Genomic DNA, 57,671 nt, shown 5'->3' with positions numbered 1-57,671 from the left:
ATAACCTTCGCGATGAATCCGGGGAATTCGATAATGAGCATGGGACCCGGCCGGATACCGTACATGAACAGCGCTGCGAGCATAACGGCTGTAGGACCGCTTCCGGGAATACCCAGAACCAGCATGGGAATCAAGGCCCCGCCGGAGGTGGCGTTGTTCGCGACCTCCGGAGCGATGACTCCCTCGGGAATACCGGTGCCGAACTTGCTGCCGTCCTTCGATTTTCTCTGGGCCATGTCGTAGGCCAGCCAGGGAGCCACAGACTCACCAACCCCGGGTACTATTCCGACCCCAATTCCTATCATTATGGATCTGAAGATTGTTCTGATGTTTCCCTTGAAATCCCGAACCCTGGCAATCATGCGTCCAGGCTTCTCGGTCAACTGGTATGGAACCCTGTCGCGCAGAACCCAGAAAACTTCGGCGATACCGAAGAGACCGATAAGAACAGGCAGGAATTTTACTCCCCGCATCAGGGCCGGAGTATAACCATAGCGGAAGACACCCCAGATGGGGTCTGTACCGATCATTACAACCAGAAAGCCGGCGAAAGCCGCAATCCATCCCTTCACAGGATTCTTGGCACCAAGTGCACCGGCAAGGGTTAGTCCGATCAGGGATACAAGAAAGATTTCCCAGTCCCCGAGCTTCAAGGCTACCACGGCAATGAAGGGCAGCAGAATAAAGGTGCCCAGTTCTCCGCCGATTTCTCCAAAGAAACTCGACCAGGTTGCAAGCCCTACGGCCTCGCGGGATTTTCCGTTTCTTGCCATGGCGTGTCCGTCAAGAACGGTTGCCGCAGCAGCGGGTGTCCCGGGCATATTCAGAAGAATAGCCGTAATACTTCCGCCGTAAATCGCCCCGGTATAGATCCCCACAAGAAGCCCGATTCCGGCGTCCACAGGCATCTTGAACACGAAGCCGAGCATAAGGGTCATGGACATGACCGCAGAGATTCCCGGCAGGATTCCGCCGATTATTCCCAGCAGACCACCGAGGACAAGCCCCATAAGGGTTTGCGGGTTTGTAAGAACGGAGAGGGCCATGCTCGGCAGCATCGTCCACTCCTGTATAAGTATGCCCCAATCCATCTAGCCAACCTCCCTAGGGTTACATAATGTCGTATTCTTCATAACAATTTGAAATCCTGCTTAGGGTAACGGCATCTGATATACGGTTGGGACTATATAGGCGATAAGTACCGTATTCATGGCACTGTATAACAGAACGCGCCAGAGTCTTCCAACCTGCAGGTAATAGTAGATCACAAACAAGAAAACGAAGGTAATAAGAATAAAATTAACCACGCCCACCAGGACAATATAGATCCCGGTCATTACGATCAGAGCAACAGACCGCCTGACAGCTTCATCCCCACGGGCATTCTTAAACCATTCGCTTATACTTAGACTCGCAGATTTGTTTTTCTTCAAGGTCTCAATAATAAGAATAACCGATAATACGGAAACCAGTACGGACAGAAGCATAGGGGTAAAACCCGCCGATGTAATAAAGCCCATATTGGATTTATAGGTAAACTGGGTGGCGCCGATAAACATGAGTATCGCGAACAGAAGAAAAAAACAGGCCGCCAGGATATCGGAAAGTGTTTCATGACCTGAAGGCTTCATCTGTTCATTCGGCTGATTATCTTTCATGATTAATGCCTCTCTCTAATTAGGCTACAGTATGATTACAGGTCACCTTTAAAACTACCCTTTTTACTGCCATTTTCTTAAGGTGCCTTGGTATTGCTTTTTGCAGATTCAGAGGCAGCCTGACGGCTGCCTCTGATGATAATTCTGAAAGAAATCCTGAGTAAAGTTATTGTGCCGCCCTCTTAGTCGGCCAGCTCGCTTTCATACAGCTCCTCAGCCTTGGCAGGCCAGGGGCGAATGTTGGCTGATGTTTCGTTGTAAGGCCATTCCCATTCAGTTACCCTTGGAATTCCAAGAGTTTCAGGGCTTACATCAACGATGCCATAGTCGTACTGAGCCCAGCCACGGCCGGCACCTACAATTGCTGCCGCCTCGTCCGCAGCATCTCCCATTTTGGGATTTACAATAATACCTCTGGATTCAAGAGCAGCCTTGAAGCGATCCTGCTTTACAGCGTACACAAAAGCCTCAGCCATCTTTTCGATAACCGCCTCCGGGGTATCACGTTTTACAGCAATTCCCCAGTATGGGTTGATGGACATATAGACTTCCAGTTCAGGATAGTACTTGTTTACTGTCGGGAAAGTTACACCTCGCCATACATAGTCTTTGTCGTACAGATTAAGAACTGGTTTGATTCTACCTTCTTCGGCCCAGTCGGAAACATCCCCGAGGGATACGGAAATGTATTCAACGTCGCCGGACAGGAGGTATCGTCCTGCTTCGCGGCCGCCGTTGTAGGGAACTTCCTGGACCTTGTCAGCGATCCCTGCAGCCTGAGCAAAAACCTCGCCAAAAATTGAGCCGTTACCGCCGCGGCTGGTGGAACCGTATTTTACCACCTTGTTTCCGCTCTTGATGGCATCCACAAGATCGGTAATATCATCATACCCGGAATCGGTGCGTACATAGATGGTAGTTGCACCCATACCTGCAGGGAAAGGATAGAACTCTTCCCAGCCCACCTTGGCCTGCCGTGTAATGGGATATGTCGCCTGTACCTGGGCCCCACCGAACCAGCGGTAACCGTCACTTTCGGCCTGATACACGTTCTGATACGCGATACCACCGTTGGCACCTTCCATATTTGTAATCTTGATTTCGACCCCCAGATACTCAGACATTTCCTGAGCTACGGCACGTGCGGTGGTATCGGATGTTCCACCTGCGGACCATCCGAGCATAACCGTGATGGGTCGAGTAGGCCATTCGGGGGCAGCATCACCACCCTCCTTGGCACCTTCGGCGAATACCGGCATTGCAAGAGCAAGCACGAGTAAGGCACCAACTAAACCAATAAAAATCCTTTTCTTCATGAGAACCTCCTGGAACTGGAAATTGAATTGTGTACTTTTTTGAATACATTGTATACCAATAATATTTTTTATTCTAAGAGCAAATAATACATCTGTCAATGAAAAATGGATCAGAATAAAGGCTCTTTTTGCCCTTGAAGTTCCTTTCAATGCCGAATATAATTCCAGCTGGTATTTTTCAAGAATACGATATTATTACTTTTGTATACCATATTTTTCACCACATCAAGCAGGAGATTTTATGGATTCCATAAGCAAAATTCTCGACCCGATGCCACTACCGAGGATGTACCGTGTGCGCCACCGCATTGAAGGCCCGTCCATATCCGATGTTCCCGGCGAAGTCCGTAAGCAGCTTGCCTCCGGCAAGGCGCTTGCAAAAATCAAGAGGGGACAAAGCATAGCAATAACCGTGGGCAGCCGGGGAATCGTCAATCAGCCCCTGGTGGTAAAAACCCTGGTGGAAGAGCTGAGAAAAGCCGGAGCCGAACCGTTTCTGATTCCCGCAATGGGGAGTCACGGCGGCGCCACCGCAGAAGGACAGATCGAGATCCTCCGGGACCTTGGTTTTACCGAAGAATACACCGGGGCGCCTATACGAGCGAGCATGGAGACTGTACAAATCGGGCAGACTCCCTCGGGCCTTCCGGTATATATTGACAGGTATGCCCACGAAGCCGACGGAATAATCCTGGTAAACCGCGTAAAGGTTCACACATCCTTTACCGGCGAAATTGAAAGCGGACTAATCAAGATGAGCGTCATCGGTCTTGGAAAACAGAAGGGTGCAGAAATATGTCACGAACTGGGTTTTGAGCAGATGGAACCCAGGCTTCTGGAAATATCCAGGACAATAATCGATAAGGCTTCCATTCTGTTCGGACTGGCCATGCTGGAAAACGGTCTGCATGAGACGGCGGAAATCCATGTAGTAGCCCGGGAAGAAATAGAGAAGAAAGAACTGGAGCTTCAAAAACGGGCCAAGAAACTCCTTGCCCGGGTACCCTTCAAGGAACTGGAGGCGCTGATAATCGACCGTATAGGTAAAGAAATCAGCGGGGCGGGACTGGACCCCAACGTGGTGGGCCGCTATCATACCGGCCTCGGCAGCGGAGGCCCCTCGGTAACCCGGATAAGCATCCTTGATATTACTGAAGCCTCTCACGGTAACGGCTGCGGCCTGGGAATCGGGGATTTTACAACCCGACGGGCCTTTGAAAAGTTCGATTTCGCCGCATCCTACCCCAACTCCCTGACCTCGAACGTGACAGTTTCATCAAAAATACCCCTGGTTATGAAGAACGATCGTCAGGCAATCCAGGCAGCAATAAAGACCTGCCTGCTGTGGGATAAAACCCGGGCGCGACTCGTACGAATCCGGGACACCCTCTCCCTGGAAGAGTTTGAAGTATCTGAAACCCTTATGATGGAGGTAGAACAAAACCCGAACCTGGAGGTGCTGGAAGGCCCCTACGATTTCCGCTTTGACGAAAAAGGTAACCTGGTATAAATAGACAGGCGGCCTGAAAAGCCCTATCCCTTCAGCCTGGAATAACGCAGCAACACAAGGAAGATCGGGCCGGGACCTTTCCAGCCGGAATCCCGCTGGACCTCCCACCAGGCGGAGCAGCCCGTGAAAAGGGAGAACTGCCGCTGTCTGCTTCTCCATCCCCAGCTGATGCCTCCGCCCCAGAGCCACCCGGCAAAAGGATCGTCTATGTTGGGGTCCCAGTCAATACAGGCCCCTTCCAGCAGGTTGAAATAGCCGACGGGTAAACCGCCTTCCAGATCAAGCTGGAATTTACTGTCCGGAGATCTCATATGGCGCACAGCTACAAGTCCATAGGAGACGGTGGGAAAACCGAGTACCGATACGCCTAAAGATCCGCGAAGCCCTGTCTGCGGCTGTAAAAGGAATTCCACCGCGGCCCTGGGTGTAAGGAGTTGGTCAAGTTCCACTGAAAAAATCTGCTGAGCCTCAAGGGAGAAGCAGGTAACGATCCCAAGCACGCAGCTCATCAGCATGACAGTGGATCGCTTTTTCATATTTTCCTCTTGTAAAAATATACTGCCGAAATACCGGCCCGTCTCAATTTTTCAGTGTACTTTTTTTAAGATCCATATTATAATTCCTATAATTATCTGGATAACTGTTTACAATAAAAGGCTTTAAATAGAAGGGGCTGTAGCTCAGCCGGCTAGAGCGGTTGGTTCGCAATCAACAGGTCGTGGGTTCGACTCCCATCAGCTCCAAAAACAAGAGGTCCGCTTTTGCGGGCCTGTTGTTTTTATAAGAGATGGGAGTCGAAACAAGCGAACGCGGCCCGTAAAGGGCCGGAAGCTAAACAGGATGTTTAGCGCCAGTGAGCGCGGCGGCCTGGAGGGAGGAGGCACGAAGCCGCCGACCGGAAGGGACTCCCATCAGCTCCAAAAACAAGAGGTCCGCTTTTGCGGGCCTCTTGTTTTTTGTAAGAGGTGGGAGTCGAAACAAAGTGAGCGCCGAGCAGGTGCGAGGAAGAGCGCACAGGATGTGCGCGGCAGCGAACGAAGGCGGCTCGAAGACCGGAGACAGGATGTCAACGGTCGGAGAGGACTCCCATCAGCTCCAGAACGGAAAAAGGTCTGCCGGTACGGCTGGCCTTATTGAGATCTACTGATGCGGCAGCTTCTTCAGCTCCTCCCGCCAGTTGTGCTGCTCCCTGAAACCCAGGATTTCCCGAGCCTTCTTATTTGACAGGGGGGCCTCATCTCCGGGAATCGGTCGGGTCAGGGGGACTCCGGGAGACCAGCGGCCGAGAAACTCCTCCGTGGGGATGTCCGCGGTTATCGTGTCGTTTACAGCATTAAAAACCTGAAAGCCCAATCCGTCTTTCTCCAGGCAGAGATGTACAATCTGCGCCAGGTCCCGGGCATCAACATAACTCCAGGCATTACGCTTGCGGGAGGGCGGGTCAGCGACAAAACCGGGAAACCTGTTGTACTCGTGAGGTTCAATCACGTTTCCAATCCGCAGAGCGTAGACATCAGCCTTGAATCTGGCGGCAAAGGCGCGGGCAGTACGTTCGTTCACCACCTTGGAGAGTCCGTAGCTGTCCATGGGATCCACGTCGTACTCCTCATCCAGGGGAAAACTGTGATAATCTTTATCTCCTTCGGCAAAGCAGACACCATACGTGGTCTCGCTGGAAGCAATTACTACCTTGCGGATCCCCAGCTTCATGGCCGCCTCGATAATATTGTAGGTACCCATTACATTGACCCGGTAGGTCTCGTTATCGGTATTGATGAGAATCCGCGGTACCGCCGCAAAGTGTACAACCGCATCCACCGGTCCCGGGGCGGAGCCCTTCTCCAGTCCGTCAAAACCGAAATGACTTGTCATGGCATTGAAGACCTGACCGCTGTCGGTTACATCCCCGATAAGAGTATGCACACCGGGAGTATCAAGGGCTTTCAGATCAAAGTTCAGAATACGATAGCCCTTTTCCATCAGCCAGGGGATCACGTGTTTGCCTGCTTTTCCTGTACCGCCGGTGAACAGAATTCTTTTACTCACAACATTCTCCTTACATCTTATATTCGGGGTCTTTTTATAATTCCATAATAAGCCGTCCTGATTTGAAGACGCTTATCTTTCGTGTCGATTCGGATATTGCCACAGCAAGAGCGGAACTGACGGCGGATATTCCCTGGGCTGCAGCATGCCGGGCGCCAAGGCCTGAATGCATCTCTTCGGCGGTCGGCTGGCCGGACAAATAGGTCCCGGCGGATTCAATTGTGCCGTCACCGTTTATAATAAAGGCACCGTCGATGCGGGCGAACTCCTTTACCGTCTCTTCAATGCTCGGATCAAGAATATTCCTGTCCTCCCGGGGATAACCATGAAAGGGATTGGCGATCATCTGCCTGGTATATTGCACGACCCCATCGTAATCGCCGACCACAAAAAGGGTCCCCACCGGTTTCCCCTCCCTTCCCTCCAGGGCGATCTGGGTCGCGACCTGAAGGACACGGGTGAAGGTGGAGATCTCCAGGTCCTCCGGGAAACCTTCGGTTGCAGATGAAAAGGGAATCTCCGCATCCTCGAGCCGGGTCAGCCGAAGGGAATCAAGAAAACCGGAACCAGGCTGCCCGAAGACATTTACAATGATATCAGTCTGGCTGAGCACTTTTCGGCTGAGAAGATACATCAGGGTAAACTGAACATGGGCGGAACGCTTGACTCCTTTGAAGGGCATGACAATCGGACTGTTTCCATCGGTGAGCCGGGAATCGAAACGTCCCTCCCGGCTGGTAACGATAATTGCATCCGTTCCCTCCACAAGGGATTCGATAAACTCATCATCCTCAATGGCATCGGCATGCAGCAGAAGACGGGCGGAATCGATGGAATTCCGAATCCTCACCGCCTCGTTGAAAATAAGCGAAGAAATGCCCAGACGATCATGGTATATATTGCCCCGGGTTTCCTCCGGTTGACGCAGAATGGAGATAAGTTCTGCGGCATTCAGGGCGGAAATGAGGCGATCAAGGAGCTCTTCATTCTGCAGAACCGCAGCCATTTCACTGAGGAGCTTGAGGTGTTTTTCCCTTCCCCCCGCAAGCAACATCACGAGACGAACCGGATTATCCCGGTCACTGTCCCAGTCCAGACCATCCGGAATAACAGCCACCGCCATCCTGTTGTCCTTACTGTGGGGGATAACGGCGTGGGGAACTGCGAGGAGAGGACTCAGCCGGGTGGATAGGGAGGCCTCCCGTTTCTGCACCAGGGATTCGACCTGAGCGGCATCCATTCCCCCCAGATCCGCGGCGACGGCTCTACACAGGCGCCGTATAACCTCGTCCTTGCTGACTCCCTGACCTGCCGGGTAGATAAACACCGAGCCTTCCGTCAGCATGCGACTGAAAATTGTCATTACCTTCAATAATACCCTACGGGTCTTTCCTGTCAAGGATCGTATGTAATCCGCTGAATTACAAAAACAGAAACCCCACAAGCCCCGAAGCCGCAATAATGAAAGCAGGATGCAGTCTTGAAAATCGGAGAACAGCGTATGCTCCCAGGGCCAGCAGAATCGGTCCTGAAGAATCAAAAGCTACCCGGCCTATGGACCAGGCGCTGTAAAAAATCAGGGCAACCAGCGCCGGCTTCAGCCCCAGCAGGGCACCCTGTATCCAGCTGGAATGGTAGAAGCGGTCCGCGACAATCCACAGAAGAATCACAATAAGGATTGGAATAAGCAGAACTCCCAGGGTTGCAAGGACTGAACCCGGAATCCCGGCCACCCTGTATCCGATAAAGGTGGCAGAGTTAATGGCAATCGGGCCGGGGGTCAGCTGAGAGATTGCAATGAGGTCGGCAAACTGGTGAGGGGAGAGCCAGCCGTGCACTCGAACGACCTCGACTTCTATGAGGGGGATCGCGGCATATCCGCCGCCGAAACTGAAAGCACCGATCTTTAGAAAGGCAAGCAGCAGCGAAAGCAGCGTCATCCGGCTTTCCCTCCTTTGCGTCTCCTGCGCAGAAACTCCCGCACAAGACCGGCAGCAACCGAGAGGGCGACAATCTGGTAGGGGTTTATTCCGGTAAGAATGAGCAGGAGAAACCAGATTACCGCGAGGATAACAAGAAACACGGAGAAAGTGCGCCGGGCGACCCGAATCCCGGTCAGCGCTATAAGGGCGACAACAGCGCCACGGATTCCCCGGAAGGAGGACATGACCTCCGGCAGCTCGAAAAATCCCGAAAGATGGATCGCAATTAACAGAATTATCAAAAAGGAAGGAAGAGACACCCCCAGACAGGTGGCCACAGCTCCTTTCCAGCCTCCGATGTGGCGCCCGATCAAAAAGGCCGTATTGACAGCGATGGGACCCGGTGCCGACTGGGCTACAAGCAGTACATGGTCTATCTCCGCCTTGCTGAGCAGCTTTGCGGTTGTGGAAATCTCATGCTCAATAATCGGTACCATGGCGTAGCCTCCGCCGATGGTAAAGAGGCCTATCCGGAAAAACTGTACGAAAAGCCTCATGATCATGAGGCGTCTCCATTCCTGAATCGGGGACGCCGTGAAACAGCCCGCTGGTATTCTTCCTCGCTGAGGCGACCTCTTTCCAGCATCAGATCAAAATAACCCCGCATATGTGCCCACCAGTAGTCCGGAACTTCACCGTCAAGAAACATGCCATGATAGCTGCGTGGGGCCGGGAGAATGGAAGCCAGCCAGACCGCTTCCGGGGCGCTGATTTCACCAGGCACCTTTCCGAAATAGTATTGCGCCGCCTCGCGAATACCGATTATTCCCGGACCGAACTCCACCAGATTTATGTAAAGCTCTAAAATCCGATCCTTGGAAACCCGGGCGTTCCCTTCCAGAAGGTAGACCAGGAAGGCCTCGTGGATCTTGCGGGCAAGAACCCTGTCGCGGCTCAAAAAAAGGTTCTTTATAAGCTGCATCGTCAGGGTACTGGCCCCCACTTCGATGCCGCCGGAAAGTATATTCCGTTCCATTGCGTGGCGAAAGGTCAGCCAGTTTATGCCGTCATGAAAAAAGAAGTCTCCGTCCTCACAGGTCAGAACCGCCAGGGGAATCCAACGGGACATATCCTCCAGGTACACATAGCGGTAACTCCGGTCGAGGGGAACATCGGCTGCCTCTTCCTCCCCGCCGAAGACCTCGGGTTCCGGAGCCCCCTGTTTTTCCCGGTTCTGCAGACGGTATATCTGTCTTTCCGTAAGCTCAGAGTTATCCAGCATCCACTGAAGCCCCACCCTCCGCGGTTCAGGGACCCTGATCTTTCGGGAATTTCTCCCATCTTCCAGTATGTGAACAAAGGATCGTTTCAGTTTATAGACGTTCAGCTCCGCCGGTATTGAATCCACAGCAAAGTCTTCCATGGATACAGAGGACCGCCAGTTCATCTCCCGAATCATATCCAGGGGAATCTCCAGGTCCAGATCCCAGGAGAGACTTCCGGCGAGCTTCATCCCTTCGAAGGGGCCGGAAAGTCCATCGGGCACCGCCCTGAGAATCGCATCAGCTCCGGTTTCCGGCAGATGAAGACGCAGATCAAGCCGGGCCGGCGCAGAGGTTCGTGGAAAGATGCCCCGTATTGCCGGAAGAAAATCCATGGCAATACCGTTTACCCTGAGATTCCCTGTTCGCACCCGCAGTTCTCCCCAGGCGGAAGAGGGATCCCTCAAATGAGACTCCTGCATGGCTGCTATGATTGCCGGATTTGACGGGGTTGCTTTTCCAAGAATCCTGGGCGGGGCCAGGGGGGGTTCCGGATCAAAGATCAGGTTAAAATCGTAGTCCAGATCGACCCCTGAAACAGCCTCTTCCCCCAGGAGCTGGTGGGAAACAGCGAGGTTTCTTCCCATTAATGCCCCTTCAAGCTCAATGAGCCCGGGGACGGGGCTCAGGAACCTGCTCTTTACATCGAGAAATCCGGAAATGCGGGGAAGAGCATCTGCAGAGAAGAAGAGAGGAACAAGGCGTTCCAGATCGATACCAGCAACCTCGAAATCGCCCTCGGCTTTCTTTTCCTCGAAGTTCAGACTGACGCTTAAGCCTGTTCGCTCATCCTTTGCTGTAATCTGAAGCAGTCCGGGGGAGGATTCCCGGTCGATAAATACATCGGGACCGTTGAAAATTTCAGTTTTTCCAGTTTTGCCGGTGCAGATAAAAGACGGGTTATACAGGAAAAGCTGATCTGGAAAGAGCCGGTGTCCGATTATCCGGGAGCCGATGTTCCAGAAGCGGATAAACTCAGGCGGAACCCGGGACACTGACTTTTCCCCGCTGTCTGTACCTGTACCGGCAGAGGATTCCGGGGTCCCGGGATCCGCCGGTGCAGACATGTTATCGGGAGTTTTCATGCCGCCTTCAGGCTGATGTACATTATGCCTATCCCTCGCGAAGGAGAGAAGATCCATTGTCAGAAGGATTCGCGGATCATGAAAATTTACACTCTTTACAAGATTCCCCGCCCCCGTTCCCCGGCTAAGCAGTAGCAGTATGTTCAGATCGATATCCATCCGCCGGGCGGTAAAAAATGGGTCATCAGACTCCTTATATGCGTCAAAAAGACGGACCTGGGAGAGCTTCAGGCCGGCGAAAGGGAAATAGCTGATGGAATCCGCATGAAAAACGAGGCCGGTACGTTCTTCGAGCCGGTTTGCCATTGCTGTTACAGACTTCGGCAGCAGCCGGGTATTGAGATACACCAGACCGGAGGTAATGAGCAGGACAATCAGCAGAGGGGGCAGAATAAAGATGACAATTTTAGACTTCATCGGGTTTTCGCCGCAAAGTTTCGCACTTAAGCAGTATGAGGGTCAATAAGGATTGACCTCGGAATTGAGCCCCTGTATACCCGTCCAATCCGTAACTCTGAGGGTCTGGATCTCTTCGACGATGGGAATTCCCTTCAAAAAGCTGATTTCTGCAGAAATACACAGGACAGAATTTGCGTTTCATAAGCTTGTTCATAGAATTCCTGGTAGATCTCATTTTAAAGATCAAAAATATTAAATTCGGAGATGCTGCATGAAGACTATTACCCTTCTGGACAATGATTCTGTTTCTCTCTACTGCTACCCTGAACAAGGAATAATACATCACGAAATCCATAAGTTTGTATTCGGTGAACCCTGGCGGGAAATGATGATGAAAGGTGCGGATGCCTTTATTGAACACGGATGCACCAAGTGGTTATCCAACGACAAGAGCAATTCCGCCATGAGACAGGAGGATCTCGAATGGGGCCAGAAAAACTGGGAAGGCCGTATTCTCGAGAAGGGCTGGAAGTACTGGGCACTCATGGTGCCGGAAAAGGCCATCGGAAAAATGAATATGCGTCCCATAGTAGACCGCTATGCGGGAATGGGTGTTACGGTTCAGATATTTTCGGAATTTGACGACGCCTTTAAATGGCTTACTCAGCAGAGCTGATTCTCCCCGGCGAGTGACGCGGCCCTCTCCCGGATTACCGGCCAGGCTTCCAGGAGCTCACCGTAGAGCTTCAGCCACTCCTGATAGCCTCCCGGAAGTCCGGCGAGGGGATCCTTAACGCCTGCGGTCAGGGCATCCCGGTAGGATGTTAAGGATTCGGCCCACCACCCGGGTTCATCGTTGTAAATATCAAGAAGCCTATCTATGAACTCGATGCGGCTGTCTGAGTATTTTGTGTATTGTGCCCTCAGATACTCCCGGAAGGAGGTCTGCCCCAGGGAAGCCGTCCGGATATATTTCTGCGCTGCCTCCTGCAGCCTGCCCTCGGCTGATTCCGAGACAAACTGTCTGACGAAATCTCCGAGAATCATATGGTTCATCCTTCCCGGTCCGGGCAGCAGGTCCCGGTCTGTCCCCGACAAGTCCGGTTTGTCCACTTCCGGATCGTGATACAGGGCCGCGGGCAGGTACATTGCCCGGACCTGAGGATTACAGGCCAGAAACATCATGCCGAAGCAGGAGTCCTCCTGACGATCCAGGGGAAACCAGGCGGGCAGTTCCAGGGTACCCTCCAGGGCCAGGCTGCCTCCCTGCAGGTTTAACCCGTCCCGTACAACAGGCATCCGGGGCGCATGGATATTCAAGCCCGACAAAACCGAGGCGGAGTAACGCCTTTTATCCAGGTAAATGTCATCATCCGAAAAATATCGCCGGGAATCGATAAAAAAACTGTCGGTAAACCAGCGGGCACCGCAATAGCCGGCACTGACGGCGCCGATCAGGGCTTCTCCGCCCTCGATAACCCTGGCCGTTTCGGGGCTCAGAGCTGCAAGATCTTCCCGACCCGCTTCATCGAGCTTCAGGGGCTCCCCCAACCTGGACAGAATCTCCCGGGGTAGATTGTAATTCTCCATGGCTACGAAGTAGTCCCGCAGCTCCCCCTGGGACGCAAAGAACTTCAGCTCAGAGTATCCCCCCGCCTCGAAACGCCTGCCTTCTCCAACTGCTCCTGGATGCGAAAAAATCCGATAGTACAGGTCGTCATCGCTGTACCAGGTCCGTCCCCTGCCGGCTGCAAGCAGGGCGGTATTGCGGTTGGCCCCGGTGCGTACAAAACCAGCTCCATCCCCGGGACCGTGAAGAGCAAAGTCCAGCAGCTGCGGAGAGATACCGTCCAGGCTGCAGGCGGCCGCAAGAGAGTCGCGAAACAGGCGCTTTTCCTCCTCCCCGAAATAGACAAGAGGTCCGGGATAGTCCTTTCCAAGATCAGCGGTGATTTTCCTGTTTCGCTTCGCATTGTCCGAATTTCCGCTGCCGTCGAAAACATACAGAGGGATTCGCGGCCCCGAAAAGTCCGAATGACCGGTCCGTGACTCGAGCCACTTTTTCAGGGATTCAGGACGGTCCGCGGTAATTACCGCTGCGGAAAGCCCCCCGCGTTTATGGTCTTTGCTGCTTTTTTTCTCTGCAGAAAGAAGGGCCTCCGGCCTGAGCAGACCGGACTCGACCCATCCGGTAAGAAGTCGCCGCAAAACATCAAGCGCAAAACCGTATCGGTCGGCCTGAACCAGGGTTTCCAAGTGGCCGTCCAGGGAAATACAGCCTGTAAGAAAACGAAACAAACCATATTGCGCCGCCGGTAAAATCAATGTTTCCCCGGCATTCCGGTTCCTGAGCAGTACCTCCTCCCGCCCCGCAGGAAAGGCCGCGCATTCCGCGGGATAAAAACGCTCCTGCATCATGGCCCCGGACCTCCCCTCCGGTTCAAGTCCGCCGCCTTCCGCCAGATCTCCGGCCATGCGCAGAGGAGTTCACCGCAGTGCGCAAGGTACTCCCGGAAGGCCTCTTCGTCTAGTTCTTCCTCTACCTCTCCACCGGGGTTTCTGAACTCCCGGGGCAGCCAGGGCCGGGCTTCACGGGCCTCGTTTCGCAGGAGACGAATATGCAGTTCCAGATCTTCCGCCCAGAAACGGGGCTTCCCCCGGCTCTCTTCAAGCCCCTGCCTGAAGACCCCAAGACGGCCGCCCAGGGATGCAAGATAGAGTTCCGTCAAAATCTCCCGCCGGCGCTTTAGCGGTTCTCCTGCATAACGGGACAGACCGGTCCCCAGGGCGTACAATACGCCGGCGGCATCCGGGGTCCCGGGAATACCGCTCTGTATGAACCTGAGGAGCTGCAGCATGATTTCCGACGTTCCGGGAACGATGCCGGTAAAATCGTTTCCCGCGAAAGGCCGTTTGATACTTCGATCATGTTCAATCGCGCGAGGCAGGTGGCAGATCGGCGACTCGGGATACAGCGCCCTGAGCATCCAGGCCCAGAGGCTGTCGGAGCTGCGGATTCCCGGCAAAAAGGGGGGAAGCAATTCGCTGCCGTCATAGGCGAAACAGGTGGAAACAAAGAAGGGTGCGCCGGAAAAACTGATTTCGGGATTGAGCATAAGGGCCCAGGGCTCAGTGCGGGCGGTTTCGTACTCCTTTTTGCCCCGCCAGATCTGGCCGGACAAATTCGAAGGCACAGCGCACAGGGAAAAAGGATTCGTATACCAGCGACCGCCGTAGATCCCGCACATGGCGAGCTTCACCGGCCCGTTATGGTCCACGGAAGACGGAGAGCTTCCCAGTACCGTATCTATTGTATCCGGGTTCCAGTCCGCCGGCACCGTCAGTTTATCAAGGCGCTTACGGCTTCCCAGGGGAAGAAGCAGAGGTATCCCGTCGTCATTCCCTGCAAAACCATTTGCATCCCGGAATCGGAGAAAACGGAAGCGTACATCGTCGTCCAGGCTCAGGACCTTCCGACCGGCATACAGCAGGAGCCCGACATTGCGGTTGGCCCCGGGGTGACCCGTTACAACCGTTTCCGGCAGACCCAGGGCAAACTCGAAGAGAGAACTCCGGCTGCTGTTATTGAACCTGTCAGACAGAGCTTCCCGTTCGGCCCGGCCGAAGCAGCGCAGACTGCCGCCGAAGGTCCCGGCGAGACCGGCGCACAGGTCCCGGTTCGCCGCAGCCGAGACGGAGTCCCGGGAATCGTCCAGGATTGTGATCTTCGCGGCTCTACTGCTGTTTTTCAGATACTGAATAAAAGAAACCAGCGCCTCTTTCAGGATTTCGGGGCGCTGGTTGGTTGGGATTACAATTTCCACCTATTTTTTCAATGCTTTCAATTCAGGAATGGAAATAGAAGACTACTTCGCTAACTACTGTGTTTTCCCCAGTTTTAACTTCGAACCCGTCTGTTATAGCAGAATAATTAGAGGCCATGGCAACTGCAGTATAATCAACAAGTTCTAATATAAGCCTATATCTCCTGGCAGGTAATGCAACGATAATAGTGCCTATAGATACATTATTAGCCACAGGGCCATAATAGTAAGCCTGTGTATCAATGGGAGGCAATAAAGAAGAAGTACTATAATAGTAGTAGTTACTAAATTGGTCTATTGTAATTGTCTCATTCGCAAGCATCGCATCGACGTCTTCCTCAGGATATATGTAGACTTTCACATATCTTCCATACCCTGCATATCCAACTGCATTCTGTGTCTGCAAATCGATTGTAATCGCATTTTGCTCATTATCACTCTCACCAGGCTCAATATAACAGCCAGAAAGAGAAACTAGTACAAAAATCAAAACAGGTAAAAATAACTTAAAAAAATTATTCATATACGCTCCATCAATTTGGATATATCCATGGTATGGTCGCTGTTCCATAATCTTCATATCCTGTTGGAACAGGCAAGCTCTCCACCAGCTCCTCAATCTGCGCGGCACTGATATTCACCCCAAACTGCTGCTCCAGGGCCTGGAGGGTTCCCGGGGGAATCTCGATACCGTCGGAGGTGATGCTGACCCCCGCGGGGATGCCGGCGCTCTGGCCGTAGGCGTTTATCAGGGCCACCAGGCCTTCAACGACCTGCAGGTTGTAGCCGTCATAGCTGAAGCTGGTTCCCCGCACGGCAGCGGTGGATACGGGGCTTCTCAGGCGGAACTCCTGCTGCAGGCCTCCGGTGCGCCGCACCTCGGCTTTTACCCGGCCCACCCGCAGATAAAGGTCGGTCTTTACGGTTCCTTCCCGTTCAGCCAGTTCGTCGATGCGCATGCGGGTCAGAGGTTGAACCTCCAAGGTGGAGTCGCCGATCCTAAGTACGGCTTCGGAACGGAAACCCGTGGAGATTGTCGCACCCTCGGGGATGCTCAGCCCGGTGCTCACGGCTGTCCAGGCGCCGCCGCTCTGGTACTCCACTTTGCCGCTGAAGCTCTCCACCACCACGCTGGTCTGGGCTGCGGCGGGTACAATCAAAGCGATCAGCAGGACCGCTGTAATGCAGATTAATCTGATTTTCATACTTTCTCTCCTTTCCTTACATTAAAGCCCTACAGAGACGTCCAGGCGGATCAGCCCCTGATTGGGACCGTCATCGGGCAGGTACATGCCGCCCTTGAGGGATGCTCCCACGTCCGAGGCGGGTTTGAAACGGACACCCCCTTCAGCCTCCATGCCGGTGTACTCCCCGTCGAAGTAGAAGGCCCGCCCGCCGGCGGTGAACTGCAGATTCCTGAAGAACGGATCAAAGCGGTCGGCCCAGGGCCGGATGGAATAATCCGCGGAAACCCGGGTAAGCTTTGCGGGGGCGGGGGAAACGATTAAACCGAGGGTCGGGGAAGAGACGGTAAAGAAGTCCTCGCTTCCCCCCAGCACGCCGGCGGATACCCGGCTGTTGTAAAAGCTCTCCATGTATAAATATACCTCGCCGGAACCATAATATCCCGACAGGTCGTTGCTGATGTCCCGGGAAAATATTCCGTTCACATTATAGAAAAAACCGCTTCCAAGACTGCCTTCCAGAGCACCGGCAAGGTGCAGGCTGTTCAGTTCATCGTCATCACCGCTCAGGTCCTGTTGAAAAAGACCTTCGACAGACAGAAGCTGTCCCTCCACAAGATTCGGGAACTCCACCCTCAACTGCTCAAACAGCCGCTTCGGCGCAAAATAGACATCGTCGTCAGCGTCATCGACATAATCCGAGAGGGTCATGTTGACGGAGGCTTCCGGCTTGGTAAGGAGACCCGTATAGCCCGCTGCGCCTGTAACAGCCGCGGAGCCGATGTCGAAACGGGCCCTGGCGCCGTCGGCCAGGTGATCAAGGGCTATTCCGGTAGGGTCGGAAAAACGGAAGCGCCCCAGGGAGGCGTCCATAACGGTTTCGCCGCCGAAAAGCCCGCCCTTCTTGATGCCAAGACGCAACAGATCGGTATCGAAGATGTGATACTCTTCTTCGTTGTACAGGTAAAAGACATTGCCAGCGAAACTGTACTGGGTTTCGGCGTCATCGGCCCAGAAGTGGTTGAACCAGATGGAGCTCTTGAACCGTGGGGTGTACTCGGCGTCTTCGTCCTCCATAAGGTCGATATCGGAACGGCTGTCCACCACGACACCCCAGTCAAAGGCGTTCAGGCCGGCCAGGGGAAGCAGGATAATGAAAACTGCACACAGATAGAACAATGTTTTTTTCATGAACGCTCCTCCAGTTCACTCAGGGCCCGCCCGATAATACGCAGGGCCCTTTCTCCCGATACCGGAGAATCGGGGGCTCCCCGGCCCTGAACCATTTGAAGAAACTTCAGGTCCCGCAGGGAGTACCGGGGTCCCGGGAACAGCATGCTCCCGAGCCCGCGGGGCAGATCCAGCTTGCGTTGAACAAGATGGGCGAATTGACCGAGATTAACCTCCGCATCGGCCGCTGCAAGTCCGAGAAGCTCAAAGGCAGCTTCCGACCGCAGGGCACCGAAGGCTTCTTCCCTGGAGCCATAGGAGGCATCCCCTTCAAGAACGGTCAGCAGATAGGCGGCACTGCCCGCGCTCAGGCGTTCTTCGAGGAGGATCTGGTCGATGATCTCATTGGATTGAGAAAAAATCGGCAGGCTGATCGTTATACCAACGAACAGCAGCAGGGTAACTCTTTTCATACTTTCCTCTTTTGGTATAATACATTCTATGAACTGACAAGGAAACTATAATTTTATATTTTCCTGTGTGCAAGAGTCCCCCCGGAATAAACGGAGGAAAAAATGTCCAGAAAGTTCGAGTTCCGAAACTATTATCTGACCCCCCTTGTTATTGCGGTCATAACCTGTTCCCTCTTTCTTTTTCCCGGCCTGCGCGGTGCGGACCGCCGGATTTACGACACCTTTCTGCATATAAAACCGGCGGTAAAGGAGGAGTCATCACTGCTTCTGCTCGACATCGACGATCTGGCCATTGCCCAGGTGGGAACCTGGCCCTGGAGCCGCAGCGTCATCGCCGACGGGCTCATACTGCTGAAGGAGTTCGAGACGGATACCGTGGTATTCGATATCGAATACGTGGACCCCAGCCCCAGGGGAGTTGACTCCCGCTATCTGGAGCAGGAGATTCCCCGGCGATTCCGTGAGGAGTTCGGCGAACTGAACGAAAACATAAACGCCCTCTTCGAAGCCATTCTGCAGGGCTACATACCCCTTGAAGAAGCGGAAGAGTACATCTACGACCTGACGGACATCAGTTCCACTGTCCGGGACGAACTGCTCCAGTCGGTCCGGCATGTGGCCAGGGACAACGACGAATATCTGGGCAGGGCCTTTAGTCTTTTCGGCAATGCCTGGGCAACGGTAAACATGCTTCCCGACGAGGTGGAACTGGTCAAAGTGGGAGACGAGCTGAAATCCTACGTGAAAGAGGAGATCAGCCTGAAGAATCTTGCGGTGCGGGAAGACTACCGGCATCCCTATTCAGCCATGGCCATTCAGCCGACAATCTATCCTGTTATATCCCGGGCCGCGGGGGCGGGTTTTCCAAACGTGGTTGTGGACGAGGACGGAGTACGGCGCAGAATCGATCTTGTGGCCCTCTACCAGGACAGCTGGTTCGGGCAGCTTGTTTTCAGTCCCCTGGTATCCAGCCTCGGTATCACGACAATCCGGCTCCAGAAGGGCCGGATTGTTCTCGAAGCCCCGGAACAGTCAATCACGATCCCCCTGGACAGGGACGGCAGAATGCTGATCAACTGGCCGCCGAAAAAGTTCAACGACAGTTTCCGGCACCTCTCCTACAACAAACTGGTTGTCCATGACAGGATCGAAAGCCAGATAGTCAGGAATCTGCAGATCATGGAGCAGGCGGGCTACCTTGATTTTCACCGGAGTGAAGCCCCCCTGGCTGACCTGCTTTATTATACTCAGCAGCTGAAGGAGGAACTCCTCTCCGCCGGCGGCAGCGCTTCTCCGGACGAAGCTCAGGCAGCCAAATACCGGGAACTCCGGGCTCTCCTGTTTGCGACCTGCGCCGATTTTACGGGAGGAGAGACCGAGGCCCTTATCCTGGAGGAGATCGACCGCATTCTGGCCTCCCCGGATCTGGAGGATGAGCTGCGGGATGAGTATACCGCTGTCCGCAAAGAGGTCAGCGCCTCCTTCGAAGCCCTCGGGGCGGATGTCAGGGAGCTGACGGCCCTTCGCGAGGAACTGCAGACGGAACTCGCAGGATCCTTCGTCATTATCGGACACACGGGAATATCCACTACGGATATCGGGGTCAATCCCTTCGAGAAGGAGTATATGAATGTGGGAACCCATGCAGCGGTCGCCAATACCATCCTGCAGGGGGAGTTCCTGGACGAGCTTCATACCGGCTGGTCTCTCCTCGCGGCGGTACTGCTGACCCTCATACTCTCCATGGTTATCCGGACCCTCTCGCCCCTGCAGTCGATAATCGTGAGCCTGGTATTCATTCTCGGGACCCTTGGGGGAGGCCTCCTGCTTTTTCTCTTCAGCGGGGTGTACCTGCCCATGCTGGGTCCCCTGATCATGCTCTCCCTGAGCTTTCTTACAATCTCGGGTATCAAATTCCTCAAGACCGAGGGAGAAAAAAGCTTTTTACGGAACGCCTTTTCCCGCTACCTGTCGGCGGATGTCATCAAGCAGATAATCGACAACCCGGACCGTCTGAACCTGGGGGGCGAAAAAAAGGAGCTCACGGCGGTTTTTACCGACATCAAGGGGTTTTCCACCATATCGGAACAGCTTGATCCGACGGATCTGGTCAAACTCCTGAACCAGTACCTGACGACCATGAGCGATACCATCCTGGACCTCAAAGGGACCATCGACAAGTACGAGGGCGATGCGATTATCGCCTTCTTCGGAGCCCCCATCGAACAGTTCGACCATTCCTACCGGGCCTGTCTTTCCGCGGTTCGCATGAAGAGGATGGAACGGGAGCTTAACCAGCGCTTCATGGAGGACGGTATGTCCCCCTCGCCTCTGCTGACCCGGGTGGGGATAAACACCGGAGAGATGGTCGTCGGGAACATGGGTACCCTGCAGAAGATGGACTATACCATCATGGGCAACTCCGTTAACCTTGCCGCCCGCCTCGAGGGGGTAAACAAGCAGTACGGAACCTGGATTCTGATGAGTGAACAGACCAGGGAGGCGGCGGGAGACTCCTTCGCAGCCCGCCAGCTCGACCGCGTCCGGGTTGTGGGGATTCATCAGCCGGTGCGCCTGTATGAGCTTATCGACGAGACAGAACATCTGGACTCCAACACCCGGGAGGGGCTGGATACCTTCCACGCTGCCCTGGAACTCTTCGAGGAGCGGGAATGGGAGGAGGCGGAAAAGCTCTTCAGGGCGGCTACCAAGCTGCTGCCCGAGGACGGACCCTCTGGTTTCTATATTGAACGGTGCAGAAAATTTGTCAGCACCCCTCCGGCGGAAAACTGGGACGGTGTATTCAATCTGACGCTGAAATAAGCACCAGCTTCAGGACTGCCGGCTGCCGGCCAGAGCGTAGCCTGCGCCCCACCTGTTCAGGATATACCTGGGCCGGGAGGGATCGGGTTCCAGTTTTGCCCGGAGCCGACGGATATTTACGCGGACTGCCTGGAGGGCTTCAGAGCCTGCCTCCCTGTAGTCCAGCCGGCGGGCAAGCTCTTCAGAGGATACATAGGCACCCCGGCGGTCCGCAAGCAGGCCGAGGATTTTCAGTTCCTTCGGGGTAAGTTCCACCTCCCTGCCCTCCACAAAAACCGAACGCCGGGAAGAATCGATTCTGACCCGGGGAAGGTTCTGTTCCGCGGAGGGTTCGATACGGCGGAACACCCGACGGATACGGGCCGCAAGCTCCAGGGTATCGAAGGGTTTTCCCACATAATCCTCGGCGCCGATATTGAGCCCCAGGGCCACCTCCATGGGCAGCGTTCGGGAACTGATAATCAGAAAAGGGATCCCCTCCTCCATGCATTTTCGCCCCACCTGATACCCGTCCATGTCCGGCAGGATCAGGTCGAGCAGAACCAGCTTGGGCGGCCGGGTCTGCAGGATCTCCAGAGCCCGGGAACCTTCGGAAACCCGGGAGACCGCAAAGTCCAGCCCGGACCGGGAGAGGGCATCCTTTATTCTGAGGGCTGTGGAATCCTCGTCCTCGACAATCAGACAAAAACCGTACACTAGTCTCCCTCCGTATTTTCGTGAAACCAGCGAAAAAACTCCCGGGAAAAACGGTCTGCCAGCACCACCAGGGATACCGGGTTTCCGCCCTCCCCGGCTGTTTCAATTTCCCGGGCCAGATCAGCGGCCTCACAGGCACCCGCATCGGAACAGAAGCCGGCGAGTTTGTGGGCCAGGTCAGCGGCTTCGGCGCTCCGGCCTTCGCCGCAGGCCCTGTTAAGGGCGGGGATGTCCTCCTGCAGTATCTCCCCTCCCCGGCGCTGAATAATCTCCGAAATATCAAAGCTCTCTTCCGAAGAAGTCGCTGCCCCGAAATCCTGAGCCTCGAAAAAGCTTTCGAGAATGCTTTTCAGCTCCCCCATCCTTAGCGGTTTTTCCAGGATGGCGTCCATTCCGGCCTCAAGGATCTCTCCCCGTCGGGTCTCAGAGGCGCAGGCGGTTGCGGCTATAACAGGGATATCCCCGCCCCCGTGGTTCCGGGACCGTATCCTCCTCGTCGTCTCGAGGCCGTCAAGGCCGGGCATTCGGCAGTCCAGAAACAGGGCGTCGAACACCTCGCTCTCAAGAAGAGTCAGGGCTTCCTCCCCGGAGGAGGCCAGGGTCACGGTGCAGCCGAGCTCTTTGAGCATGGCGGAGAGAATAATCCGGTTGGTCTCGTTGTCATCGGTCACCAGGACCTTCAGGGGAAAGCTTTTCTTTCCGGAATCTCCGGATGCCTCTGCAGGCGCTGTATCGAGAAGGGGAAAATCCAGATCGAAGCCGAAGATACTCCCGATTCCAGGCTCGCTTTCCAGGAAGATATCTCCCCCCATGAGGCGTACGATCTCCCGGCTTATGGCAAGCCCCAGTCCGCTGCCGGAGCCTGTTCCGGAACGGGACTCCTCCACCCGCTCGAAGCGCTGGAATATCCGCTCGTGTTGATCCGCAGGTATCCCGATTCCCGTATCCCGGACCATAAAACGAACCCGGACAGAGGAATCCCCCGGGGAGACAAGGTTGAGAGAAAAAACAATCCCTCCCTCTGCGGTATAGCCGACGGCGTTGGCCAGCAGGTTGTCGAAAACCTGCCTGAGGCGCAGCGGATCGGCCGCAACGGACCGGGGCAGAGCGGGATCGATCTCCACATCCAGAGCAAGTCCCTTCAGACTGCAGCGGGGCATAACTGCCTCCGCCGAACGCTCCGCGAGATCTGCCAGATCGACGGATTCAGGATTGATGGGTATTCGTCCCCGTTCCAGTCTGGAGACATCCAGAAGATCATTGACCATCGAAAGGAGGTCCCGGGCCGAATCTTTCAGGATACCCAGGTAGCGTTTTCGTTCCCTCTCTTCGCAGTTTTCCAGCATCTGAAGAGCCCCCAGAATACCGTTCAAGGGGGTACGTACCTCGTGGGACATGGTATCGATAAAATCGTCCTTGATTTTATTGGCGTGCTCCAGGCGCTGCTGCTTCTTGCTGTTCTCCCGGGACAGTTCCTGCAGGTCGCCCCTCATGGCGTTTACCGCACCGAAGAGCTCCGCCAGGGGGTCCCCATCGTCGATGCGGGGGATATGGACGCCGTAGTTCCGGTTCCAGACGATCTCGCCCATCAGTTCAAGCAGTTCGTCCAGACGCCCTGGACTCCCGGGCACCCAGGGATTGCGAATTCCCCGGCGTTCCATATCTACCCGGACGACCTTCAGGGCCGATTCATAGTCCCGGCATATGAAGATCTTCTCGGATAGTCCGGAGATTGCCACAGCCAGGCGTACAATTCCCCGCATGGGGCCTCTCATGCCGTAGAAAACCACCAGCCTGAGCCGGGGCAGTAATTCCCGCAGATTGCTTAGCACCTCGTTTCGATTGCGGATGGGGGGAGGAATCAGCTCGGAATAGTCAAAAAGGGCGTAAAAATCCTCCCGGGGGTCGAGAAAGACATCCAGAAACTGCCGCACCAGCCGGGTCGTTCCGTCGGCATCCTCCTCCCGGGGACGTCCGATGGATTTGTATATACCGATATTGCGGCCCACCATGCGGATCTCTCCCCGGTAGTGGCCATCGCCGGTTTCGTACACCCAGTCTTTCATAAAGGTAACGGGCAGTCCTGTTACAGGACAAAAAGCATCGGGGGATTCTTCGGAAATGGAATGATCAGCGGCTTCCGGTGTCTGCATTTTTTTCATGGTGTAAAAATCCGGTTTTTCCAGACTATCACAGGCACAGACGGGGAACAAGGAGAGTTTGTAACCTTTTTGTAATGAAACCGTAAGGTTTCTGTTCCTTGATTTTGCCTGCATCTTCCTTAGGATGGTACGAAGCCCGGAATTTACCAAAAAAACATTCGGAGGCGTATATATGATGCACAAATCAGTCATCCCGGTTCTGGTACTTGCATTTCTGGTTCTGCCCCTGACAGGTCAGACCACCGGGGAGGTACTGGACCAGAAGATAGAAACCATCGGCACAGCCAGGGGGGCAGACTCACAGGAGATTGCCGCAGCCCAGGGGCTGCTGCGCAACAGCGTTCCCGCGGGTGCCCTGGACGGCGGATGGAAGGTAGTATCCCCCTTCGATAGCATCCACGTCCGCCCCCTCTCCCTCAAAGCAGCGGGAACACAGATCAGCCTGGTCATGACCCCGGAGCAGGCGGAATACGTGGATACCTCCGGGCCGCGGGGTCTTGGGGCATCCCTTCGGACCTATGCATTCTTTCTGGGCCGGGGACTCACCGGGACCCTGAAGGCCCACCTGGAACGCTATGTGGGTCCCGTACAGATAGTCTATTCCGGGGCTGTTCCGCAGCGGGGCTTCGCGGTAGTTCCCTCCCTCTCGGGCTTCGAGTACAAATTTGTCATGGCGGATATAGTCCTCCAGACCATCCGGGTGGACCTTGATCTTACGGTCGACCTGTACATGGACGGGAAGCAGATCGCTTCGGAGGTTTTTTCCCTGGACAGATACAAGGGCGAGAAATCCTTCGTCGCCGTGAACAGCGGCCCCGTGGCGGAGAATATGGTCCTGATCATGTCGGAACTGGTTTCCAGATCCCTGCCCTTTATTCACGGCGCGGTCCTGGAATACGGCGGACCGCCTCCCGTCAAAATCGATATGGACCTGGTAATTGCCGCATCCACCAGCTGGGAGTTTTACGAAAGCCTGAAGGATGAGCTCTCCAGAGAGGAACGGGGACTGGTTCACTATTTTCTCTCCATCGACCGGGCCTACATGGACAGCAACACCGACCGGCAGGCGGAACTCCTGTCCAAACTGAACAGTTATGTCAAACGCAGCAACATCGAGGCCTCCGCCCGGGAAGAACTCGTGGAGGAGATGCGCTATCGCTACCGGCTCCGGGAGGATCAGCAGGCCCGACAGAACAAAATCGATGACGAGTTCTACAACTTTGCGGGAGAATACACCGAAACGGTCATCGATGTGGCGGAGATCGTTCCCGACGCAACCAAAGCCCTGCTTCTGGTTGTCGGGTACAGTAATCCCGCGACTGCCAGCGTACTGGCCGCCGGATCGGTGGCCCTGGCTACCATGGAGGGGGTCGAAAAGGGTGCCAGGTTTGTCGGCGCCGCCTCGGCTGAATACCTCCACGGCAGCGGAGACCCCGTACAGTCCCTCTACGCCGGAACCAAGGCTTCGGTACTGGATATCGTCGGCGGCAAAGCCGGTGATGCCCTGGGTACTGCGGTTATCAGCAGGGTTGCGGCCCGGGAGGCTGCGGAGATGAGCAGCAAAGCCGCGGCCAGAGGCTACGGAGACGACTTTGCCCGCTATGCCGCCGCCCGCGTCTACGGCAGCCGCATGGGACGGAGCCTTGAGCCGGGGAAGAAAGCGGCGGGAATTCTTACCGGTAAAGGGGCCGCCTACTCTGAAGAGATAATGGAAAAATACACCGGGCTGAACTATCAGGTTGTGACGAACTCCTTTCTCGGGGAGCGTCCGGAAACCACGGAACTGCCCGGGAACGCCAGCCGTATTGCCGGAGGAAAACAATGATTCGAATACTCTCTACCCCCTTTGCCGTCCTGCTTGCCCTCAGCCTGCTCTTTTCCTGCGCCACAAGCGGCAGCGCTCCCGGCACCTCGACTTCCGCGGTACAAGCGCCCGCAGAGGTCCCCCTGCGCCTGGCAGACGCCCGTCCCGATCTGGCCGCCGTGGTTACCGCCGTCTACGGAAGCCTCAGGAATCCGGAAGCCCCCCTTGACGGGACCGTCCTGTTCGACAAGCCCCTGTTAATCGAAGGAGAAACGGACATCCGGGGATTCGGCCTCGGTAATGTGGCCATAGAAGAGGATACGCCCCTGGGGGATGATCCCCTGTTCCGGAAAACCTCGGGTCTGCTGCGCCTCGCGGATCCCCTGGGCCGGGAGATGTACTGGTCCTGGGCCGCGGAATACCTGCTGCAGGATGAGGGTATCCTCATACTTTCCTCCGCTGCGGCTCCCGTCTACGGTAATTTCGACAGAATCCGCTTCTTTTTCGTAGAGAAGGACCAGCTTCCCGCCCTGTCGTACCTGGAAGACGCGAATTTCGAGGAGCTGCTTCCTCTGGTTGCCGCCAACGCCAGCGAGGCGGGGGAGCTTAAGGCTGAAAACGGCATGAAGGATATGTATTTATTTGTCTTCGATATGACCCGCAGTGAATCCTCCGTCGACCTCGAGCTCTATTCCGACGGGACCCTTGCCGATGCGGTCGTTTCGGATAGCAGGAGTATCAATCAGGAGGGATGGCGCTTTATCATGGCCGAGGGGTCCTTCCGCTTCGGTAATGATGCGAAGTACAGGCTTTATGCCGCGGAATCCCGGGACGCCCCCAGGGTGCTCTCGGTGCTGGCGGTTGAAGACTGAGGGGCAGCCTCATGCATGACCTGCAATTAGTTTATACAGTATTAATTAAATTTTGCAGGTCCAGGGATAAAAATGAGAACTATACGCAAAAAAATATTTGCGCAGTCGGCGAAACGGGCGTAGGATAAAGACAGATTTAACAAAAACACCTTCAAGGAGGAGCTATGTCAACATTAATTATTCTTGTTGCACTGGCGATTTATCTGGTCTTCTACTTCGTCTACGGAAAAAAACTGCAGCTGAACCTGATAAAATCGCACGAGGCGGCGGACGCACCATCGAAGCGTCTTTCCGACGGAGTGGATTACATTCCGACGAGCAAATTCGTGCTCTTCGGTCACCACTTCGCCTCGATCGCCGGAGCGGGCCCCATCGTCGGACCGGCCCTGGCCGTTGCCTGGGGATGGCTGCCGGGTCTTCTGTGGATCTGGTTCGGTAATATCTTTATCGGGGCCATCCATGACTATCTCGCCCTGACCGCGTCTGTACGCTATGACGGGCGGTCTGTCCAGTTTGTGGCCCAGGACCTGATCGGCAAAAAAGCCGGCAAATCCTTCGGCTGGTTCATCCTCTTCCTCTGCATCCTGATCGTTGCAGCCTTCGGAGACATCGTTGCAGGGCAGTTTGCAGGAGACGGAGCTGTTGCCTCCACCTTCTTCCTTTTCTGTGCCGCAGCGATCGTTCTGGGAATACTGCTGTACCGGACAAAACTTCCCTTTTCCGTCAGCACGATTATCGGCCTTGTTCTGCTGGTTGCCGCCTTCATGATCGGACGCAATGTAGGGATCCCCGCCAGCAAGGACACCTGGTTCCTGGTAATTCTGGTTTACATCTTCATTGCAGCCGCGCTGCCGGTTAATATCCTGCTGCAGCCCCGGGACTACCTGAACAGCTTCCTGCTCTATTTCGGACTGCTCGCAGGGGGAGTCGCCGCAGTTATCGCGGTAAAGAACTTCGATTCCGTTCCCCTCTTTACAGAATTCAGCGCAAAGGTCATCGGCGGAAAACCCTCTCCCTTCTGGCCCACGGTACCCCTGGTAATCGCCTGCGGGGCCCTGTCGGGGTTCCACGCCCTGGTTGCCTCGGGAACCAGCAGCAAGCAGCTCCGGGAAGAGAAAGACAGTCTCTTCGTCGGTTACGGTGCCATGCTGACTGAAGGTTTCCTTTCCACCATCGTTGTAATTTCCATTGCAGCCTTCGGCATCCAGGCCCTGGGAGCAGGAAACGTACTGACCACCGGTGCACTGCCCCGCTTTACCTCCAGCTACGGTGCCATGGTTGCCTCTGCAATGCCGGTCTTTACCGCGGATTTCATGAAGCTTTTTGCCTCCATCTGGGTAAGCTCCTTCGCCCTGACTACCCTTGACACCACAAACCGTCTGGGACGGTATATCCTCGGCGAACTGGCCCTGCCCCTTAAGGAAAAGAACACCGGTGCCTACAACCTTTTCCAGAACAAGTGGTTCGGCTCCATGGTGGTCGCTGTCCTGGGTATCGGACTTGCATGGACAGGAAACTACACCGTTCTGTGGCCCGCCTTCTCCGGCGCCAACCAGCTGATCGCTTCCGTTGTCATGCTTACCGTCGCCATGTGGGTACACAAGCAGCTGAGCGCAAAATACACCAATATCGTGCTGATTCCGGCGATCCTTCTCTGGGTAACCGTAACGGCAGGTCTTATCTGGTATGAGCTGGTTATAATACCCGGCCACTTCGCCACCGGCGCTACTGTCAAGAGCATGGTAACCGGCACCACCGTCGGGCTTATTACCCTGATCATGCTGATCATGAATATCACCATGATCGTCTCGTTCTTCAGGAACTTCAAGGAAAAGACCGGCGCCTGAGCCGGCAAACGGACTTTACCATGATTGCGGCCTGTGAGTTCCCCCCTTAGGCGGGGGGGCCACAGGCCGTATTCCGTACCGGAAGAAAAAGGAGTACCATACAACAATGCTGGAAAAAATCTCCAGGGGACTCAGAGTATTCTGGGAAACCGCCGTACAGGTCCACCGCGACAAGGCTACCGGAATGCTTGAGTTTGAACTGAAAGAGATGGAAAACATCTTTGTCCTGCTCCTCTTCGGCAGCTTCGTCGGGCTCCCATCTCCCCCCTCGGCAATGGCCCTTGAACTGATGCCCTACATGGAAGAGGAGATAAAACTGATGATCTCCCGTGCCGACCTGGCCCAGGACCCATTGGGCAGTCTTCTTGGAATGCTGGAGGTGGACTGATGCGAAGAATGCTTTTTTTTCTCGGTAAAGGCGGGGTCGGTAAATCGACCATCTCATCGGCGGTTTCGTACCAGCTGAACCGCCTGGGAAACACGGTTCTTATCGTCAGCCTGGATCCTGCTCATAACCTGGGCGATATCTTCAATACACGCCTGGCGGATGAACGCCGCAATATAGTAAAAGGACTCGACGCCATGGAAATCGATCTCCAGGGCTGGGTCCAGAGGTATCTGAAGAAAAGCCGGGACGAGCTGATATCGAACTATAACTACAATCTTTCCATCAACCTGGATTCCTATATGAATATTCTAAAATACTCTCCGGGGACCCAGGAATATGCGACCCTCTGGGCCATCGAGTACATATATGAGACCTGGAAGGATAAATACGAGTATCTCGTTTTTGACACTCCGCCAACGGCCCTGACCCTGCAGTTTCTGGCCATGCCGTCAATAACGCGCCTGTGGGTACGGGAGCTCACATCCATGAGGGAAAAAATCCTCAGCAAGAGGCAGACCCTTACCCGGCTGAATCCGGAAGCATCGGTTCTGAAGGGGGCGACAAAGAAAGAGGACGACAAGGTCTCCATGCAGCTGGGGTCGATCTCGGACCGCCTGGAAAAGCTTTATCAGCTCTTTACGGAACGGAGTTACATGTCTCTGGTGATAAACGATGACCGCCTGAGCCTGGAAGAGTCCAAGAGAATCAGACAGGAGCTTCAGAAACTTCAGATCACCATCAACAGTGTCTGTCTTAACAAGATCCCCTCGGTGGAGGATTCCCATCCGGAAATCGAGAACCACTTCGCCAGTTTTCCGATCAACAAGATTGCGTCGGTTCCGGGGGGTATCCACAGGACAGAGGATCTTGCAGACCTTACCATCGACAAGATCCTCGATCATATACGTCAACAGGAGCCTTCAGCATGAACTCACTTATTTATCTTCTTATCGCTCTGGCCGTTGCAACAACCCTCGGATACTACAAGGGGAGAAAAAAGAACCGCGAAATCGGCGGCATGATCGGTACAGTCACGGAAGAGATACTCTCTCCCGGGGAAAAGGAGTATGTAAACATCGGCGGGACTCTGGGTCACAATTTTACCTATCAGCTCGATCCGCCCTTTAAGGAAGCAAAGGGCACCTTTACCCTGCTGCCCAGGCATTCCGTACTCTACCTTCCCCTGTCTCTGTTGATAACCCGCCACGACCGCTACTATCTGCATATATACTCTTCCAGAGAACTTCAGGGAGAATGTCATATTATTGCCAAACGCTACTTCCCTAAAATGCGGGTGGACATAAAGGGAATAGATAAACTGAAGCGCGACACAGTTCAAACCAGGGAAGGGGAATTTATTCTTTTATGGGACAATCCCCGACTGGAGGCGAAGATGCGGACCCTGATCGAGAATACGGAGGGCATCGATACGCTGCTGCACTTCTGCTGCTATCGGGACAACAAGGTTTTCTTTATCCACAGTATTCCACGGGAGCCCCGGTTCCGGCAGCTCCTGAGCGGGATTTATGCGGGACTGCCGGAGTTCATGAAAAAATGAGTTCTGGAATGCCCCTTCCTGTACAGCGGAAAATCGATTCAGTGCTGCAGCGGGTCAAGGAACCGGAGACCCTGCGCAGCATCGGAGAGCTCAACCTTGTCCGGCGGGTACGGTACAGCGAAAGCGAAAAGCGCCTGATCGTTTTCATGGACATAGCAGATCCCCGATCGACCTGTATGGTCTGCTCCATTGTCAACGAACACCTGGGCTCATCCATCCGGCGGGAGCTTCAACGGGAGATGGAACGGGAGTTTCCAGGCTTCAGCGTCGAGATTTCCGGATAGACTTCGCGCCTCTGTGCTTGCCCGATGCCCGGGGAATTACCTATAATAGGGCCAGTGCATAACCCAATAAAACAAGGACCCATCAATGAGCTACTCTAGGCTGCTTTCTCCTTTTCAAGTTGCGGATGTAAACCTTAAGAACAGAATAGTAATGCCCCCCATGGTAATCTGGAAATCCGGCGAAGATGCCGAAGTACGGGATGTCCATCTCAGGCATTACGCATCCTGCGCCGGTCCGGGGCTGATGATCGTCGAGGCCACGGCCGTCTCTCCGGACGGAAAACTCCATAAAAATCAGTTAGGGATTTTTGAAGACCGGCACATACAGGGCCTCTCCCGACTCGCGAATACAATCCGGAAAACCGGGGCCCTTCCGGGAATACAGATCAACCATGCCGGAGGAAGGTCCACACCGGAGTGGAACTGGGGCCTCACTCCCCTGGCACCCGCTACCGACGGCAGCATACAACCCGACAGCCCCGAATGCCGGGCCCTGAGTATCGACGATATAGAGCGTATTCAGGCCGACTTTGTCAGCGCCGCCAAACGTGCGGTACAGGCGGGATTCGAGTATATCGAACTCCACTACGCCCACGGCTACCTGGGAAGTCAGTTCCTCTCTCCCCTGACCAACACCAGGACCGACCGGTACGGCGGCAGCCTTGAAAACCGGCAGCGCTTCCTGATCGAGACGTATCGCCTCTGCCGGGAAGCTGTGGGAGACAAGGCCCTTCTGAGCTGCCGTCTCGGCATTATCGACAAGGACGAAGGGGGAATCTCCCTGGAGGAAGGCATCGACACGGCCCGGAAGCTGGAAGCCGAAGGCGCCCCCATACTGCATATTTCCCGGGCCCACGGCGTACCGGATTCCGTACGCCCCGAGGGAAGCAGCTTCGATCCTCTGCTGCACCTGGCGGGAAATGCCAGGCCGGAACTGGGTATTCCGGTCATCGGTATCGGCGGAATCCTGGATCCAGGGACTGCTGAAAAAGCCTTGAAGACCGGAATCGCCGACCTCGTCGCGGTGGGACGGGGCATTCTGGCGGATCCTCAATGGGCTCTGAAGACAATCAGGAACACGGCGGAGAAGATAAACACCTGCAGACAGTGTTCTCCCTGCCTCTGGTATAAAACGCCCGAGAAGTGTCCGTCCCGGCTTGCCGCAGGAAACACAATCTGATACAGGTAGAACAAGAGAGCCATGAAAAATATTGAGGATCTTAAGATCCGCTTTCCGGGCATAGATGATCTTGCGGCGATCTTCCACATTGGAGAGAAGGTTTTTACTCCCCAGAATTACTCCAACCTCTACCGCACCTGGGACGAGTACGAGGTTACGAACCTCTTTAATTCCGAATCCGAACACATGCTGGTGGCGGACGTGAACCGCCGGGTAATCGGTTTCGCCATGGGCACGACCATTGAAAAGGCCCGTTCCGCCTGGACCTATGGCCACCTGCTGTGGCTGGGTGTGGATCCGGCCTACGCCGGACGGGGCATCGGCGGGATGCTCTTTGACCGCTTCAGGAAAATCATGGACGAAGAGGGAATCAGGATGCTTCTGGTGGATACCCAGGCCGACAACGAGGAGGCTATACGCTTTTTTGAGCGGCGGGGCTTTGAAAATCCGGTGGACCATATCTACATGACACTGAACCTGCAGAACTACCGGGAGCCCCGCTGATGAAGGAACACGAGGTAAACCGTAAACGCCTCTTTGCCCTGCTGAAAGATATGGTGGATATCTACAGCCCTTCGGGAAAAGAGGAAGAGCTGACGGATTACCTCGAGGAGTATATCCGGGAACGGGGACTGATCGTCCGCCGTCAAAGCGTGGACGAAGGAAGGGACAACCTGATAATCGGCTCCGGGACCGACTCCGACGGGCTCCTGTTTCTCGGGCATATAGATACGGTGCCAGCCTTCGATATCGAAGAGTTCGAGTTCAGCCAGTCCGGGGGACGCTGCTACGGCCTTGGAACCTCGGACATGAAAAGCGGCTGCGCCGCCATGATCGAGGGATTCATCAGCGCCCACGAAGACGGCGGCCTGCCGGAGTCCGCCACCCTTGCTCTTGTGGTCGGCGAAGAGGAGAGCGGAGACGGTACGGCTGCGCTGCTTGAGAAATTCAGCTATAAAGAGGCCCTGGTGGCGGAACCAACGGGGCTGCAGCCCTGTCTTGAGCATTTCGGTTATGTGGAGATGCTGATCCGGACCTACGGTTACCGCCGTCACGCGGCCATGGCCAGCCGGGAGACCAATGCCGTGCGCTGCATGCTCAACTATCTTCTATACCTGGAAGACAGAATCGAGGAGGAGCCTGATACCATAATAAATATCCGGGATCTTCACAGTTCCGAGTCCGGTTTCGCCGTTCCGGACCAGTGCGCCGCGGCGGTGGACCTGCATATCCCCCCCGAGGTGAGCTCCAGCGACTACGCCGCGGAAGCCCAGGAGTTCTCCAATCAGCATTTAAACAGTTCCGGGGCATCCCATTACGAAATCGAGTTTCCCACCCGTACCGACGGCTATACAATAGATGAATCCGTCTCGCTGGTCCGGGGACTCAAAGAGGTTTACCGACAAACCCATATGGAATGGAAACCCGCGGCATTCCGCAGCCACTCCGATGCGAACCTTCTGCGGGATGCCGGCTGCCATGCCCTGATTCTGGGCCCCGGGCAGCTCTCCCTGGCCCATACCATCGATGAGTCCGTGGACTTTGAAGAGGTGGTCCGGGCCGCCAGAATATACTCCCTGCTTCTGAAAGATCTAGGAATTTCGTCCTAGTTTAGAAAATCATACAGATTTCCGATTTTTTCCTCTCCTTTCTGCCTGTACGGTAGGGCCATCACAAGGCCTTGGAGGAAAATTATGAAGGCTGTCTACCGTACTGGTATTATTTCGATGGTATTACTCTTGCTGGCGGCTCCGCTGATCTGCCAGCAGCCCCGGGAGGACCGGGCATTATGGTCCGTGCAGATGGAAGCCGGAGGCGGAATCAGCGGCGGAGAGGGGACCCTGGAATTCGGCGCCGCCCTTACACGGGAAATGAAAAGCTGGCTGGATATAGGCGTGTCGGCCCGGGGAATGAGCCGGACAGACCACGGGATGGAGGACCCTCTGGGAAGGGAATATCACATGGAGACCGCATATGCAGCACTGCGACTGCGGCCGAAGATGGAACTTGCCCCGGGTATAGAACTGGCCCTGCCCCTGGAGATGGGCTCCGGACAGCTGGTCTACCGGTATGAACACAAGTATGCCGATGATCTGCGATGGACCGAAGAGGTGCTTGACCAGCTGAGCTACGCGGTCTATTCCGCAGGGCTGGAAGGCCTGGTGAACCTGGGTGAAAGCTACTCCCTTTGTGTCCGTGGAGGGTTCAGAACGACCAGTCCCATCCGGACCGACCTGGCGGATACCGATGAACTCTCCGGCTTCTGGGCTGACCTGGGGATTGCGTACAGGTTCTAGCACCTTGAACTGCCGTAAGGAAGGGATGCCCGGGGGCGGGGCTATTTACAGTCTTTCCTCCGTGGCATACTATTCTCTCCGATATGCGGCACCTGGTGTTGTTTCTCTATTTTATTTTCCTCTCCTCCGGTTTTGCCGGAATTACCATGATATCGATACTCTGGAAGAGACTGGGCCATCGTTTTCTGGGATGGATTCTTGCCCTTGTATCGACATTTACAGCATGGCTCCTTGTAACCGCCATAGTCTACTACCTGGAGCAGATCATCCGCATCCCTGCAGCGAGGTTCCTGGGGCCCGTCAACCTTCTGATGGGAACTCTGGCGTATCTGTTTCTGCTCTTTTCAATGCTGAGTTCCCCCGCCCCGGTAAGAAAACCGGAGCTGCTGCTGGCCCTGTCTCCCATGCTGCTCTATTACCTGCTGCTGCTTCTGGGCTTTACCCTGGTTCCGGGGATCTTCGTTTTCGCAGAGAAGCATCCCCTGCCCTTCATGTTTTTCAAACTGGCCGCCGGTTCCATATTTGTTTTCTACATCGGGCGCGGCTTTCTTGAGGCAGCCCGCAGGCTCAAGCAGGACACAGCGGCGTTTATCCTGCGGGGCTACGGGTTTGCACTCCTGGCCTTCGGCGTTGCCATTCTGGTTTTCAGCCTGATCCTTGCTCTCCTGGGAACCCAGGTCGAGCAGGTCGTTCTTCTGGAGTTCTTTTTCTTCTTTTTCCTGAATATGCTTACCCTGGCAGCTTTTATCCGCTACATTCGACAACCCAACGCCTTTATAGAGGATGGTAAAATAAGCTGGCAATTCATAAAGGAGTATGGAATTTCCCGACGCGAAGCCGAGGTAATCGAGATGGTCTCCCGGGGAATGAGCAACAGGGAGATTGCGGAGAACCTCTTCGTCAGTTTTCCTACCGTGAGGACCCACGTCTACAATATTTTCAAGAAGACCGGCGCTTCAAGCAGGCTGGAACTGCTGCGAATTGCCTCCAGATATCGACAGTAGAAGGTTCCTGAGTATCTCCCTTTGAAATTCTCCGGCATTCCCGTATTATTACAGCATGAGTCATCATCATCGCAATCCGGTCCATTCCCTGGCTGGTCCTGTCGAGCATTGTTCCCTGGATCTGCGAAGGAAACTGATCCGGGAAAGTCCCTTTTTTTCAAACCTGGAACCCGGACAGATCGATGAAATAAACAGCCGCTTCCGGGACGTCGGATTCTCTGCGAACAAGACTATTCTCCGGGAAGGAGACAACGCCGATTCCCTGTTCATTGTGGCCACAGGACTTGTAAAGCTCTACAGTGCCAGCGGCGACGGAGGAATCCTGCTGATCGACATACTGAAACCCGGAGAACACTTCGGCTCAGTCGCCGGATTCGGACCGGAATGCTACGAGGAGACCGCCGTGGCCGCAATGGATTGCTGTCTTCTGAAAATTTCCTCAGAAAACTTTCACCGGGTTCTTACCATGCACCCCCAGGTTGCAGTCCGTACGGTGGAGATACTTTCCCACAGGGTGCGTTTTTCCCATGAGCTGATGAGGCGTCTGGGTTCATACTCGGCGGAAAACCGAAGCGCCTGGCTGTTGCTGCGTCTGGGAGAAAAACTCGGCCGCCCCTGGGAGGGAAAAAACCTTATAAACGCCCCTGTTTCCAGAGAGGAACTCGCAGCGATGATCGGGATTACGACGGAGACGGCCAGCCGGATCGTCAGCCGTTTTCAAAAGAAAGGCCTCATCGAAAGCGGACGCGGCTGGATCGCCATAAAGGATCCGGAGGGATTAAAAAAACTGACGGAAGACGTATTCGACTGAAAAATTCCCCGTTAATTGATCTGGATCATGGTTCCCTGCTTCCGTCTCCTGTAATTTATCGTCAGATACATTGCGAGGAGGCAATTATGAAAACACTGCTTAGAAGCGATCAGTTATCCTGTCCGTCCTGTGTGGCAAAGATAGAAAAGAGTCTTATGTCCAACAAGGGCGTTCATTTCGCGAAGGTTTACTTCAATACCGGAAAGATTGAGGTGGAGCACGATGACGAGCTTACGTCGCAGGACGATATAGTCCGTGCAGTCCGCCAGGCAGGCTATTCCGCCAAAGTATCGAAGGTGTGAATATGAACGCGACCATCTCCAGAGTACTTGGGGCCATTACCACAAGTTCAAAGGGAACTGTCATTACAGCGGGGGGCCTCATTATCGGGGCCCTGGCCGCCGGATGGCTGTTAAAACTCGAGGTTCTATGGGCGGTTCTGATGGGGGCGTCCGCGCTTGTATCGGGCCTGCCCATAACGGCAAAAGCCCTCCGATCCCTCGGAAACCGCCACGTCGGAATCGAACTCCTGGTCTCTCTCGCAATGATAGGGGCCATTCTTATTCAGGAATACTGGGAAGCCGCGGCGGTTACCTTTCTGTTCAACCTCGGCGGATATCTGGAAGCCCGTACCATGGCCAGAACTCGCCGGGTAATCCGAGAGCTCATTGAAATTGCTCCTTCCAAAGCCATTCTGCTAAAAAACGGAGAGCAGATTTCTGTTCCTCTAGAGGAAATTCAAGTTAACGATATTCTGATAGTGAAACCCGGAGGCCGCGTCCCCGTTGACGGTGAGGTCAAAAGCGGCTCCTCCAGTGTCAACGAGAGCGCCATTACCGGAGAACCCCTTCCGGTCCTTAAACAGACGGGAGATTCCGTCTTTGCGGGTACGCAGAACGAGAACGGAGTACTTACCCTCCGCGCTACTGGGATTGGAGAAGACACAACCCTGGCGCGTATCATTCACCGCGTGGAAGAAGCCCAGGAGGCCAAGGCCCCTGCCCAGCGATTTATGGAACGCTTTGCCCGTTGGTATACCCCCCTTATTATTGGGCTTTCAGGGGTGATCTACCTTGTTACCAGAGACCCGTCCTTTGCCTTGACGGTGCTGGTAATCGGATGCCCCGGAGCGCTGGTGATCTCGACCCCCGTCTCGATCGTAGCCGGCATAGGAGGAGCGGCGCGGCAGGGAATCCTCATGAAAGGCGGAACCCATCTGGAAACAAGCGGAAAAATCGACGCTGTCGCCCTAGACAAGACGGGAACCCTCACTCTCGGCGATCCGAGAGTGGAAAGGATTGTTTCTCTGCAGAAAGATGACGGAATCAGTCCGGATATGGTTCTGTTTTACGCTGCGATTGCCGAGAGCGCCTCGGAACATCCGATAGCGGGAAGAATTGTAAAGACTGCAGAGAAGCAGGGGCCGGTTCCCCCGCCGACGAGCGCCGAGGCTGTCGCGGGCAAAGGAATAAAGGCGGCGTGGCAGGAAAAAAATATCCTGGTGGGTTCCAGACGCTTCATGGAAGAGTCGGGGATCAATATTGATCAAGAAGATGTCGGAGCAGCGGATATCGGATCGGGGGAGACAATGGTATTTGTAGCCCTGGACGATCGGCTGGTCGGGCTTATCGGCGTCGCCGACCCGGTGCGAAGCCATGCAAAGGAGGCCGTCGCCCGGATGCGCTCAAGCGGGGTCAAGAGAATTGTCATGCTTACAGGAGACAACCGGCGAACTGCCCAGGCCGTCGCCCGGCAGGTGGGCATTACCGAAGTGCACGCGGAACTGCTGCCTGAAGAAAAACTGGCACATATACGGGCTCTTCAGGAGGAGGGATTCACCACGGCAATGGTGGGGGACGGCATAAACGACGCCCCCGCTCTGGCCAGCGCCGACGTGGGCATCGCAATGGGAGACGGCGGAACCGATATAGCCATGGAAACCGCCGATATAGCCCTCATGCGGAATGATTTGACCGTGGTCGCCCAGGCAATCGAGCGTTCCCGCGGAACATTGCGGAACATACGTCAGAATATCGCGCTGGCAATAATTACCGTCACGGGACTCTTGATCGGCGTTCTGAGCGGTAACGTCCACATGGCGGGGGGGATGCTGATTCACGAGGCCTCGGTAATGCTGGTTATATTGAACGGCATGCGGCTTCTGCGGCCGGCGGACTGAATAACCCCGTTCTTCTGCGGCCGGGGCAGCGGAGGGCCGCAGAAGAAAGCTTCCTAGGTATCCGGACGGAACCTTATAAGAGGATACGCCAGGGCCGGAACGAGGGCTGCCAGCAGCATTGCCGGCCCCAGGCCGAAGCGGTCCGCGGCGAGACCGAAGAGGGGGGACAGCACGGCGATCATGAGGGTCTTGAGCTGGCTCTCTCCGGAGAGCCCGGTGGCCATTACAGAGCCTTTGATGCGGTCGCTCAGGAATCCCAGAGTCGCCGGACGTCTGAGATTTTCCAGCAGATAGTAGATTACAAAAAGTAGTACCGCCAGGGACGGAAGATTCACATTCAGAAAATAGGCGATGCCCACAACTACGACAACACCGCTCACATAGGTTATGTTGAGTCCGGTAATTCTGTCGGAGAACATGGAGTGAAACCGGGAGGCCCGGCTGCTTGCGATACTGGTAAGCAGGTACAGAATGGTGTACACCACCCCGGACATAATCGCCACCCGCTGGTTTCCTTCCAGCATGGTAAACAGCGGCAGGGCAAGGGCAAGGTTTTTCAGAATGGGCTGCACATAATCCTTTATGGTCTTGAACACGCCGTCAAAAAGACTGGAATTAATAAGGGCACGACGGACCTTCGGCTCCGTGAACAGACCGATAAAGTTTCTGATCGTGGTGACGACATCCTTCCACCCTTTTTTTCGCTGTTCCTCGTCGCACTCCTCCTCGTCACAGGAGAAATCAAGTTCTTTCGGATAACTGGCAATAAGGATCATACCCGCCAGATAGGGAAGAATACTCCAGAGAAAAACCGAGCGATAGCTTCCGGAGAAAAAGACCAGCAGAGATGCTATGAGCGCGGAAATCGCCGAGCCCCTCTGTGACCAGGCCCGGGTATGTCCATAGTAGGCCACTTTCTGATCGGTCATGTTGTGGATTTTCAGATATTCCATGATCATGGCTTTATGGGTCCCGGAACGAAAGCTCTCTCCCAGGGCAAAGAACACCATGGCTCCGATATAGACCCAGTAGTTCGGAAACAGATAAAACAGGGCAAAGCTGACAATATAGCTTGCGAAGGCAAAAAGCATCGCACTGCGGCGCCCCAGGGTATCCGCGAGAATCCCTGTGGGGATTTCGGTAATATTTGTAATAATCTCCCGCACAGAATAGAGCACACCTATCTGGAAAAAGCTGATCCCCATCTCGCGAAAAAAGAGAATAAGAAAAGGGTCGAAAAACTGGAGGTTTTTAACGAAACCGTAGAGAGAGAATTTCCAGTACTGCAGGTCACGTTTGAATTCCGTCATTCCGGGCTCCTGTTTGAGGGGTAGAAAAAGTAGATAATCGCCGAAGCAATCAGAATCATACCGCTGAATACCGGCCAGCTGGGATCATCTCCGGGGATTATCAGCCAGCTCAAAGCAGCACCGGCCACGGGAATAAGAAACTGCCAGATACCGATTACCGACACCTTCTCTCCCCTCACGGATAAAAGGTGGAACCAGATGGAGAAAGCCGCGGCGGAAAGAAATCCCAGGTAGATCAGGGCCCCCCAGAAAACAGGAGCCGGGGGAAGGACAAATGCCCCTTCCACAATACGGGAGATCCCGAGCAGCATAAGTCCTCCGAGAATGAACTGCGAACTGGTAAGGACCATGGAGTTCATGGTGCCCCGGGAATGATACACGACTATCTGACCCAGAACATTTGCAAAACTCGCCCCGAGCATGAGAAAAATACCGACCAGCTCCGGACCTCCGATTTCTCCGGGAACTCCTCCGTTTCGGGTCACGCTCAAAAGAACAATGCCCCCGAAGCCGATACCGAGGCTCACAAGCATCCGTCGGCCCATTTTGTCATCCTTCAGGAGAACATGGGCTGCCAGGGCCGCCCATAGAGGAAGCATCCCGTTTACCACGGCCCCCACGGAGCCGGGAACCAGATTGAGGGAAAGAAAGAACAGGGAATAGAGCAGAACCGTCTGGAATATCCCGACCTTAAACGGAAGAAAGGGAGAACCCCTCAGTTCCCGAAGGTATTTCAGCGGTGAGCCTGCCAGTGGAATAAGCAGAATCCCCGCAAGGGTAAAGCGAAGCCCGGCAAAAAAAAGAGGCGGAGCGTGCTGCAGACCGGTTTTAACCCCCGCGAAGGCGCTGGACCAGAGCAGGCAGGATACCACTGCCAGGGCCCAGGACGGCACTTTATATGAGAGACCTGGATTTACCACGTATGTTCCTTTGTCAGCAGATGCTTAAAAATGCATAGTAGAGAAAGAAGCGGGAAAAATCAATGAGCAGGAGAACGTCTACCTGCAATACAGTCTGTCAAAGCAGGGGTGCAATCATCCGGAAGAGAGAGTTCCGCAGTTTTCGGGGAATGCTCATGGATTCCACGTCCTCGCCGGTAATCTTTCTACAGAATTGCATATAATAATGAAACTTTTCTTCCAGCTGCCGGGCAATATCAACATCATAAAAAAAGGCATTAAGCTCATAGTCCAGATGAAAACTCCGGACATCCAGATTGCAGCTGCCGATGGTAGCGATGGAACTGTCTGTGCAGAGGGTCTTGGAGTGAAAAAAACCGTCCTCGTAGAGGTATATATTCACCCCCGCTTCCAGCAGATCCTCAAAATATGTGTGGGCAACCCAGAAGGGAATCCGCTTATCCGGCACTCCGGTCATCATGACGTTGACCTCCACCCCGGAGAGGGCGGCGGTTATCAACGCATTGGTAATGGTCGCTTCAGGGACAAAGTAGGGACTCTGAATATAGATACGGTGGTTTGCGTTATGGATCAGGTTGGCATACATCATTCTGAGACTGTTCCAGTCCGAATCAGGGCCGCTGCACACAATCTGCATGGGCAGCTGACTGGAACACCCCCGGCGGCGACCCTCTTCCGGGAAAAAACGCTGGTCCTGTATTAATTCTCCGCCGGAATTATACCAGTCCGAGAGGAACACGGCCTGCAGAAGCTGGACCGATTCACCCTCAAGTCGAATGTGGGTATCCCGCCAGCTGTTGAAATACCGGCCGCCGGTTATATATTCGACCCCGATATTCATTCCGCCGGTATAGCCGACCTGCCCGTCAATGACGATAATTTTGCGATGATTACGATAGTTCAGCAGCCTTCCGGACAGCACATTCATGGGATCAAGAAAATATCTGGTTTCGATGGGGGATTTCCGCAGTTCCCGTTTGAACTTCCAGCTCATTTTATTGAAACACCCCACCCCGTCAAACAGAAGCCGTACCTTTACCCCCTCCGCGGCCTTGCGCAGCAGGACATCCCGGATTCTTTTGCCGAGCTCATCGGACCTGTAAATATACACCTCCAGGTGAATGGAGTCCCGCGCTCCTTCCAGATCGGAAAGCAGGTCTTCTACAAATTCCTGCCCTTCATAATATGTCTTTACCTGATTGTACAGGGTTATAATGGAATTGCCGGCCCGGAGGGCAAGGTTGATCGATTTGGCAATATCATTATCCATGGAGTCCCAGTCGTTTCTGAGAAAATCCATCTGCTGTTCCAGAATCGGGCCAAGAAGGGTTTGAAAGGTTTTTTCCGGAAGAAGCTTCATTATCTTGCGTTTCTTCCAGTTTATCCCCCCCAGAATGTACATACCCGCCCCCACGTAGGGCAGAAAATAGATCGCCAGGAGCCAGGCTATGGAGACTTCGGGAGCCTTGTTATCCAGAAGAATACGGACCGTCAGAGAGACTACAAATACAGCATACAGGAACAGCAGCACTGAGGTGGGAGAAAGAAGATCCCCAGCCATATACGGAACTCCTTGCATCAAAAAACCTGTGAATATTGTACACGAGCATGCAGAAAATTACCAACAGGCTTTCTTCTATGTTCTGTTTTGACAAGTCCAGTGTATGGACGCATACTATTGAACATGGCGCAGTTAGATATCCTTGAGATAGCGGGAAGGCATTCCATAATCATGTCAGCCCATCCGCTGGAGAAGGTCGAGCAGAAAGAGGAGTTTCCCGGGACACTCCGGTCGTTTTTTGCTGACCTGAACAAGCTGGAAGTGAGGGCCGTTACCGTTCTTCTGCCCCAGGAAGAACTTCTTGGAAACTACAAGGGCACTGATCTGGTAAAAGAATACCGCCGCTCAGGCTTCGAGGTACTCCACTTCCCCCTGGAGAATTTCGGTACCCCCCGGGGGATAGAGGTTTTCGATCAGCTCATGTCCCGTCTGTCTGAAAAACTGCTGAAGATAAATGTACTGATCCACTGCAAAACCGGATGCAGCCGTACCGCCATGGTAGCTGCGGGAGTCCTGATAAAGCTCGGCAGCAGCGCCGCCCGGGCCATAATGGCTGTTCATTCCGCCCGCCCCTCCTCAAACCTCACGATCAACCAGATTCAGTTCCTCAGGGAATATCAGCGGTATCTTTCGCAGAAGTAAATCCGTCACGCGGTTTCCAACCCGCAACAACCCTTGTCACCATCCTACATGAAGGAATAATATTGCGCCGCAAACATACATTTTTGTAGTATTTTTCTACACATATTACCCTTACGTATTATTACATCCAGCAAACGACATCGATGTGAGACAGGTCAATTTATTCACTGATAACAAAATACCTGCTGCCGCCTGGAAAGCTCCGCAGAACATCATTCAATATGGCACAGCTCTTGCTTTCCTATAGTCAACACACTCCTGGAGGAAATTGTGAATATTGGAACTGGAAATGGAAGAATCAAAGCCCTGCTTATTCTCCTGATAATGGCGCTAAGCGCAGGCGGATCGCTCTACGCACAGACCATGGAGGACTGGGAAACTATCAGAGTGGGCCTGGATACCGTGTGGGTTCTGCTGGCGGCTTTTCTGGTCTTTTTTATGCAGGCCGGTTTTGGAATGGTGGAGGCCGGTTTTATCCGTGCGAAGAATACGGCCAACATACTGACAAAGAACTTCCTCGACTTCTGCATGGCGTCCATTGCCTTTTTTATCCTGGGCTATGGACTCATGTTCGGAAATGGTAACGGTTTTATCGGATTTTCCGGCTTCTTCATGATAGGAGCGGAAAGCGGAGCCGACGTTCCGCTCTACGCCTTCTGGCTGTTTCAGGCGGCGTTCGTTGGAGCAGCGGCGACTATTGTGGCCGGAGGAATGGCGGAACGCATGAAGTTCCCCGCCTATCTTATTTACTCATTTATAGTGTCGGCCCTGGTATACCCTGTTATAGGACACTGGGTATGGGGAGGCGGCTGGCTTGCGGAACTCAATTTTGCCGACTTCGCAGGTTCCGCAGTAGTTCATACAACCGGCGGCGTGGCAGCCCTGGTGGGGACCATCATCCTCGGACCGCGGACGGGAAAGTACCGTTCCGACGGCAAACCGAACGTTCTCGGCAGTCACAATATTCCCATTGCGGCTCTGGGGGTATTTATTCTCTGGTTCGGATGGTTCGGATTTAACCCCGGATCGAGCCTGGGAGTCGGAGACGGTTCGCTCATCGCCCTCGTGGCCATAAACACCAACCTCGCGGCTGCGGCGGGAGCAATCGGTGCAATGATAACCGTGTGGATCAAGGTGGGCAAACCCGATCTGTCGCTGATAATGAACGGCGCCCTTGCGGGTCTGGTCGCAATAACCGCACCATGCGCCTTCGTCTCTCCCGTCTCGGCAATCGTTATCGGGGGAATCGGCGGTTTTCTTGTAGTAGTAGCAACCCTCGGCCTCGACGATCTGAAGATCGATGATCCCGTCGGCGCTTTCCCCGTACACGGCGTCAACGGCATGTGGGGAGCCATATCCGTCGGACTTTTCGGCCGACAGTCCCTGGGCCTCGCCGGCGACGGACTCTTATTCGGCGGAGGTTTCAGCCAGCTCGGCATTCAGCTTCTGGGCACCGTCACCATCGCGGTCTTTGTTTTTATAAGCATGGGAATCGTATTCCTTGTCCTGAAGAAGACAATCGGCCTCAGGGTCAGTGCCATGGAAGAATACCGGGGCCTGGATATCGGCGAACACGGTGTGGAGTCGTATAACGGATTCCAGATAATCGAATAGGGAGGGAAGAATGAAACTGATAACAGCAATGATCAAACCCCAGAAACTGGAGGACGTTAAAAAGGCCCTGTTCGAGGCGGATGTCCATAAAATGACCGTCACCTCGACCCAGGGATGCGGCCAGCAGAAAGGCTACACTGAAACCTTTCGCGGTGCCATTACCGAAATCAACCTGTTGAAGAAGATCCGACTTGATATCGCGGTAAACGAAGACTTCGTGGAAACCACCATCGATGCCATCTGCAAAGGTGCCTATACCGGAGAAATCGGGGACGGCAAGATATTCGTGACCGAACTGATCGAGTGCGTACGCATTCGAACCCGGGAACGGGGCAACAAGGCAATCGGCTAGAATCGATAAAAAGCCGGGGCACTCTCCAGCCGAGGAGAAGGCCCCGGCTTATCCCCCCTGTCAACATCTTTTTCAAAAAAAGTAATGGCCAGTCAGGCAAGTCGCATAATCCAATTGCAGAATCAGCAGTCCGGGCGTACACTTAAAGAAAAAGAGACGAGGAGGAGCATATGCTTATTGAAGCCCTGCTTAAGAGCAAAGCTGTTCCCGGTGTAATTACCATCGCCGGAGATACTCCCGTCGCCGAAGCTGTGGCAGAAATGAACAGGCACCATATCGGGGCGGTACTGGTAGTAGACCGGGAGAAACAGCTTCTGGGAATTCTGTCGGAACGGGACGTACTTCGGCATTTTACCGAATGCGCCAGGGGCCTTACGGCGGAAAAGATCATGACCCCCAGATCGCGCCTGATTATCGGACACAGGGATGACACAGTCGAATACGCCATGAGGGTGTTCACCAACAACAAGATACGCCATCTGCCCGTTCTGGAGGGAGACCGGATTATAGGCATTGTCTCCATCGGGGACGCCCTCAAGGCCCATCTGGAAAGCCTGGAGCACGACAACAAAATGCTGGAAGATTACGTCACCGGAGCCTCTCTCGTGATTGATTAAAGAGGGCCATCGTTTTCCGGGGCAATTGTTTCATGATCTCTGCCATGATAGACTGCCGGTTATGGCAAGCATCTACTGGTACGATCTGGAAACCTTCGGGAAAAACCCTTTTTACGACCGCGTGGCCCAGTTCGCCGGGCTGAGGACCGACGACTCCTTTGAACCTGTCGGTCAGCCCCAGGTTTATTACTGCCGACTCTCGCCGGATTACCTGCCGGATCCTGCCGCCTGCATGGTCACCGGCATAACCCCTCAGGAGGTACAGTCCAGGGGTATGCCGGAAGCGGAATTTGTTCGGCAGATTCTGAAAGAGTTCACCCAGCCCGGAACCTGCGTGACCGGGTATAATTCCATCCGTTTCGACGACGAGTTTATCCGGAATCTTCTCTACAGGAACTTCCACGATCCCTACGAAAGGGAGTACCAGAACGGGAACTCCCGCTGGGACATCCTGGACCTGCTCCGTACCGCCCACGATCTGCGTCCTGAGGGGATCACCTGGGTTCGCAAAGAGGATGGAAAACCCGACTTTACCCTGGAAACCCTGGCAGCGGCCAACGGAATTGAACATGAACACGCCCACGACGCCCTGAGCGATGTATATGCTACCATTGGTATGGCCAGGCTGGTCCATGAAAAACAGCCCCGCCTGTTCCGTTACCTTTTTCGTCTGCGCAGAAAACAGGAGGTGTGGAAGCAGATCGATCTGTACAAGCAGACACCTTTTCTGCATACCTCCGGAATGTTCACCTCCCCTTCCGGCTGCACCTCCCTGGTAATGCCCCTGACCCTGGATCCGAACAACGGGAACTGCGTCCTCTGTTACGATCTTCGCTACGACCCGGGTCCTCTCATTGAACAGAGTGCCGACGAGGTACGCAGACAGATCTTTACCCCGAGCCAGGAGCTCACGGGCGACCGAATCCATATAAAGGGAATCCATGTAAATCGCGGACCGTCCATTGCCCCGGTTAAAATGCTGGACAGCAGCTCCGCCGGGCGTCTCGGAATAGACCTGGACACCTGTAGAAAGCATTACCGTCTCCTCAAAGGGGCCGGTGACCTGTTGCAGAAGGTCCGCCAGGTATACACGGTGGAAAGGCCTCAGGACGACTCCCGGGACCCGGACCTCCAGATTTACTCAGGGGGGTTTTTCAAGGACAGCGACAGGGAAGGATTCAAACAGATCCACTCGGCAAAGCCGGAGGAACTGCCCGATCTTCAGCGAAAATGGGATGACCCGCGAATTCCGGAACTGTTATGGCGGTATATCTTTCGAAACTACCCCCAGGTAATGCCTGAGAATGAAAAGAAAAAGTGGAAGAGCTTCTGCGCATCCAGAATACTGATACCCACCGCAGCAGAAGCCGTCAGGCTGCCGGAATTCCGAAAGAAGCTGGCCGCGTACCGGGAGGATAAAACCCTGGCACCCCGCAAAAAGGTTGTCGTGGGTGAACTGGAAAGATGGGCCGATCAGCTTGAGAAGGATCTTCTCTCCTGAAGGTGATTCAAGAATCCCTGTGGTGAAACTTCAGGTGCAGGCGTTCCCCCTTCCGGGAAACCCGTATAACCTCGGCACCGATGTTCCGATACCGCCTTCCCTGAAATGAAAAACTGACAGTAAGGTCATCCCCTTCGGAAAAACGCTTTTCCGGATTGTCCGTACAGGCTCCGTGGGAGCTGAGGTCATGCATCCCGGCAGTCAGCCCCTCCTTTGCACCCCCTAGGGGAGCGAGGGTCGCTTCAATATCGACCCGTCTGCGGGGCAGTTTTCTGCGAGTAAGGGCAACAGCCCGCACCTCTTCGGAGATGGGCTTGAGTCCGGCCTTGTACATCACACTTCGAACAAGATCGTCCCGGCCGCCTTCATGCTGAAGATATTTGCGCAGGCATGCATTGAAAACATGACTGTCCACCAGCAGGGAATAACGTTTTTCGGGGGTTCCTAAATAGCCGGCGAGCTTTGTAAGGAGCTCGGCTTCCTCCGGGGTAATATCGAACTTTTCGATATAGCGGTTCCATTTGGTTTCGTAGGCTTTGTGGAGTATTTCTCTTTCCCGAATCTTACGGCGCTTGTTGGATATCACAAGGAAAGCGATAAAAAGCAGGATCAAAACCAGGAAAACCCACACCTCCACAGGACCCGAACTGAGAGAACGTTGGATTATTGCCTTCCAGATCTTTTCTAAAAAGTTCATATCTATAAATAAGATACTATCTTCCAGGCCCTTTCAAAAGCTTTTTTCCCGGGAACTGGTCATCGATGCTGAATGGTGATATTATTGAGCCAAAATATATTTACAGGAGAAAAACCATGCAACTAAAAAAAACTGCAACCCTTTTTTTGATACTGATGCTTGTGTCTACATTTGCCTGGGCCGCACCTTTGAAGGGAATGTCCCTTAACGGAGCTACCGGTCTTATCAGCATACCCACCGGACGCATCGGCTGGGAACGGAGCGCCGATATCGGCATCGATCTCGGGTATCACGCCATCGTCGATGAAGAAACCGTTCATATTCCCAAGGCGTCAATCAGCCTCTTCAAGATCGCGGAACTCGGTTTCGCCTATGACACCCAGGATGATTCGGACAACGCGGACACAATTCTGCACGGAAAAATCCAACTTCCCATCAAAGGATCCTCTGCGGTTGCCATCGGGGGAAATCATCAGATGCTCCAGACCGCGGGGAATGACACCGATCTGACCCAGATTTACCTGGCGGCGACCTATCCCGGGGAATTCTTCCGTATGCCCGCGGAAACCACTGTTGTGGTAGGCAAGAGCTTCGGCGACGAGGCACCGGACGACGCCATCGATTTTGGAATGGGTTTTGATCTTCTGCTGTTTCCGGACATCTTTCAGGGTTTCGTTCACTGGATCAACGATTTCGCCAACTTCTCCTATTCCGCCGATGCCTACGGAGCAGATGCTAATTTCAGGGGAGTATTCAACTCCGGAATCAGGATAGACCTGGCAAGCATACCTGCTTTCTCGAAGTTCAAGTTCGCCCTGGATGCCATCATGACCGATGCTCTGGATGACAACCGGGCCTTCAGCCTGGGCGTAACCTTCGGAGCACCCCTGGGTTAACAGATAATCACCCTGATTCGAATGCGGGCAGGATCTGCCCGCATTTTTTTTGTCCCTCTTCTTGTACCCGTCCGGCGGGCAGCTTATGATTATATACAGGGAGGCCCGCAAATGCAGAGGGGAATAGTTTCTGTCAGTAAATCCGTTCCAACCACCGAGGGGGCAGGCGTACACCTGCATAGAGCCTTCGGATTCGGCAAAACCGAAGAGTATGATCCTTTCCTGCTTCTGGATGATTTTCGGGGGGATAATCCTGCCGATTACAGAGCAGGTTTTCCCTGGCACCCCCACAGAGGCATTGAGACCATAACCTACATACTTGCGGGCACGGTGGAGCACCGGGACAGCCTGGGTAACAGCGGGGTCATCGGCCCCGGGGAAGTCCAATGGATGACCGCAGGAAGCGGAATAATCCACCAGGAGATGCCCCGGGGAGACGAGTCCGGACGCATGTACGGTTTTCAGCTCTGGGCGAATCTTCCGAGGGCAAAAAAGATGATCCCCCCCAGGTACCAGCAGTACGGGGCCGCAGATATCCCGGCGGTAACGAGCAGAGAGGGTTCCTCTGCCAGAATAATCTGCGGAGAACTCTGGGGAGGCCGGGGGCCCGTGGATGGAACGTTCGTTGATCCGGCCTATTTTGATATTGAAATACCCGCCGGAACCCTCCAGGAGATACCCATTGCCCCGGGACGACATGCCTTTGCCTACATAATCGAAGGAAGCGGAGATTTCTGCGGTAAAAAGGAGCCCTTCGATGTACCCCGCTCGAGCGCCGGCTGGGCTGATACGCTTGTGGAGAAACAGGCCGCGAACCGGCATCTTCTGCTCTTTTCCGACGGCGACAGCATTACTGTTGAGTCCGGCAGCAAAGGAATCCGATTTCTGCTGGTATCGGGCATTCCCCTTGCAGAACCTGTCGCCTGGTACGGTCCCATAGTCATGAATACCCGGGAGGAGCTGCAGACAGCCTTCAGGGAACTCGAGGAAGGCTCCTTTTTAAAAGGAGAACAATAAGGGGACAGCAGGAGAATAGTTACAACACAAAGTTCAATTCAATTTCTTTGTTATCTCTATTTTAGTATCCGCCTCAGGTTTGAATTGGAACACTATCAGCATAATTAATTGCTTTATATGATTTTAAAACATGATCACTTCAACATGAAGCCTCGCATTCCTCAAAAAAACTTGACTAAAGCACGTTTACTATTTAGTATTCTAAAGATAATCATTATATGTCCTGAACTTTATACAAGATCAAGGAGATAAAACTGTATGTCCAGTCAAAACAACCGGGAGGGCTCCGAAGCTCACTATCCCGAGCCGCAGGCACCGGAAGAATCTGCCGGAGAAAATGAAGGCTTTATTCAGGTTAAAAACCTCTGGAAGGTATTCGGCCGGGATGCAAAGCGAGTACTTTCTCCGAAGATGAGAAAGCTCTCAAAGGAAGCAATCCAGGAGAAAACCGGCTGCGTCATAGGAATGAGGGATATCTCTCTGGAAGTAAGCAAAGGCGAATTCTATATCCTGATGGGTCTCTCGGGCAGTGGAAAATCCACCCTCATCCGTTCACTGATACGCCTCAATGAACCGACCAGCGGTACAATCATTGTCAATAACACGGATGTTACAAAGCTGAACAAGGAAGAGATCCTTGATTTTCGCAAGACAACCTACGGTATGGTGTTTCAGCACTATGGACTCTTTCCCCATATGACCGTTCTGGATAATGCGACCTATGGTCTGAAGGTCAAAGGACTCCCCAAGGGAGAACGCTACGCCAAGGCCATGCAGTCCCTGGAAACGGTGGGGCTCAAGGGCTGGGAGGATTACTATCCCGGGGCCTTGAGCGGCGGAATGCAGCAGCGCGTCGGACTCGCGAGGGCCCTGGCAAACGATCCGGACGTCCTTTTAATGGATGAACCCTTCTCCGGCCTGGACCCCCTGATCAGGCGTCAGATGCAGGATGAACTGGTCGAACTGCAGGACAAACTGAAAAAGACGATTATCTTTGTAACCCACGATCTTCACGAAGCCCTTAAACTGGGAGACCGGATTGCAATAATGCGGGACGGCAGCATCGTACAGATCGGGACTCCGGAACAGATTGTAACCGAACCCGCGGATGATTATGTCCATGAATTCGTCCGGGACGCTTCCCCTGCCAAGGTCCTGACAGCCTCGAGCATCATGCAGGAACCGGAGGTTCTTCTCTACGCCTGGGAAGGTCCGAATACGGCGATTCATATGCTGCAGTCAAACAAACGTGAAGCAGCCTTTGTCGTGGATAAAACCCGCAGACTCCTTGGAGTCGCCACTATAGAACGTCTCAAACCCCTTGCCTCGGAAAAGAAGAAGAACGCTAAAATCCCTCCGGAAGCGATCCGCGGGGTACCGACGGTCAGGGAGGACAGCTATATAGAGGAGCTCTTCAGTATTGTTAACGCGAATCCCTATCCCATCCCGGTTACCGATGACAACGGAAAGCTTCTTGGCGTCGTAAAGACGGACACAATATTCGAAACCATCAAATCAGATGAGGAAGATAAACATGATTGAGTTCCCGGAAGTAATATCCATCCCCCTGGCAGACTGGATCGATGCCATCATGAACTGGCTTCTTACCAACATGGAACAGATTTTTGATATCATCAGATTCATCATACTCCAGGTTATGCTGGCCTTCGAGAACCTCTTTACCCTGGTCCCCTGGTTTGTCATCATCATACTGGTCTTTCTGACGGGGTGGAAATTCCTCGGCAAGTGGTATGACGGCTTTGCCTTCGCTCTGATGCTGTTTTTAATTGGAACCTTCGGTTACTGGGAGCTGGCAATGCTCACCTTGAGTATCGTTTTCGCAGCGGTGATATTCTCTCTTCTTATCGGACTTCCCATCGGGATTGTCATGGCCCGGAGCGACAGGGCGGAATCCATCATCAAACCCATACTGGACGGAATGCAGACAATGCCTTCCTTTGTGTACCTTATTCCGGCCCTGATGTTTTTCGGCCTTGGAAAGGTCCCTGCAATAATAGCGACGATTATCTATGCTGTACCCCCGGTAATAAGACTGACAAATGTGGGCATACGAACAGTAGACAAAGAGGCTGTTGAAGCCGCCCTGGCCTTCGGCGCCACCCCCCGTATGGTCCTCTTCGACGTGCAGCTGCCCCTGGCGAAACCGTCGATCATGGTCGGCGTCAACCAGACAACCATGATGGCCCTTGCAATGGTGGTAATCGGCTCGATGATCGGAGCCAAGGGACTGGGAATGGAGGTCCTTCTTTCGATTAACCGCATAGATGTCGGACGGGGATTTGAAGCAGGCATCAGTATTGTACTTCTGGCAATAATCATCGATCGCCTTACCCACTCTTTCGCGAAAAACGACTACACCAACAGTACTGAGAAGTAATAAAAGTAAGGGGGACACGGCAACGCCGTGCCCCCCCAAGAACGGATGGGACAGTGCTTGGTTTCGGCAGCTTATCCAGTAGAACCGCCCTGCTCCCCGTAAGGAACAGAAAAAACGAGCTATACTGCATAAACCACAGTATAGCCTGGAATCATAATACCATTGGTCGGACCAATATGTCAACATTTTTTTTCTAAAGCTGCGGACTTGACCTTTCCAGCCGTCTCGGGTAGGAATTATGCATGGGCAGATCCTGGAGATGCCCATATACTCTTCAGAAACAACCGCACCGGTAAAGGAATATATTCACTATGATAAGCGCAAGTGACATAAGCCTCTCCTTTGGAGAGCGGGTACTGTTCAAAAACGTCAACATCAAATTCACCCCCGGCAACTGCTACGGTGTTATAGGCGCCAACGGCTCGGGAAAATCGACCTTCCTGAAGATCCTTTCGGGAGAAATCAAAGCCGACTCCGGCGAAATAAACACCTCCCCGGGGGAACGTATCGCCGTACTCCAGCAGGACCAGTTTGCCTATGATGAGTACGCGGTACTTGATACGGTCATCATGGGACACCGCAAACTCTACGAAATCATGTCCGAAAAAGACAGCCTCTATGCCAAGGAGGACTTCAGCGAAGAGGACGGTATGCGGGCCTCCGAGCTCGAGGGGGAATTTGCCGAAATGGGGGGATGGGAGGCAGAGTCCGAAGCGGCCCAGCTTCTGAGCGGTCTGGGAATCGCCGAGGAGTTTCACGCGAAGAAGATGAAAGACCTGGAAGGAGCCCAGAAAGTACGGGTACTCCTGGCCCAGGCCCTCTTTGGAGACCCCGATATTCTGCTTCTGGACGAGCCCACCAACAACCTCGACCTGGAATCAATCAGCTGGCTTGAGGACTTTCTCTACAATTTCAAGAATACCGTCATCGTCGTATCCCACGACAGACACTTTCTCAACAGGGTCTGTACGCACATAGCGGATATCGACTTCAGCAAGATCACCCTCTACGTGGGCAACTACGACTTCTGGTACATGGCAAGCCAGCTTGCCAACAAGCAGATGAAGGATGAGAAGAAGCGCAGGGAGGACAAGATCTCAGAACTGAAGGAGTTTATCCAGCGCTTCAGTTCCAACGCATCAAAGGCCCGGCAGGCGACGGCAAGGAAAAAGCTCATCGATAAACTGACTATCGACGACATCAAGCCGACCTCCCGAAGGTTTCCCTATATCAGTTTCGATCCAGGCCGGGAAAGCGGAAAGAGCATACTCAGCGTGGAGGGCATTACAAAAAGCCTTGACGGGGAAGTCCTGCTGAAGGATATAAGCTTTACCATCGACAAAGGTGACAAGATTGCCTTTGTCGGTCCCTTCCACCAGGCAAAAACGGTCCTTTTTGAGATCCTCATGGGACGCATGGAGCCCGATTCAGGAAGCTTTGACTGGGGAGTTACCATAACCCCCGCATATTTTCCCAAGGACAACAGCGAATATTTTACCTCCGACATGTCCCTGGTTGACTGGCTGCGACAGTACACCGATGCAGAGGAAGAAGAGAGTTACGTCCGCGGATTTCTGGGGCGTATGCTTTTTTCCGGCGAAGAATCCCTCAAATCGGTCAAGGTACTCTCCGGAGGCGAGAAGGTCCGCTGCATGCTGTCAAAAATGATGCTCTCCGGTGCGAACTTTCTTATTTTCGATGAACCGACAAACCACCTTGATCTTGAATCCATCAGCGCCCTGAACAACGGTCTTATGGAGTTCAGCGAGGCCATTCTGTTTACCAGCCATGACCACCAGTTTGTCGATACCGTGGCAAACAGAATAATCGAGTTTACCCCGGGGGGAATAATAGACCGAAGAATGCGTCTTGATGATTACCTGGCTTCCGAGGATGTACGGGCCCATCGTGACAAGCTCTACCACAAGCATCTCAGCCTGGTAATTTAAGCTGAACCCCGTCTGCCGGGCTCTTCAGTTCCGGCTGCCGATTCTCCAGTCCGCTGCAACACTGAGCAGGATATCCGGTCCTTCATGGGTAAGGAAATCCTGCTCAAGGTATACCTGCAGACTCCAGGAATCATAGCTTCGGCGAAAGCCCGTCTGCAGGGCTGTTACAGGCATTTCAAACTGATCCGCGCCTGGAAAGAGGGAGTGATTCAGGGGCGCCCGGGAGGTAAGGGGAGATGTATGTATCCTTATCTGCCCCAGCAGACTCCAGGCATCGGAACATAACCATTCCAGACCAGCGAGGGACTGACTGATAAGCAGGGGTTTCGCTTCACCGCCGGCTCCGAAGATCAGTTCTCCGGGAACAACAAAACCCTGCTGCAGATGCAGGACAAAGGATTCCCCCAAAAGATGCTCAAACAGCAGCTGTGCTCCCAGATCAGTATGGCCGTTTCCCCCGGGAGTCCCCTTTTTCCCCGTGGGGAGTTCCACAGCCCAGGCCAGTCCCCAGACTGTCCGCCGGGTTTCTGAAAAGGTCCAGATACCGAAAATTTCCATGTCCCCGGGAAGTATTCCGGGCCTCTCCAGATCAATTGTAAGCCCATTGTCATTATCGATGGACACAGCGGTTTTCCCTTGAGGAAAATACTCCCTGGAGGCATTGGGCAGATTAAAAGCGGAATGAAAGCCCTCTATGGCGGGATCAAGAAAACCTCCATAATAACTGTAGAAACGGAGGCTTATTCCCATTCTGTGTGCCCGCCCGAAGGGAAAACTGAGTGTGCTGTCCAGAACCAGGGCTTCAAAATCCATTGCCGTGAGCTCCCTGGCGCGATCGGGATCTGAAAACCTGCCCTCTTCATCGAGGCTTTCCTCATCCGGATCAAAGGCATACCCCCGAAATTCGTTCAGGTAATAAACCTGCCCCCGGGCATGCACAGACCGGTCCAGGCCCTGGGAAGCTGAAAACCCGGGAAAGCCATAGTAGATCTGGTGCGGAACATCCAGGAGTTTTCCCCGCAACGGACCATGGGCAAAAACCGGATCGGGACGGGAAAAAAGCACCAGGAAGAGAGACAACAGAAAAAACGGCGCAGTTCTGGAAACGCTGTTCATCATACAGAATCCGGCACCATCATCGGCCCGGGTATATTCCGTTCAGGGCTTCATGGACCTCCCGGGCCTCCTCCAGGTTCTGAACGACCGTCTGCAGTACCAGTCCCTCAGGAGAAAGCTCACGGCTTATAAGCCGGTAATCATCCCGGGTCAAGGGACCGCGGATATACAGCAGGCGCCCTGCTTCCTGTATGCGCTTAAGATAGGGCATCATCCGGGGCAGGTCCATTTCACAGATATCCTTGTTGATCTCGAACACATCGATTTCCTTAACATCGAGAAAATGTTCGAGCAGAAAGAGGCTTGCAGAATGCAGGTGGATAAGACTGTAAGGAAAAGAAGCGGCGATCTTCCGGTCAAAATCCTGTATTATCCGGACATAAAGATCGGGAGAATAGACGGCGGACTCATCCTCCTGGAGACGGACGAAGGGTCCCGGGGCCCAGATTCCGTACTGCTCGATATAGTATCCTCCGAAAAAATCCCCCGCGGTACCGTGATGCTGCCGAACAAGCCCTGTCAGGGCATCGGCACAGACTGCGCAAGCCTTCCTGGAAAGTTCCGGCTCTTCAATGCAGTCGATCAGGGCCTCGCTGTGCCCGCGGAGCATTCCGAAAAGATCCGCCGTTCCCCGCAGAATAGGAAGCCCCACCGGATACCGTCCCCTGCCCTGTTCAGACAGATCCTGAACAAAGCTAAGATACCTGCGAAGCCAGGGGTTATCATCCGTCAGCTCAAAGGAGAAGATGTCGTCCCAGCTCAGCCGCCGTTCATCGGCCCACACACTGTCCCGGTTACGCCGAAGGCGTGCGCCAAGTACCCCCTCCATCCAGGGTATGGCGGAGATCGGCGCAGCCCCTTTTATCAGGTCATCCTCCGTCGCCAGGGACCGCTGGAAAAACTCCTCGTAGTCAGAAAGACATTCTCCGCTTGAAAGCTGTTCCGGGGAGATCTGCGCGCCGTCGGCAATTCTGCTCAGGGAAGAAAAACGTTGAAAAGGAAACCAGCCGCCTATGTCTATACCGATAATGGGACGCTTAACAGGCTTGCGGTCCCAGAAATCCCGAAAGCGGGACAATTTTTTCTCTAAAACAGAATCCCGTACAGGCATAAAGAAACTCCTACAGGTTATTTATGAATAATGATTTACACGTGATACCCGGTGCTGTTCATCTCAAGAGTGCGTAACTGATCATATACCGCGGGATCAAGAGGATAATCCCAGCACCCCATGCGGTGAAAGATATATCCGCCGAATCCCGTCTTGAAGCGGTAGAGGCCGTACATGGGGTGAGCTTTGTCGGCAGAAGGCGAGACGCCGAACATATCGTATTCCCTGCAGCCCTTGTGTTTTGCCCGCTGTATTGCTTCCCACTGGAGGGCATAGGTGGGCATCAGGTTTCTTTTTTTCGTTGCCGAGGCACCGAAGAGGTAGGTAGCCCGTTTACCGGTGCTTACAAGAAACATTGCGGCCAGATCTTCACCGTCTGCTCTGGCAACAAGGAGCTCCATATCCGCGGAATTATCATCAAAAGCCGTCGCTGCATCTGCAACGGCGCGGAAAAAAAATCTCCCGTGAAGATTGATTCCGTTTCTGCTGCAGGTTTCCCGGTACAGATCATACCAGGTATCGAGCCGGGTTCTGTCGGCGGAAATGACCTCAACCCCCCGCCTTTGAGCAAGACGGACATTATACCTGGTTTTGGCCCGCATGCGGTCGAGCAGCTCATCTTCAGACCTGGACAGATCGATGAATACCGTATCCGCCGGAAGGATATTGGATCCGGCTTTTCGGAGATTCCAGTTATGGGTAGGGAAATTGATCCTGATCTCCTGACTTCGCTGTTCAGGAGGGCCGAGCCAGTTGCCGTTCTCGTCAAAACGATCGTCCTCCTCTGACCAGGGAGATCTCCACAGCAGATCATAACGGATCAGAATGCAGCCTGCAGGCAGAAACCCCCGTAAAGTCTCCGATAACTCCTCCAGGAAAGGGCCGAAATTCTCCGGTCCCGGATCGAGCTCAGGTCCATAGGGGACATACGCAATGGAAAGCCCGTCACCGATCTCCTGAAACAGTACCAGCAGATCCTCTGACGAATCGCCGGTGGCCGCGGTAACTGTCAGTTCATCTGAAGTCACCGAGACACTGAAAGCGGCGGAGGATACCCCCTGAAGCTTTTTCACCTCGGACCAGTAAGCCGTCTGCTGCAGTACAGGCGTAACGCGAATATCCTCTGTTTTACACGGGTGCACGGAAAGATCCATAGGATGTTATACCTGTCCTCCGGTCTATATCCTAAACAACAAGCAGCGCATATTCAAGCTTATTGTGTCTTGCAGTCCGGGATATCCGATATTATGATGAACACAAATTGCACACAAGGTTGAGCTGAAATGAAGGTATTTATACTTGATACAGGAACCCTGCACTGCGACAGGGATATGTTTGTCATTGAAAAAGGTCGGACCTACAGAGCCAGGCCCGAAGAGGAGACAGTGCGGATTCCCGTTCCGGTATTCGCCGTACTGATACAGCACGAGAGCGGTACCCTTCTCTTCGACACAGGCTGCAACAAGAGGGCCATGGAAGGCTACTGGCCGGAACATCTGCGCAGGTCTTTTCCCGTATCCATATCCCCTGAACAGGATCTGCTGCATCAGCTGTCTTTGTGCAATACCCGACCCGAAGATATTTCCACCCTGCTTATATCTCATATGCACCTGGACCATGCGGGTAACATTCGTCTCTTTCCCAATGCGGACATATATGTTGGCAGAAAGGACTATGAATACGGCAAGACCCTTATTTCTGATCCGGATATCAGAAAACACGGGGCCTACATTGCTGAGGATTTTCACTTTTCCACGGACCGACTCCATCTGGTGGAATCGGAGTTTTCAATAATGGAAGGAGTGGAGCTGATATCCCTCCCCGGGCATGCCCCGGAGGTGCTGGGACTGATCCTTCATTTAAAGAACCGGGTCCTGATATTCCCCCAGGACAGCATATACACCCCGGATAATTTTGAGCCCACAGGTAAAGCCTCGGGGATTGTCCATGATATGCAGGCGTATTTCGATTCAATAGAAAAAGTCAGGATCCTGAAAAACCGCTATAATGCAGAGGTTATCTTCCCCCACCACCAGGGATTCTTCGAAGGCCTGAAAAAAGCACCACAGTGGTATGAGTAGAAAGGTGCTCAGAAAAATCATATAGAAAGGCCTTTTCCTGTCTTATTACCTGGAAACCACCTCTTCTATCCGCTG

General features: G+C 54.0%; 54 protein-coding genes and 1 tRNA gene (2 of these 55 only partly in view). 30 read left to right on the top strand and 25 right to left on the bottom strand.

Features of this window, described 5'->3' with window-relative positions; genetic code table 11:
- From B4O97_RS01305 to B4O97_RS01295, 3 genes are all read right to left on the bottom strand, one after another.
- A protein-coding gene (locus B4O97_RS01305; RefSeq protein ID WP_083047534.1) for a tripartite tricarboxylate transporter permease crosses the window boundary here: on the bottom strand, window positions 1-1,091 show its 5' portion. Its footprint begins 415 nt before the window's first position; 1,091 of the gene's 1,506 nt are visible here — the first part of the coding sequence; its start codon is at window positions 1,089-1,091; its stop codon lies off the left edge, out of view.
- A 60-nt stretch (window positions 1,092-1,151) separates the two neighbouring features.
- The gene (locus B4O97_RS01300) at window positions 1,152-1,658 is read right to left on the bottom strand and encodes a tripartite tricarboxylate transporter TctB family protein (RefSeq protein ID WP_083047532.1); all 507 of its coding nucleotides are present in this window, start codon (window positions 1,656-1,658) and stop codon (window positions 1,152-1,154) included.
- Window positions 1,659-1,840: 182 nt separating this feature from the next.
- Window positions 1,841-2,974 carry a tripartite tricarboxylate transporter substrate binding protein gene (locus B4O97_RS01295; protein ID WP_083047531.1) on the bottom strand — a complete coding sequence of 378 codons (1,134 nt, stop codon included), beginning with the start codon at window positions 2,972-2,974 and terminating at the stop codon, window positions 1,841-1,843.
- 241 nt (window positions 2,975-3,215) lie between these two features.
- Here B4O97_RS01295 and B4O97_RS01290 point away from each other — a divergent pair, with 241 nt between their 5' ends.
- A complete protein-coding gene (locus B4O97_RS01290; RefSeq protein ID WP_083047529.1) occupies window positions 3,216-4,484 on the top strand; it encodes a nickel pincer cofactor-dependent isomerase, group 22 in 1,269 nt (422 codons plus the stop codon).
- A 23-nt stretch (window positions 4,485-4,507) separates the two neighbouring features.
- On the opposite strand, the gene B4O97_RS01285 is transcribed toward B4O97_RS01290, so the two are convergent.
- Window positions 4,508-5,020, bottom strand: a complete 513-nt coding sequence (locus B4O97_RS01285; protein ID WP_083047527.1) for a hypothetical protein — start codon at window positions 5,018-5,020, stop codon at window positions 4,508-4,510.
- A gap of 133 nt (window positions 5,021-5,153) precedes the next feature.
- Here B4O97_RS01285 and B4O97_RS01280 point away from each other — a divergent pair.
- Window positions 5,154-5,227, top strand: a tRNA-Ala gene (locus tag B4O97_RS01280).
- A gap of 397 nt (window positions 5,228-5,624) precedes the next feature.
- Here B4O97_RS01280 and B4O97_RS01270 read toward each other — a convergent pair.
- Genes B4O97_RS01270 through B4O97_RS01250 form a run of 5 tightly spaced genes read right to left on the bottom strand, consistent with a single transcriptional unit; the run spans window position 5,625 to window position 11,276 of the window.
- Window positions 5,625-6,530 carry an NAD-dependent epimerase/dehydratase family protein gene (locus tag B4O97_RS01270; protein ID WP_083047523.1) on the bottom strand — a complete coding sequence of 302 codons (906 nt, stop codon included), beginning with the start codon at window positions 6,528-6,530 and terminating at the stop codon, window positions 5,625-5,627.
- A gap of 34 nt (window positions 6,531-6,564) precedes the next feature.
- Window positions 6,565-7,893 (bottom strand): PTS sugar transporter subunit IIA, encoded by a 1,329-nt coding sequence (locus B4O97_RS01265; protein ID WP_083047521.1) that lies wholly within the window; start codon window positions 7,891-7,893, stop codon window positions 6,565-6,567.
- 58 nt (window positions 7,894-7,951) lie between these two features.
- On the bottom strand, window positions 7,952-8,470 hold the full coding sequence (locus B4O97_RS01260; protein ID WP_083047519.1) for a chromate transporter: 519 nt from the start codon (window positions 8,468-8,470) through the stop codon (window positions 7,952-7,954).
- Window positions 8,467-9,015: a chromate transporter gene (locus B4O97_RS01255; protein ID WP_083047517.1), complete on the bottom strand. Its 549-nt coding sequence runs from the start codon at window positions 9,013-9,015 to the stop codon at window positions 8,467-8,469. The genes B4O97_RS01260 and B4O97_RS01255 overlap by 4 nt, the downstream gene beginning before the upstream one ends.
- On the bottom strand, window positions 9,012-11,276 hold the full coding sequence (locus tag B4O97_RS01250) for a biosynthetic peptidoglycan transglycosylase (RefSeq protein ID WP_083047515.1): 2,265 nt from the start codon (window positions 11,274-11,276) through the stop codon (window positions 9,012-9,014). Before B4O97_RS01250 ends, B4O97_RS01255 begins: the two co-directional genes overlap by 4 nt.
- A gap of 253 nt (window positions 11,277-11,529) precedes the next feature.
- Between B4O97_RS01250 and B4O97_RS01245 the strand changes: the two genes are divergently transcribed.
- Window positions 11,530-11,934: a hypothetical protein gene (locus B4O97_RS01245; RefSeq protein WP_083047513.1), complete on the top strand. Its 405-nt coding sequence runs from the start codon at window positions 11,530-11,532 to the stop codon at window positions 11,932-11,934.
- Here the strand turns inward: B4O97_RS01245 and B4O97_RS01240 are convergent.
- From B4O97_RS01240 to B4O97_RS01215, 6 genes are read right to left on the bottom strand one after another with little or no spacing between them, the layout of a single operon-like run.
- On the bottom strand, window positions 11,922-13,733 hold the full coding sequence (locus B4O97_RS01240) for a hypothetical protein (protein ID WP_083047511.1): 1,812 nt from the start codon (window positions 13,731-13,733) through the stop codon (window positions 11,922-11,924). The genes B4O97_RS01245 and B4O97_RS01240 overlap by 13 nt on opposite strands.
- Window positions 13,673-15,082 carry a hypothetical protein gene (locus B4O97_RS01235; protein WP_083047509.1) on the bottom strand — a complete coding sequence of 470 codons (1,410 nt, stop codon included), beginning with the start codon at window positions 15,080-15,082 and terminating at the stop codon, window positions 13,673-13,675. The genes B4O97_RS01240 and B4O97_RS01235 overlap by 61 nt, the downstream gene beginning before the upstream one ends.
- Window positions 15,083-15,104: 22 nt before the next feature.
- Entirely contained in the window at window positions 15,105-15,605 is a 501-nt protein-coding gene (locus B4O97_RS01230; RefSeq protein WP_083047508.1) for a hypothetical protein, read from the bottom strand.
- A 10-nt stretch (window positions 15,606-15,615) separates the two neighbouring features.
- Window positions 15,616-16,287 (bottom strand): FecR family protein, encoded by a 672-nt coding sequence (locus B4O97_RS01225; protein ID WP_083047506.1) that lies wholly within the window; start codon window positions 16,285-16,287, stop codon window positions 15,616-15,618.
- A 21-nt stretch (window positions 16,288-16,308) separates the two neighbouring features.
- On the bottom strand, window positions 16,309-17,457 hold the full coding sequence (locus B4O97_RS01220; RefSeq protein ID WP_083047504.1) for a hypothetical protein: 1,149 nt from the start codon (window positions 17,455-17,457) through the stop codon (window positions 16,309-16,311).
- The gene (locus B4O97_RS01215) at window positions 17,454-17,909 is read right to left on the bottom strand and encodes a hypothetical protein (protein ID WP_083047502.1); all 456 of its coding nucleotides are present in this window, start codon (window positions 17,907-17,909) and stop codon (window positions 17,454-17,456) included. Before B4O97_RS01215 ends, B4O97_RS01220 begins: the two co-directional genes overlap by 4 nt.
- 102 nt (window positions 17,910-18,011) lie before the next feature.
- On the opposite strand from B4O97_RS01215, the gene B4O97_RS01210 reads away from it, so the two are divergent.
- Complete coding sequence (locus B4O97_RS01210) at window positions 18,012-20,732, top strand: CHASE2 domain-containing protein (RefSeq protein ID WP_083047500.1); 2,721 nt, start codon at window positions 18,012-18,014, stop codon at window positions 20,730-20,732.
- Between the two features lie 9 nt (window positions 20,733-20,741).
- Here the strand turns inward: B4O97_RS01210 and B4O97_RS01205 are convergent, their stop codons facing one another.
- Both B4O97_RS01205 and B4O97_RS01200 read right to left on the bottom strand, forming a co-directional pair.
- Complete coding sequence (locus tag B4O97_RS01205; RefSeq protein ID WP_083047498.1) at window positions 20,742-21,428, bottom strand: response regulator transcription factor; 687 nt, start codon at window positions 21,426-21,428, stop codon at window positions 20,742-20,744.
- Window positions 21,428-23,590, bottom strand: coding sequence for an ATP-binding protein (locus tag B4O97_RS01200; protein ID WP_158084085.1), 2,163 nt, complete (start codon window positions 23,588-23,590; stop codon window positions 21,428-21,430). The genes B4O97_RS01205 and B4O97_RS01200 overlap by 1 nt, the downstream gene beginning before the upstream one ends.
- 172 nt (window positions 23,591-23,762) lie before the next feature.
- On the opposite strand from B4O97_RS01200, the gene B4O97_RS01195 reads away from it, so the two are divergent.
- From B4O97_RS01195 to B4O97_RS01125, 15 genes are all read left to right on the top strand, one after another.
- On the top strand, window positions 23,763-25,415 hold the full coding sequence (locus tag B4O97_RS01195; protein ID WP_143305468.1) for a hypothetical protein: 1,653 nt from the start codon (window positions 23,763-23,765) through the stop codon (window positions 25,413-25,415).
- Window positions 25,412-26,266: a hypothetical protein gene (locus tag B4O97_RS01190; RefSeq protein ID WP_083047492.1), complete on the top strand. Its 855-nt coding sequence runs from the start codon at window positions 25,412-25,414 to the stop codon at window positions 26,264-26,266. Before B4O97_RS01195 ends, B4O97_RS01190 begins: the two co-directional genes overlap by 4 nt.
- A 164-nt stretch (window positions 26,267-26,430) precedes the next feature.
- Complete coding sequence (locus B4O97_RS01185; RefSeq protein ID WP_083047490.1) at window positions 26,431-28,113, top strand: carbon starvation CstA family protein; 1,683 nt, start codon at window positions 26,431-26,433, stop codon at window positions 28,111-28,113.
- 106 nt (window positions 28,114-28,219) lie between these two features.
- The gene (locus B4O97_RS01180; protein ID WP_083047488.1) at window positions 28,220-28,501 is read left to right on the top strand and encodes a hypothetical protein; all 282 of its coding nucleotides are present in this window, start codon (window positions 28,220-28,222) and stop codon (window positions 28,499-28,501) included.
- The gene (locus tag B4O97_RS01175; RefSeq protein WP_083047486.1) at window positions 28,501-29,430 is read left to right on the top strand and encodes an ArsA family ATPase; all 930 of its coding nucleotides are present in this window, start codon (window positions 28,501-28,503) and stop codon (window positions 29,428-29,430) included. Before B4O97_RS01180 ends, B4O97_RS01175 begins: the two co-directional genes overlap by 1 nt.
- Entirely contained in the window at window positions 29,427-30,059 is a 633-nt protein-coding gene (locus tag B4O97_RS01170; protein ID WP_083047484.1) for a hypothetical protein, read from the top strand. The genes B4O97_RS01175 and B4O97_RS01170 overlap by 4 nt, the downstream gene beginning before the upstream one ends.
- Window positions 30,056-30,343 (top strand): hypothetical protein, encoded by a 288-nt coding sequence (locus tag B4O97_RS01165; RefSeq protein WP_083047482.1) that lies wholly within the window; start codon window positions 30,056-30,058, stop codon window positions 30,341-30,343. The genes B4O97_RS01170 and B4O97_RS01165 overlap by 4 nt, the downstream gene beginning before the upstream one ends.
- 85 nt (window positions 30,344-30,428) lie before the next feature.
- A complete protein-coding gene (locus tag B4O97_RS01160) occupies window positions 30,429-31,523 on the top strand; it encodes an oxidoreductase (protein WP_083047480.1) in 1,095 nt (364 codons plus the stop codon).
- Window positions 31,524-31,544: 21 nt separating this feature from the next.
- Window positions 31,545-32,027, top strand: coding sequence for a GNAT family N-acetyltransferase (locus B4O97_RS01155; protein WP_083047478.1), 483 nt, complete (start codon window positions 31,545-31,547; stop codon window positions 32,025-32,027).
- Window positions 32,027-33,133 (top strand): M20 family metallopeptidase, encoded by a 1,107-nt coding sequence (locus tag B4O97_RS01150; protein WP_083047476.1) that lies wholly within the window; start codon window positions 32,027-32,029, stop codon window positions 33,131-33,133. The genes B4O97_RS01155 and B4O97_RS01150 overlap by 1 nt, the downstream gene beginning before the upstream one ends.
- 84 nt (window positions 33,134-33,217) lie before the next feature.
- Window positions 33,218-33,820 (top strand): hypothetical protein, encoded by a 603-nt coding sequence (locus B4O97_RS01145; protein WP_083047474.1) that lies wholly within the window; start codon window positions 33,218-33,220, stop codon window positions 33,818-33,820.
- Between the two features lie 95 nt (window positions 33,821-33,915).
- On the top strand, window positions 33,916-34,824 hold the full coding sequence (locus B4O97_RS01140) for a helix-turn-helix transcriptional regulator (protein ID WP_158084084.1): 909 nt from the start codon (window positions 33,916-33,918) through the stop codon (window positions 34,822-34,824).
- Window positions 34,825-34,879: 55 nt separating this feature from the next.
- Entirely contained in the window at window positions 34,880-35,635 is a 756-nt protein-coding gene (locus B4O97_RS01135; protein WP_083047470.1) for a Crp/Fnr family transcriptional regulator, read from the top strand.
- An 86-nt stretch (window positions 35,636-35,721) separates the two neighbouring features.
- Window positions 35,722-35,937, top strand: coding sequence for a heavy-metal-associated domain-containing protein (locus B4O97_RS01130; RefSeq protein WP_083047468.1), 216 nt, complete (start codon window positions 35,722-35,724; stop codon window positions 35,935-35,937).
- Window positions 35,938-35,939: 2 nt separating this feature from the next.
- The gene (locus B4O97_RS01125) at window positions 35,940-37,814 is read left to right on the top strand and encodes a heavy metal translocating P-type ATPase (protein ID WP_083047466.1); all 1,875 of its coding nucleotides are present in this window, start codon (window positions 35,940-35,942) and stop codon (window positions 37,812-37,814) included.
- A 53-nt stretch (window positions 37,815-37,867) separates the two neighbouring features.
- On the opposite strand, the gene B4O97_RS01120 is transcribed toward B4O97_RS01125, so the two are convergent.
- The 3 genes from B4O97_RS01120 to cls all read right to left on the bottom strand — a co-directional run bounded on the left by B4O97_RS01120 (window position 37,868) and on the right by cls (window position 41,605).
- Complete coding sequence (locus B4O97_RS01120; RefSeq protein ID WP_083047465.1) at window positions 37,868-39,124, bottom strand: MFS transporter; 1,257 nt, start codon at window positions 39,122-39,124, stop codon at window positions 37,868-37,870.
- Window positions 39,121-40,044, bottom strand: coding sequence for a DMT family transporter (locus B4O97_RS01115; RefSeq protein WP_083047463.1), 924 nt, complete (start codon window positions 40,042-40,044; stop codon window positions 39,121-39,123). Before B4O97_RS01115 ends, B4O97_RS01120 begins: the two co-directional genes overlap by 4 nt.
- A 97-nt stretch (window positions 40,045-40,141) precedes the next feature.
- On the bottom strand, window positions 40,142-41,605 hold the full coding sequence (gene cls / locus B4O97_RS01110) for a cardiolipin synthase (RefSeq protein WP_233142872.1): 1,464 nt from the start codon (window positions 41,603-41,605) through the stop codon (window positions 40,142-40,144).
- 123 nt (window positions 41,606-41,728) lie between these two features.
- Between cls and B4O97_RS01105 the strand changes: the two genes are divergently transcribed.
- From B4O97_RS01105 to sbcB, 5 genes are all read left to right on the top strand, one after another.
- A complete protein-coding gene (locus B4O97_RS01105; protein WP_083047459.1) occupies window positions 41,729-42,247 on the top strand; it encodes a protein-tyrosine phosphatase family protein in 519 nt (172 codons plus the stop codon).
- Window positions 42,248-42,517: 270 nt separating this feature from the next.
- Window positions 42,518-43,861, top strand: a complete 1,344-nt coding sequence (locus B4O97_RS01100; RefSeq protein ID WP_319416837.1) for an ammonium transporter — start codon at window positions 42,518-42,520, stop codon at window positions 43,859-43,861.
- A gap of 10 nt (window positions 43,862-43,871) precedes the next feature.
- Window positions 43,872-44,213 (top strand): P-II family nitrogen regulator, encoded by a 342-nt coding sequence (locus B4O97_RS01095; protein ID WP_083047457.1) that lies wholly within the window; start codon window positions 43,872-43,874, stop codon window positions 44,211-44,213.
- A 170-nt stretch (window positions 44,214-44,383) separates the two neighbouring features.
- Window positions 44,384-44,830, top strand: coding sequence for a CBS domain-containing protein (locus B4O97_RS01090; RefSeq protein ID WP_083047455.1), 447 nt, complete (start codon window positions 44,384-44,386; stop codon window positions 44,828-44,830).
- 61 nt (window positions 44,831-44,891) lie between these two features.
- Complete coding sequence (gene sbcB / locus B4O97_RS01085) at window positions 44,892-46,331, top strand: exodeoxyribonuclease I (protein ID WP_083047453.1); 1,440 nt, start codon at window positions 44,892-44,894, stop codon at window positions 46,329-46,331.
- Window positions 46,332-46,338: 7 nt separating this feature from the next.
- Here sbcB and B4O97_RS01080 read toward each other — a convergent pair whose 3' ends face one another.
- On the bottom strand, window positions 46,339-47,028 hold the full coding sequence (locus B4O97_RS01080) for a PilZ domain-containing protein (protein WP_083047451.1): 690 nt from the start codon (window positions 47,026-47,028) through the stop codon (window positions 46,339-46,341).
- A 116-nt stretch (window positions 47,029-47,144) separates the two neighbouring features.
- On the opposite strand from B4O97_RS01080, the gene B4O97_RS01075 reads away from it, so the two are divergent.
- From B4O97_RS01075 to B4O97_RS01055, 5 genes are all read left to right on the top strand, one after another.
- The gene (locus B4O97_RS01075) at window positions 47,145-47,924 is read left to right on the top strand and encodes a hypothetical protein (RefSeq protein ID WP_096348824.1); all 780 of its coding nucleotides are present in this window, start codon (window positions 47,145-47,147) and stop codon (window positions 47,922-47,924) included.
- A 111-nt stretch (window positions 47,925-48,035) separates the two neighbouring features.
- Complete coding sequence (locus B4O97_RS01070; RefSeq protein WP_083047612.1) at window positions 48,036-48,941, top strand: pirin family protein; 906 nt, start codon at window positions 48,036-48,038, stop codon at window positions 48,939-48,941.
- A gap of 258 nt (window positions 48,942-49,199) precedes the next feature.
- Entirely contained in the window at window positions 49,200-50,483 is a 1,284-nt protein-coding gene (locus tag B4O97_RS01065; protein WP_083047450.1) for a quaternary amine ABC transporter ATP-binding protein, read from the top strand.
- Entirely contained in the window at window positions 50,476-51,339 is an 864-nt protein-coding gene (locus B4O97_RS01060; RefSeq protein WP_083047448.1) for an ABC transporter permease, read from the top strand. The genes B4O97_RS01065 and B4O97_RS01060 overlap by 8 nt, the downstream gene beginning before the upstream one ends.
- Window positions 51,340-51,650: 311 nt before the next feature.
- Window positions 51,651-53,288: an ABC-F family ATP-binding cassette domain-containing protein gene (locus B4O97_RS01055; RefSeq protein ID WP_083047446.1), complete on the top strand. Its 1,638-nt coding sequence runs from the start codon at window positions 51,651-51,653 to the stop codon at window positions 53,286-53,288.
- Window positions 53,289-53,312: 24 nt separating this feature from the next.
- On the opposite strand, the gene B4O97_RS01050 is transcribed toward B4O97_RS01055, so the two are convergent.
- Genes B4O97_RS01050 through B4O97_RS01040 form a run of 3 tightly spaced genes read right to left on the bottom strand, consistent with a single transcriptional unit; the run spans window position 53,313 to window position 56,657 of the window.
- The gene (locus tag B4O97_RS01050) at window positions 53,313-54,407 is read right to left on the bottom strand and encodes a DUF3187 family protein (protein ID WP_083047444.1); all 1,095 of its coding nucleotides are present in this window, start codon (window positions 54,405-54,407) and stop codon (window positions 53,313-53,315) included.
- Between the two features lie 16 nt (window positions 54,408-54,423).
- The gene (locus B4O97_RS01045; protein WP_083047442.1) at window positions 54,424-55,515 is read right to left on the bottom strand and encodes a uroporphyrinogen decarboxylase/cobalamine-independent methonine synthase family protein; all 1,092 of its coding nucleotides are present in this window, start codon (window positions 55,513-55,515) and stop codon (window positions 54,424-54,426) included.
- Window positions 55,516-55,550: 35 nt separating this feature from the next.
- A complete protein-coding gene (locus tag B4O97_RS01040) occupies window positions 55,551-56,657 on the bottom strand; it encodes a lipid II:glycine glycyltransferase FemX (RefSeq protein ID WP_233142871.1) in 1,107 nt (368 codons plus the stop codon).
- Between the two features lie 141 nt (window positions 56,658-56,798).
- On the opposite strand from B4O97_RS01040, the gene B4O97_RS01035 reads away from it, so the two are divergent.
- On the top strand, window positions 56,799-57,596 hold the full coding sequence (locus tag B4O97_RS01035; protein WP_083047438.1) for an N-acyl homoserine lactonase family protein: 798 nt from the start codon (window positions 56,799-56,801) through the stop codon (window positions 57,594-57,596).
- Window positions 57,597-57,641: 45 nt separating this feature from the next.
- Here the strand turns inward: B4O97_RS01035 and B4O97_RS01030 are convergent, their stop codons facing one another.
- Window positions 57,642-57,671: the end of a hypothetical protein gene (locus tag B4O97_RS01030; RefSeq protein ID WP_083047436.1), read on the bottom strand. The gene runs 1,443 nt beyond the window's last position; the window shows 30 of its 1,473 coding nt (coding positions 1,444-1,473); its start codon lies off the right edge, out of view; the stop codon is at window positions 57,642-57,644.

Origin of the sequence: Marispirochaeta aestuarii (genome assembly GCF_002087085.1) — a bacterium.
Taxonomy (GTDB): domain Bacteria; phylum Spirochaetota; class Spirochaetia; order JC444; family Marispirochaetaceae; genus Marispirochaeta; species Marispirochaeta aestuarii.
The sequence above is the reverse complement of the archived record's forward strand: the minus strand, read 5'-3'. Positions and strand labels throughout refer to the sequence as shown.

Bases quoted from the DNA above. Each gene is read 5' to 3' on its own strand.
- sbcB (WP_083047453.1), top strand. From the start codon at position 44,892: ATGGCAAGCATCTACTGGTACGATCTGGAAACCTTCGGGAAAAACCCT.
- B4O97_RS01210 (WP_083047500.1), top strand. From the start codon at position 18,012: ATGTCCAGAAAGTTCGAGTTCCGAAACTATTATCTGACCCCCCTTGTT.
- B4O97_RS01155 (WP_083047478.1), top strand. From the start codon at position 31,545: ATGAAAAATATTGAGGATCTTAAGATCCGCTTTCCGGGCATAGATGAT.
- B4O97_RS01090 (WP_083047455.1), top strand. From the start codon at position 44,384: ATGCTTATTGAAGCCCTGCTTAAGAGCAAAGCTGTTCCCGGTGTAATT.
- B4O97_RS01260 (WP_083047519.1), bottom strand. From the start codon at position 8,470: ATGACGCTGCTTTCGCTGCTGCTTGCCTTTCTAAAGATCGGTGCTTTC.
- B4O97_RS01190 (WP_083047492.1), top strand. From the start codon at position 25,412: ATGATTCGAATACTCTCTACCCCCTTTGCCGTCCTGCTTGCCCTCAGC.
- B4O97_RS01250 (WP_083047515.1), bottom strand. From the start codon at position 11,276: ATGAAGTCTAAAATTGTCATCTTTATTCTGCCCCCTCTGCTGATTGTC.
- B4O97_RS01225 (WP_083047506.1), bottom strand. From the start codon at position 16,287: ATGAAAATCAGATTAATCTGCATTACAGCGGTCCTGCTGATCGCTTTG.
- B4O97_RS01200 (WP_158084085.1), bottom strand. From the start codon at position 23,590: ATGAAAAAAATGCAGACACCGGAAGCCGCTGATCATTCCATTTCCGAA.
- B4O97_RS01060 (WP_083047448.1), top strand. From the start codon at position 50,476: ATGATTGAGTTCCCGGAAGTAATATCCATCCCCCTGGCAGACTGGATC.
- B4O97_RS01265 (WP_083047521.1), bottom strand. From the start codon at position 7,893: ATGACAATTTTCAGTCGCATGCTGACGGAAGGCTCGGTGTTTATCTAC.
- B4O97_RS01230 (WP_083047508.1), bottom strand. From the start codon at position 15,605: ATGAATAATTTTTTTAAGTTATTTTTACCTGTTTTGATTTTTGTACTA.
- B4O97_RS01080 (WP_083047451.1), bottom strand. From the start codon at position 47,028: ATGAACTTTTTAGAAAAGATCTGGAAGGCAATAATCCAACGTTCTCTC.
- B4O97_RS01125 (WP_083047466.1), top strand. From the start codon at position 35,940: ATGAACGCGACCATCTCCAGAGTACTTGGGGCCATTACCACAAGTTCA.
- B4O97_RS01055 (WP_083047446.1), top strand. From the start codon at position 51,651: ATGATAAGCGCAAGTGACATAAGCCTCTCCTTTGGAGAGCGGGTACTG.
- B4O97_RS01195 (WP_143305468.1), top strand. From the start codon at position 23,763: ATGATGCACAAATCAGTCATCCCGGTTCTGGTACTTGCATTTCTGGTT.
- B4O97_RS01300 (WP_083047532.1), bottom strand. From the start codon at position 1,658: ATGAAAGATAATCAGCCGAATGAACAGATGAAGCCTTCAGGTCATGAA.
- B4O97_RS01070 (WP_083047612.1), top strand. From the start codon at position 48,036: ATGCAGAGGGGAATAGTTTCTGTCAGTAAATCCGTTCCAACCACCGAG.
- B4O97_RS01285 (WP_083047527.1), bottom strand. From the start codon at position 5,020: ATGAAAAAGCGATCCACTGTCATGCTGATGAGCTGCGTGCTTGGGATC.
- B4O97_RS01065 (WP_083047450.1), top strand. From the start codon at position 49,200: ATGTCCAGTCAAAACAACCGGGAGGGCTCCGAAGCTCACTATCCCGAG.
- cls (WP_233142872.1), bottom strand. From the start codon at position 41,605: ATGGCTGGGGATCTTCTTTCTCCCACCTCAGTGCTGCTGTTCCTGTAT.
- B4O97_RS01165 (WP_083047482.1), top strand. From the start codon at position 30,056: ATGAGTTCTGGAATGCCCCTTCCTGTACAGCGGAAAATCGATTCAGTG.
- B4O97_RS01295 (WP_083047531.1), bottom strand. From the start codon at position 2,974: ATGAAGAAAAGGATTTTTATTGGTTTAGTTGGTGCCTTACTCGTGCTT.
- B4O97_RS01220 (WP_083047504.1), bottom strand. From the start codon at position 17,457: ATGAAAAAAACATTGTTCTATCTGTGTGCAGTTTTCATTATCCTGCTT.
- B4O97_RS01150 (WP_083047476.1), top strand. From the start codon at position 32,027: ATGAAGGAACACGAGGTAAACCGTAAACGCCTCTTTGCCCTGCTGAAA.
- B4O97_RS01160 (WP_083047480.1), top strand. From the start codon at position 30,429: ATGAGCTACTCTAGGCTGCTTTCTCCTTTTCAAGTTGCGGATGTAAAC.
- B4O97_RS01130 (WP_083047468.1), top strand. From the start codon at position 35,722: ATGAAAACACTGCTTAGAAGCGATCAGTTATCCTGTCCGTCCTGTGTG.
- B4O97_RS01045 (WP_083047442.1), bottom strand. From the start codon at position 55,515: ATGCCTGTACGGGATTCTGTTTTAGAGAAAAAATTGTCCCGCTTTCGG.
- B4O97_RS01035 (WP_083047438.1), top strand. From the start codon at position 56,799: ATGAAGGTATTTATACTTGATACAGGAACCCTGCACTGCGACAGGGAT.
- B4O97_RS01135 (WP_083047470.1), top strand. From the start codon at position 34,880: ATGAGTCATCATCATCGCAATCCGGTCCATTCCCTGGCTGGTCCTGTC.
- B4O97_RS01290 (WP_083047529.1), top strand. From the start codon at position 3,216: ATGGATTCCATAAGCAAAATTCTCGACCCGATGCCACTACCGAGGATG.
- B4O97_RS01215 (WP_083047502.1), bottom strand. From the start codon at position 17,909: ATGAAAAGAGTTACCCTGCTGCTGTTCGTTGGTATAACGATCAGCCTG.
- B4O97_RS01185 (WP_083047490.1), top strand. From the start codon at position 26,431: ATGTCAACATTAATTATTCTTGTTGCACTGGCGATTTATCTGGTCTTC.
- B4O97_RS01255 (WP_083047517.1), bottom strand. From the start codon at position 9,015: ATGATCATGAGGCTTTTCGTACAGTTTTTCCGGATAGGCCTCTTTACC.
- B4O97_RS01095 (WP_083047457.1), top strand. From the start codon at position 43,872: ATGAAACTGATAACAGCAATGATCAAACCCCAGAAACTGGAGGACGTT.
- B4O97_RS01120 (WP_083047465.1), bottom strand. From the start codon at position 39,124: ATGACGGAATTCAAACGTGACCTGCAGTACTGGAAATTCTCTCTCTAC.
- B4O97_RS01050 (WP_083047444.1), bottom strand. From the start codon at position 54,407: ATGATGAACAGCGTTTCCAGAACTGCGCCGTTTTTTCTGTTGTCTCTC.
- B4O97_RS01240 (WP_083047511.1), bottom strand. From the start codon at position 13,733: ATGGCCGGAGATCTGGCGGAAGGCGGCGGACTTGAACCGGAGGGGAGG.
- B4O97_RS01180 (WP_083047488.1), top strand. From the start codon at position 28,220: ATGCTGGAAAAAATCTCCAGGGGACTCAGAGTATTCTGGGAAACCGCC.
- B4O97_RS01145 (WP_083047474.1), top strand. From the start codon at position 33,218: ATGAAGGCTGTCTACCGTACTGGTATTATTTCGATGGTATTACTCTTG.
- B4O97_RS01175 (WP_083047486.1), top strand. From the start codon at position 28,501: ATGCGAAGAATGCTTTTTTTTCTCGGTAAAGGCGGGGTCGGTAAATCG.
- B4O97_RS01105 (WP_083047459.1), top strand. From the start codon at position 41,729: ATGGCGCAGTTAGATATCCTTGAGATAGCGGGAAGGCATTCCATAATC.
- B4O97_RS01245 (WP_083047513.1), top strand. From the start codon at position 11,530: ATGAAGACTATTACCCTTCTGGACAATGATTCTGTTTCTCTCTACTGC.
- B4O97_RS01075 (WP_096348824.1), top strand. From the start codon at position 47,145: ATGCAACTAAAAAAAACTGCAACCCTTTTTTTGATACTGATGCTTGTG.
- B4O97_RS01170 (WP_083047484.1), top strand. From the start codon at position 29,427: ATGAACTCACTTATTTATCTTCTTATCGCTCTGGCCGTTGCAACAACC.